Raw genomic sequence first — 57036 nt, forward strand, 5'->3', positions numbered from 1 at the left:
AAACCAATCCCTTTTCCGGACGACTGAAGCGAAGCGGAAGGAGATCCGGAATCCAGCACGAAAAGCCGCGAAGCGTCTCATTGTCTGCGACGGTGCAACAGGGTGAGCCGCTTCGCGGCATGTCCTCTGCTGGATCCCGGATCTCCTTCCGCTGACGCTCCAGTCGTCCGGGAAAGGGGGTGGAACGCCCGCAAGTTGGCCTCCGCTTTCTTCGATGTCGTGTACCGTGCGGCCTGCCAACGCAAGTCCGATTGGACGCGTCGGTTCACTCTCCCAGCCGCACCGCCACCTCGTTGCGGCGCAGGAACGGAATCGCGAAGGGCGGGTCGTAGCCCATGAAGAACGGCGGCGCGGCCGTCGCCTTGCCGGCCGTCGCCAGCACCTCGGTCAGGACGCGCTCCTGCTCCGCCCTCGCCGCCGGGGTGACGCGGCCGGAGAAGCGGAGCGCCGCGATCCGCTCCGGCGGCACCCGCACCAGTCGCACGCCGGCCTCGGTCGGCTCCGGCGCGCCGGCAGCCGCGACGGCGTGCGGCAGGAAGAACCGCATCGTCCCGCCCGTCCCCTGCTCGACCGGCACCGTCATGGCAATGCGCCGGCCGCCGGCCCCTCCCGGGGCCGCCGCCTCCACCGGGGCCGTCATGGCGATGCGGTCGCCGGCCCGGTTGGCGCCGGTGATGTAGCGGAAGAGCCGCCCGAACGCCTCGCCGTCGCCCTGGCCGCGCGCATCGGTCTCGACGGCGACGCGGCCCTCGTAGGCCCGGATCTCGACCCCGCGGTCGAGCCGCTCCACCGCCGCGTAGCGGGGCTGGTCGTAGAAGGTCCGGATCCCGAAGACGCCGAGGACCGACTCGATCAGGGTGACGGCGTAGTAGGCGAGCTTGTCCATGGCGTTACAGCGGCAGGGCGTGGCTGATCAGGACGACGGGACGGCCGACATGAGCGTTCCCGGCGATCTCCCCGACGATGAACCGCGCCACGTCGGCCCGGGAAATCAGCCCGTTCTTCCACGAGGACGGCCGGTCGAGCACCTGGTAGCGCCCGGTCGCGGCGCCGCCGGTCAGCACGCCGGGGCGCACCAGGGTCCAGTCCAGGCCGCTCTGGCGGATGCGGATCTCCTGGGCGTCCTTGTCGTCGTAGGCGCGCCCGAAGACGAGGCGGAACGGCAGGCGCTGCAGCGGACCGATCGCCGCCCGGCTGTCGCCGGCGCCAAAACCCGTCACCGCCACGAGCCGGCGCACACCCGCCTTCTCCATCGCCGGGACCAGCACGTTCGTCGCGTCCGAGAACAGGCGCACCGGCCCGAGCAGGTCGCGGGCGGGCACCCCGAGGGCCTGCACCACGGCGTCGACGCCCTGGAGCGCCGCCGTCACGTCGGCGGAGGACAGGGCGTCCCCGGGGAAGCGTTCGAGGTTGGGATCGGACAGCGCGATCGTCGCCGCCGAGCGTGCGAAGGCCCGCACCCGGTGCCCTGCCGCGAGCGCCGCCTTGGCCGTCTCGAGGCCGATGCCCTGGCTGGCGCCGATGACGAGGAGATGCGGCATGGGAAGGTCCCTGGGAACTGGGCGGGGTGTCCGATCCCTATGAAGCGCCGGGACGCCGGGTGGTTTCCGGGACGGGTGCGGAATCCGGCCTCCATCCGCCTCGCCGTGCCTCACGGTCGCAACCCGTCACCGCCGCCGCGGGTTCACGATCGTTCCGTGAGAGTGCCCGCCATGTCCCTCCCCGCCCCGCTCGACCGCGCCGACGCCGTCGTCTTCGACGCCTACGGCACGCTCCTCGACGTCCATTCCGCCGTGCAGCGCCACGCCGCCGCGATCGGCCCGCAGGCGCAGGCCCTGTCGGAAACCTGGCGGCAGAAGCAGCTCGAATATTCGTGGGTGCTGTCGCTGTGCGGGCGCTACGCGCCGTTCTGGACGCTGACCGAGCGGGCCCTCGACTTCGCCCTCGCCAAGCACCCGGACGTGGATCGGGACCTCCGGAGCGGCCTGCTCGAGGCCTATCGCTCGCTCGACGCCTATGCCGAGGTGCCCGCCACCCTCGACGCCCTGCGCCGGGCGGGGCTCGGGACCGCGATCCTGTCGAACGGCGACACCGCGATGCTCGATGCGGCGGTGAACGCGGCGGGGCTGGAGGGGCGGCTCGACGCGGTCCTGTCGGTCGATCCGGCCGGCACCTTCAAGACGGCGCCCCGGGCCTACGACCTGGCGCCGGCGCGCTTCGGCGTCGCGCGGGAGCGGATCGTCTTCCTGTCCTCGAACCGCTGGGACATCGCCGGGGCGGCGGCCTACGGCTTCGCCCCGGTCTGGGTCAATCGAACCGGCCAACCGGACGAATACCCGGACCTCGCGCCGGTCCGGGTGATCCGTTCCCTCGACGGGCTGTTGGTCTGACGCGGGCTACTCGCCCGCCATCGGGCGGACGGAGCCCGGCAGCGCGTCGGCCGCGCCCTCGCGGCGGCGGTAGATCAGCAGGGTGGCGATCAACCCGCAGGCCCCCGCGAAGGCCATCCACAGGCCCGGCGCCGCCTTGTTGTCGAGCGCCTGGATCAGCCAGGTCGAAACGACCGGGGTGAAGCCGCCGAAGATCGCGGTGGCGAGCGAGTAGGCGAGCGAGAAGCCCGTGGTGCGGACGTTGGCCGGGACGATCTCGGTCAGCGCCACCACCATCGCGCCGTTGTAGCTGCCATACAGGAAGGACAGCCACAGGAGCGTGATCAGCATGTTGGTGAACGAGATGTTCGAGGTGAGCCAGGCCAAGGCCGGGTAGGCGGTGAGCAGGGTCAGCGCCGAGAAGGCCAGCAGGATCGGCTTGCGGCCGATCTTGTCGGACAGGGCGCCCATCACCGGCAGCCAGAACAGGTTCGACAGGGCGGTGAGGAAGGTGACGATCAGGCTGTCGGTCTCGGACAGCTTGAGCACGCTCTTGCCGAAGGTCGGGGTGTAGACCGTGATGGTGTAGAACGAGACCGTGGTCATCACCACCAGCAGCATGCCGAGCAGCACAATCTTCCAGTTCTGGCCGAGAGACGTGAAGACCTCGGGCAGCGACGGGCGGTGCTTGCGGTGCAGGAACTCCTGGGTCTCCTCCAGCGAGCGCCGGATGTAGAACAGGAACGGCACGATCATGCAGCCGATGAAGAACGGGATGCGCCAGCCCCACTCGGACATCTGGGCCGGCATCAGCGCGCGGCTCAAGGCGAAGCCGATCAGCGCCGCCACCATCACGGCGACCTGCTGGCTGCCGGACTGCCAGGAGACGTAGAAGCCCTTGCGGCCGGGCGTCGCCATCTCGGCGAGGTAGACCGACACGCCGCCGAGCTCGACGCCGGCGGAAAAACCCTGGAGCAGGCGGCCGATCAGCACCAGGAACGGCGCCGCGAGGCCGATGGTCTGGTAGGACGGTACGAAGGCGATCAGCACCGTGCCGGCGGCCATGATGCCGAGCGTCACGATGAGGCCCTGGCGCCGGCCGATCCGGTCGACGTAGGCGCCGAGGAAGATGGCGCCGAGCGGCCGCATCAGGAAGCCGGCGCCGAAGGCCATGAAGGTGAACATCAGCGAGGCGAACTCGTTCTCGGCCGGGAAGAAGGCCTTCGAGATGTGGCTCGCGTAGATGCCGAACAGGAAGAAGTCGAACATCTCCAGGAAGTTGCCGCTCGTGACGCGCAACACCGTGGCGACCTTGGACCCCTGCGGACCGTGGACCGGACCTGCCATGCTGATTTCCTCCCGATGTCGGGCTTGCCTTCGACTTCGCTCTCTCTAGCGCCATCCGCCGCACGTTTGACAGAGAAATCTAATCCGGCGGAATCGGTGGCGGGGGCGCCGTCCACGGCTTATCGACGGAGGAGGGGCCGGCACGGTCACCGTCGGGAGGAACCATGAGCGACACGACACCACGCGCGAACGCCCGGCGGAGCCGGCGGCACGCCCTCCCCCTCCTCGCCGCCCTCGCGCTGGCGGGACTCGCGCTCGCCGGCCCGGCCCAGGCCGCGGAGGTGCGGGTGATGATCTCCGGCGGCTTCACCGCCGCCTACCAGGCCCTGGTACCGGGCTTCGAGACGAAGACCGGCGACAAAGTCGCGACCGCCTACGGTCCGTCGATGGGTACGGCACCGGAGGCGATCCCGGTGCGGCTTGCCCGCGGCGAGCCGGCCGACGTGGTGATCATGGTCGGCTACGCCCTCGACGCCCTCGACAAGGAGGGCAGGATCGAGCCGGGCAGCAAGGTCGCACTCGCCGATTCCCGCATCGCGCTGGCGGTGAAGGCCGGCGCCAAGGTCCCGGACATCGCGACCCTCGACGCCTTCAAGACGGCTCTGCTCGGCGCCACCTCGATCGCCTACTCGGACAGCGCCAGCGGCGTCTACATCGAGAAGGAGATGTACGGGAAGCTCGGCCTCGAGAAGGAGCTGGCGCCGAAGAGCCGGATGATCGTCGCCGAGCGCGTCGGCAACGTCGTCGCCCGTGGCGACGCGGAGTTCGGCTTCCAGCAGGTCGCCGAGCTGAAGCCGGTCAAGGGCATCACCATCGTCGGGCCGATCCCGCCGGAGGTCCAGAAGGTCACGGTCTTCTCCGCCGGCATTCCCAAGGGCGCCCGGCATCCGGAGGCGGCCCGCGCCCTGATCGCCTGGCTCTCGGCCCCGGAGCATGCCGGCACCGTGGCCGAGACCGGCCTCGACCCGATCAAGGCGCGCTAACCCCCGATTCACGACAAGGGAGAATCCGAGGGATCGGATTCACCACCTCTTCACGCCGTCCGGCGCCTCATGGGTCCCGCACAACAGGTCTCGCGCCGCCCGATCACGGGCCGGCTCAAGCGGGCGGGGACGGCATCATGCGACAGGGTTGGACGCCCGGAGCGGCGGCGCGCGGTGCCGCGCCGCTGCTCCGGCAGGAGAAGAACGCGCATCAGCGCTACCTCGCGGCCCCGGGCTACCACCCGGGCGCCCTGGTGATCGCGACCCTCGGCCCCGCCCTGGGGGCGGCGATCGTGGCGGTGGTCGCGCTGGGCCTGCGGGTGGCCCTGTAACGGCGACACACCCGACGCGGGCCGCCGCGCCGGGCGCGGAATCGGGCGGCCGACCCTGCCCGATGGAAGCCACCTACCGGCCCGCCGCCGCGTCTCTCGCCAGGCGCCGCCCGCGGCGGGGATGCCGAACCGTAACGACAGTCCCGACGGCGGCTGGATCTTCTCGAGCAAATCCCGGCCTCCGGGGCCCGCGAGGCACAGACCTCGGCGACGGGGTTGGCAGCCCGCGATGCATCGTGGATGATCGGCGCGCCCGGCCGGCCGTCGATCGCGCCGGTGCGACCGGCGCCCGGGTCGCGGTCCACCGTGTCGAAGGTCTATCGCCGGACCGGGATTCACCAAGAGGCACGGTTCGTGATTCTGGACTTCGCCATCCCCGATCAGGCGCTCGGCTATTCCTACAACAGGGGCGGGATCAACAACCAGAAGATCGCCCTCCTCGGTCTCTTCCTCAAGGCCGTCACCGAAGGACCGCGCCGCGTCGTCCTGCCGGACATCGTGATCTTCGATCAGATCACCTTCGTCCACAAGCGCGTGCCGATCGCGACGGCGTTCGACGTCGCGCGCCTGCGGGACTTCGCGGAATCGGTCGGCGTGGCCATCCTCGACAGACCGCCCGCGGGCGATGAAGGCGGCTGGGATTACTTCCACGCCGGCGAACGCCACATCGCCGGCGCGGCCGCATCCGGGACGCTCGACGGCGACAGCCTCGTCGCCCGGTTCTTCCGCGCCCTGGTACCGAGGGCCCGGACCTCGCCCGACGTGTCGCGTCTGCGGGACATCGCCTTCGGTCGAAGGAGCATCACCCACGTGATCCAGATGCGCATCGAGCGCGACTGGGATTTTCACGTGCAGAGCCGCGTCGATCCCGATGCCGGCGACAACGAGGACAACCGGCACACCGCCGGGAGCATCGCCCGCAAGTTCCGGGCGACCCATCCCGCGGCCGGATCGACGATCTACGTCGTCTGCGACGAGGCGGCCCTCGTCGAGGGAAAGGACGAGATCCGCCGGTCGCTGCGCGAGCGCCACGATATCGAGGCGGTCTGGAAATCCGACCTGCTGCCGGACCTCCGGCCGGACGACGCGACGCTTCTCGATCTCTCGCTGATGGATTTCGAGATCGCCCTCGCGTCGGAGTTCTTCGTCGGGACCTCCCGCTCGACCTTCTCGGGAATGGCCGCGCTGGAGCGCTTCGCCCAGTCCGGGGCCGTGGACAACCACAGCATCTACAACGCGCTCGGGCCCACCCTCGCGACCCGGCACGACCGGGGCGCGTTCCGGTCCGCCCGCCTGGCGAGTGCCCGGGATATCCGCGACCCGGCCTGCGGCTACGAATTCGGGCAGATCCTGGAGGTGGCCGGCGATCTGCGCCAGGCGCACGACCGCTACGACGCGCGCGGCGCGTTCGGCGGGCCCGACCGGGAGGAGGTCTACCTCGCCCTCTACGGCGCGGCGCGCCTGAAGGCCGCGCTCGGCGACGCGCCGGACGCGGTGCTGGCGGCGTTCGCGCGGGCGGCCGACGTGTCCGCGTCGCGGGCCGAGGCGCTGCATGGCGGGGCGCGCCACGCGCGCCTCCACGGACGCTACGACGACGCCTACGCCTTCGCTGCGCGGGGCGTCGCGATCGCCCGGCCCGCCGCCGGCCGGGCCGTCGAGGCCTGGATCTACGACTGGGCGCTGATCGACGAATTCGCCGTCGCCACCTCGTGGACGGGGCGCCCCGTCGAGACCCTGCAGGCCTGCATCCGGCTCCTGACCGAGGCCAAGCTCCCGGCCGAGCATCGCGACCGGATCGTCGCCAACGCGAAATTCGCCATCGATCGCATCGCCGGATTGTAGGCCTCCGGGGCCTGCGCCGGCGCAGGCCCCGCGCCAATCGGCCGAATTGCCGAAGCGGTCGCGCGGTCCCAAGGTCACCCGACCATGCGGCGCCACCTCCCCCTCGTCCTCGCGGCTCTCCTCGCCCTGGTGGCGACGGGGCTGCTCGCCTATCAGTGGCTCGGGCAGCCCACGACGTTGCGGGTCGCTGTCGGGCCGGCGGGCAGCGAGGATGCCCGCCTGATGGCGGCCGTAGCCCAATCCCTCGCCCGCACCCACGAGGAGGTGCGCCTGCGGCTCGTTCCGACGAGCGGCGTCGCCGAGAGCGCGCGAATGGCCGAGATCGGCCGGGCCGACCTCGCGGTGGTGCGCTCGGACGTCGGCATCCCGGCGAGCACCCAGACCGTCGCGATCCTCCACCGCGACGCGGCTCTCCTGTTGGCGACCGATCCGTCCCTCGCCGCCGTGCCCGACCTGCGGGGCAAGCGGATCGGGATCGTGCGCAACCCCGCCGCCAACGTCCGGCTGCTCGAGAGCCTGCTCGCGCATTACGACGTGCCGGCGGACGCCGTGACGACGATCCCCCTGGGCGACGGCCGGGAGGCCGGCGAGGCCCTGCGGGAGGGCAAGGTCGACGCCGTCCTGACGGTGAGCCCCCTCGTCGGCCGCACCGCCGGCGACGTCCTGGCGAGCATCGCGCGGACGGGCGGCACCCCGGTCTTCGTCCCGATCGGCGACGCGGCGGTGCTGGCGCGGCGCTGGCCGGCGCTCGAGAGCGTCGAGATCGCCCGCGGCACCTTCGGCGGCACGCCGCCGCGCCCGGCCGAGACCATCACCACCGTCGGGGTCAGCCACCGGCTGGTGGCCCAGGCGCGGATCGCCGATTCGGTGGTGTCGGAGCTGACGCGGCTCCTGTTCGTCAACCGGCCCGCGCTCGCGGTCGAGGTGCCGCTTGCCAACCAGATCGAGGCGCCCGACACCTCGAAGAGCGCGTCGCTGCCCGTCCATCCCGGCGCGCAGGCCTATTACGAGGGCGAGGTCGAGAGCTTCTTCGAGCGCTACGGCGACTGGTTCTACCTCCTGGTGATGTGCGTCTCGATCCTCGGCTCGGCCGCCGCCACCCTGGTGTCGCGGGCCGCCAACAAGTCGCGGGCGCGGGACATGGCGCTCCTGCGCCAGCTGCTCGCCATCGTGCGCGCCTGCCGCGACGTCGAGGACGAGCTGGAGCTCGCCGACCTCGAGCGCCAGGCCGACGAGATCCTGGCCGCGGCGCTCGCCCGGGCGGGGACGGGCGCCATCGACAATGCCGGGGTGGCGGCCTTCACCCTCGGCCTCGATCAGGCGCGGCGGGCCATCGCCGAGCGCCGGGCGGTGCTGATCGAGCGGCAGGTCGCCGGCGCGGAGCCGGACCCGCTCTCCGCCGCGGCGGAGTGAGGCGACGGGCCAGGGGAGCGCGTCACGCCCCCTGTCACGCGCCCTCTTGCGAAGTGACGCCACACCTTATATTGCGACGCAATAGTTTTCCCCCGGCTCGATGCGTCCGGCTGCCATCCTGGCGGCCCGCGGCGTGCCGGGCTTTGTTTGCTTCGGATATCCCATGAAGCTGCGCAATATCGCCATCATCGCCCACGTCGACCACGGCAAGACGACCCTGGTCGACAAGCTGCTCCAGCAATCCGGCTCGTTCCGCGAGAACCAGCGGGTCGAGGAGCGCGCGATGGACTCGAACGACCTCGAGAAGGAGCGCGGCATCACCATCCTGGCCAAGGCCACCTCGGTGGTCTGGAAGGACACACGGATCAACATCGTCGACACCCCCGGCCACGCCGATTTCGGCGGCGAGGTCGAGCGCATCCTCTCGATGGTCGACGGCGTGATCGTGCTCGTCGACGCCGCCGAGGGCCCGATGCCGCAGACCAAGTTCGTGGTCTCGAAGGCGCTCAAGATCGGCCTGCGCCCGATCGTGGCGGTCAACAAGGTCGACCGTCCGGACGCCCGCATCACCGAGGTGGTGAACGAGGTGTTCGACCTGTTCGCGGCGCTCGACGCCACCGACGAGCAGCTCGACTTCCCGATCCTGTACGGGTCGGGCCGCAACGGCTGGATGGCGACCTCGCCCGAGGGCTCTCAGGAGGACGGCCTGGCGCCGCTCTTCGACCTCGTGCTGGAGCACGTGCCCCAGGCCAAGACCGAGGACGGCCCGTTCCGGATGCTCGGCACGCTGCTCGAGGCCAACCCGTTCCTCGGCCGCATCATCACCGGCCGCATCGCCTCGGGCACCGTGAAGCCGAACCAGGCGATCAAGGTTCTCGACCGCGAGGGCAAGGTCGTGGAGACCGGCCGCGTCTCGAAGATCCTGGCCTTCCGCGGCCTGGAGCGCCAGCCGATCGAGGTCGGCGAGGCGGGCGACATCGTGTCGATCGCGGGCCTCGTGAAGGGCACCGTCGCCGACACCTTCTGCGACCCGCAGGTCGAGACCCCGATCCAGGCCCAGCCGATCGACCCGCCGACCGTGACGATGTCGTTCATCGTGAACGATTCGCCGCTCGCCGGCACCGAGGGCGACAAGGTCACGAGCCGCATGATCCGCGACCGCCTGTTCAAGGAGGCCGAGGGCAACGTCACGCTCAAGATCGAGGAAGCCGCCGACAAGGACTCGTTCTACGTCTCGGGCCGCGGCGAGCTTCAGCTCGCGATCCTGATCGAGACGATGCGCCGCGAGGGCTTCGAGATCGCCGTGTCGCGTCCCCGCGTCGTCTTCGAGAAGGACGAGGCCGGCGAGATCATGGAGCCGATCGAGGAGGTCGTGATCGACGTCGACGAGGAGTATTCCGGCGTCGTCGTGCAGAAGATGTCGGAGCGCAAGGCCGACATGATCGAGATGCGCCCGTCCGGTGGCAACCGCCTGCGCCTGGTGTTCCACGCTCCGACCCGCGGCCTGATCGGCTACCAGGGCGAGCTGATGACCGACACCCGCGGCACCGCGATCATGAACCGGCTGTTCAAGGCCTACGAGCCCTACAAGGGCGAGATCGCCGGCCGCCGCAACGGCGTGCTGATGTCCAACGACCAGGGCGAGGCCGTGGCCTACGCCCTGTGGAACCTCGAGGATCGCGGCCCGATGATGATCGAGCCGGGCTGGAAGGTCTACCAGGGCATGATCATCGGCGAGCACAACCGCGAGAACGACCTCGAGGTGAACGTGCTCAAGGGCAAGAAGCTCACCAACATCCGCACCACCTCGAAGGACGAGGCGGTGCGCCTGACCCCGCCGATCCGCATGACCCTCGAGCGTTCGCTCGCCTGGATCCAGGACGACGAGCTGGTCGAGGTGACCCCGAAGTCGATCCGCCTGCGCAAGGCCGTCCTCGATCCGAACGACCGCAAGCGCGCCGAGCGGGCCAAGGAAGCTTTGAGCGCTTGATCGTCGGCATGACGGTGTGACGCGTCATCCCTCGCCCCTCCCCGGGGCGGGGGATTTTTTATGGCTGCGGTGGACGGCCGGAGCGCTCGTGTAGATTCCCGGTTCGCCGTCCCGTATCGGGTAGGGCAGATCGGTGACGGGATGAGGCGCGGGTTCCCCCCTCTCCCATGTGGGAGAGGGGATCCCGCGCTTCGTCCGTTCCCGGATATTTCCTCGGACGGCCCTGCTGATCCCGAACGTCACCGCAGCGTGCCGGCAGGAGACCCGCGTGGAACACGAGATCTACCGCTGGCTCGGTATCCCGGCGTCGATCCAGTCGGAGGTGCTGGCGCCCCTCGGCCTGGCGCTGGCGGTCATCGTCACGGTCCATGTGCTGATGAACAAGCGCGAGGTCGGCGCGGCGATCGGCTGGATCGGGCTCGGCTGGCTCTCTCCGGCGCTCGGCAGCCTCCTCTACGTGATGTTCGGGATCAACCGGGTGAGCCGCCGCGCCCGCCGCCTGCCGGTGCTGCCCGGACCGCGGCCCGGCGCCCCGCCGGCGCCGGTGGCCGAGGTGCCGGAGGCGTTCGCCCCCTTGCGGCGGGCGGTCGAGCGGATCAGCGGCCTGCCGCTGGTCGCCGGCAACGGTATCCGGCGCTACCGCCACGGCGACGAGGCCTACCCGGCGATGCTCCTGGCGATCGCCGAGGCCGAGACCAGCGTCGCCCTGTCGAGCTACATCATGCGCGACGACGACAGCGGCCGGGCCTTCGCGGCGGCGCTGGCCGCCGCCAAAGCCCGGGGCGTCGCGGTCTGCGTCCTGATCGACGGCATCGGCAGCGGCTACTTCTTCCCGGCGATGTACCGGCGCCTGCGGTCTCTCGGCATCCCGGCCGGCCTGTTCATGCATTCGGCGCTGCCCTGGCGGATGCCGTTCCTCAACCTGCGCACCCACAAGAAGCTTCTTCTGATCGACGGCCGGGTCGGCTTCGTCGGCGGGGTCAACATCGCCGACGAGAACGTCATGGCGAAGGACCCGCCCGATCCGGTGCGCGACAGCCATTTCCGCATCGACGGACCGGTTGTCGGCCAGCTCGCCCAGGCGTTCTGGCGCGACTGGGCCTTCGTGAAGGGCGAGGACCTGGAGGGGCCGGCCTGGTTCCCGCAGATCCCCCCGGCCGGCGCCTCGCTCGCCCGCGTCGTCACCTCGGGGCCGGATGCGGATATCGAGAAGATCGAGTTCGTGGTGCTGGAGGCGCTCGCCACCGCCCGTCACTCGGTGCGCTTCGCCACCCCCTACTTCCTGCCGAGCGAGATGCTGCTGACGGCGCTCGGCCTCGCGGCGATGCGGGGCGTGATCGTCGACGTCATCATTCCGCAGGCGAGCAACCACCGGGTGGTCGACTGGGCGACCCGCGCCCATGTCGGGCCGCTGCTCGAGGCCGGCGTGCGGATCTGGCTCGACCGGCCGCCCTTCGACCACTCGAAGCTGATGGTGGTGGACGATTCCTGGTGCTTCGTCGGCAGCGCCAACTGGGACAGCCGCAGCTTCCGGCTGAACTTCGAACTCAACGTCGAGGTCTACGACCCCGCCTTCGCCGCCGATCTCAACCGGCTGATGCAGGCCAAGATGGAGGCGCGGCTCACCGCCGACGACCTCAACTCTCGCGGGATGGCCGTGCGCCTGCGCGACGCCGCCGTCCGATTGCTGCTGCCATATCTTTGAGCGGCACCCGCTTGCGAAAATCCTCGGCCCGGTCGCGGAACGCCGCGATCCGGTCGCGCAGCGGCTCCCGCCGCCCCTGCGGGTTGCCGGGTTCGAGATGGACCACGATCGGCCGGTGATCCGAGGCACCCCGCGGCAGCACCGCCTGGCCCCGGCAGGTGAGCCCGCGCACCAGGCAGCGGTCGAGGCGCAGGGGCACGAGATCGACCATGGCGTGGGTCGGATGGCGCGGTCCGACGTCCTGGAACCCCGGCAGCAGCGCCGGCCCGACGATGTTGTAGTCGCCGAGCACCGCGGCGCGCACCGGCAGATTCTGGGCGATGCGGCGCAGCTGGCGCCGGTTGAGCACCTGCCCGTGCGACAGGTGGACGTTGGCGACCCCGAACGACCCGAGATCGAGGATCTGGCAGACCCGGTCGATCAGCGCGCCCGACGGCAGCGTGATCACCCGCGGCGGGTTCGGCCACGGGGTCGGGCTCCACATCGCGAGGCCGTGGATGCGCTTCGGGAGCGGGGCCCAGGCATAGTGCCCCCCGACCCGCGCCTGCAGCTCGGTGATGTCGACGGTCGCCTCCTGCATCAGCAGCAGGTCCGGCTTCTCCTGCGCGATCAGCGCCTCGAGGGCATCGACCGTCGCGCCGGTCCGTCGCAGCAGGTTCCAGCTGATGATCTTGCGTGGGCCGGGCCGGTGCGGGACGTGCCCGGTCGCGGAGGTCGGGGGCTCGGCGGGCAGGAGATGATGGGGAGGCAGCATGGCACCGGCTGGCAGCGCATGGAGGGGCCGGCACGAGGGCGGGGAAGCACCGCCCGGGCGCGCGCCGGGCCCGCGCGAGGCCCGTCCGGCGGCAAGCCCCATACGCCGATTTGCCCGCCCTGGGAACGGCGCCCCCGGCACAGGGGGCCCGAGGCCGGCGCTCGGCCACGGGGCGATCCCGGCATCCGGGCCTCTCAGGCGCCGGGGGGGCGCAGGCCCGGCAGGGCCCGGACGAGATCGCGGAACTGGTCGCCGCGATCCTCGAAGCTGCGGAACTGGTCGTAGGAGGCGCAGGCCGGCGAGAGCAGCACCACCGGCTCGCCCGACGCGTCCGCCTCGGCCGCGGCGGCGGCCTCGGCGACCGCGGCGGACAGCGTGCCGCAGCGGCTGAACGGCACCTGCCCGTCGAGGGTGGCGGCGAAGTCGTCGCTCGCCGCGCCGATCAGGTAGGCGTGGGCGATGCGGGGGAAGTACGGCGCGAGGCTCGCGATCCCGCCCTCCTTCGGCTTGCCGCCGAGGATCCAGTGGACGCGCTGGAAGGCCGAGAGCGCCTTCTCGGTCGAATCGGCGTTGGTGGCCTTCGAGTCGTTGATGAACAGGACGGAGCCGCGGCGCCCGACCTCCTCCATCCGGTGCGGCAGGCCCGGAAAGCTCGCGAGGGCCGCCGCGAAGGCGTCCGGCGTCACGCCGAGCTCGCGCGCCACCGCGTAGGCGATGGCGGCGTTCTGCCAGTTATGGGCGCCGCGCAGCGACCCGATGCCGGCGAGATCCGCCACCGGCTCCGCCGGCTCCCGGCGGCCGTCGATCACGATGCCGTTGCGGGCGAGGATGCCCGGCCCCTCCCCCGCCTCGCCGACATGGATGCGGGTGATCGGACCCTGCCGGCGCCCGGCGATCGCCCGGCAGTATTCGTCGTCGACCCCGACCACGGCATGCGCGGCGCCGGTCACCAACCGCTCCTTGATGGCGGCGTAGCGCATCATGTCGCCGTGGCGGTCGAGATGGTCGGGCGTGAGGTTGAGGAGCACGCCGATGGTGGGGGCGAGCGAGGGCGTCAGGTCGATCTGGAACGAGGACAGCTCGATGACGTGGACCCGGTCGGGCGAGGGCGGCGCGAGCGACAGGATCGCCGTGCCGATATTGCCGCCCATCTGCACGTCGCGGCCCGCGGCCGTGAGGACGTGGGCGATCAGCGCCGTGGTGGTCGACTTGCCGTTGGTGCCGGTGATGGCGACGAAGGGCGCCTCCGGGCTCGTCGCCGCGCGCTCGCGGCAGAAGAGTTCGATGTCGCCGATCACCGGCACGCCCGCCGCCTCGGCGAGGTCAACGGTCCAGTGCGGCACCGGGTGGGTCAGGGGCACGCCCGGCGCAAGCACCAGGGCGGCAAAGCCGCCCCACTCCGCCCGGCGCAGGTCGCCGGTCGCGATGCCCTGCTCGCGCGCCGCCTCCATCCGCGCCGGGTTGTCGTCGCAGGCGACGACATGGGCGCCGCCGGCCTTGAGGCTGAGCGCCGTGGCGAGGCCCGAGCCGCCGAGACCGAACAGGGCGACGGACTGGCCGGCGAAGGTGGTGGAGGGTGTCATGCGGTGTCCGCTGGATACGTCGGGATGGCGCGGGCCCTCCCCGTCTCCATCGACTTACGCATCCACACACCGCCGAAAATTGGCGCGGATCTCTCCTCTCCCCGCGGGCGGGGAGAGGGCTGCATTCCCGTCCAGGGAATGCAGCAAGCCCGCAGGGCGAAGGTGAGGGGGGGCTTCCGGATTGGTCTCATCCGGCACCTCCCCCTCACCTTCGGCTGCCGCCTCGCTCCGGTGACGACAAGGTCACCGGAGCCCTCTCCCCGCCCGCGGGGAGAGGGGACGCGCACGCCCGCCCCGACATGTGATTCCGCAAGCCCGCATGGGACAGGGATGCACCTTACTTTCAAGCCTCCGCCGGGATTGCAATAGCTCTCCCGCAAACGCGAGCGACTACCGCAGCTTCAGGGTCGCGAGGCCGAGCAGCGCCAGGACGACGGCGATGATCCAGAACCGGATCACGACCTGCGGCTCCTTCCAGCCCTTCTGCTCGAAGTGGTGGTGGATCGGCGCCATGCGGAAGACGCGCTTGCCGGTGAGCTTGAACGACGCGACCTGGATGATGACCGACAGGATCTCCAGCACGAACAGGCCGCCGACGATGCCGAGCACGATCTCGTGCTTGGTCGCCACCGCGACGGTGCCGAGCAGGCCGCCGAGCGCCAGCGAGCCGGTATCGCCCATGAAGATCTGGGCCGGCGGCGCGTTGAACCACAGGAAGCCGAGGCCCGCCCCGATCAGCGCGCCGCAGATCACCGCGAGCTCGCCGGTGCCCGGGACGTAGTTCACCTGGAGGTAGGAGGCGTAGATCACGTTGCCGACGAGGTAGGCGATGATCCCGAAGGTGGCCGCCGCGATCATCACCGGCACGATGGCGAGCCCGTCGAGGCCGTCGGTGATGTTGACCGCGTTGCCCGCGCCCACGATCACGAAGCCCGCGAAGGCGACGTAGAACAGGCCGAGATTGATGATCGCGTCCTTGAAGACCGGGAAGGCGAGCCGGTAGGCGAGGCCCGGCGCCGAGTACTCGGCCACCGCCACGCAGGCCGCGATCGCGATCAGCGCCTCGAGGCCGAGGCGGAACTTGCCGGAAAAGCCCTTGTGGCTCTGCTTCGTGACCTTGAGATAGTCGTCGTAGAAGCCGATGGCGCCGAAGCCCAGCGTCACCATCATGACGATCCAGACGTAGTGGTTGCGCGGGTTGGCCCAGAGCAGCACCGCCACCAGCGTGCCCGCCAGGATCATCAGCCCGCCCATGGTCGGCGTGCCGCGCTTCGTCAGCAGGTGCGATTGCGGGCCGTCCTCGCGGATCGGCTGGCCCTTGCCCTGGCGCAGGCGCAGGAGCGAGATGATCCAGGGCCCGAACCAGAACACGAAGAAGCCCGCCGTGAACAGCGCGCCGCCGGTCCGGAAGGTGATGTAGCGGAAGACATTGAGCGGCGAGAACACGCCGCTCAGGTCGGAGAGGAGGTAGAGCATCCCGGATTCATCCGATCGTGGGCGAGCGGCAGCCCCGGGTTCTGAGGCCCGCGCCGCCGCGTCAGAAGTCCTTCGAGGGTCGCTCAGCCGGACCGGCCGACGGCGAGATCCTGGTCGGCGCCGCCGTAGCGGGCTTTGAGCGCCTCGACAATCCGCCCCATGCGGGTGCTGTTCGAGCCCTTGACCACCACGGCGTCGCCGGAGCGCAGGAGGTCGAGCAGCGGATCGACGAGCTCGGCCGAGCTCGGCCGGGCGGCAGCGCGGCGGGAGGCCGGCAGCGCCTCGAACAGCTCCTGCATCAGGGGGCCAGCGGTGAGGACGAGGTCGATGCCGTGCTCCTCGATCGCCGCCGCCAGGTCGCGGTGCAGGGCGGGCGCATCGGTGCCGAGTTCCATCATGTCGCCCAGGACCGCGATGCGGCGGCCCGCGGTCTCGACCCCGGCGAGCGTGCTGAGGGCGGCCCGGATCGAGGCCGGGTTGGCGTTGTAGCTCTCGTCGACGAGGAGCGCCTCGCCGTCGCCGATGCGCAGCATCGTGCGGGCGCCGCGGCCGGCCGGCGGGCGCAGCTGCGCCAGCGAGAGGGCGGCGAGCGCAAGATCGGCGCCGAGCGCCTGCACGGCGGCGACGACCGCGAGCGAGTTCAGCGCCGTGTGCCGGCCCGGGGTGCCGAGCTGGTAGGTGACCGCCTGGCCCATCGCCCGCACGTCGACGATCGAGAGGTCGGGGCGCATCACGATGCGTTCGGCCCGCACGTCGGCCTCGCGATGCTCGCCGAAGCTCACGATGCGGCCGGCCCGGGAGGCGAGCGCATGCGCCTTCAGCCGCTCGAAATTCGGGTTGTCGCGGTTGATGATCGCGACGCCGCCGGGCTCCAGGCCGGAGAAGATCTCGCCCTTGGCGTCGGCGATGCCCGACAGCGAGCGGAAATGCTCGATATGGACCGGCTCGACGGTCGTGACGATCGCGATCTCGGGCCGCACCAGCCGGGTCAGGGGAGCGATCTCGCCGGCATGGTTCATGCCGACCTCGAACACCCCGAAGGCGCTCGATGCCGGCATCCGGCTCAAGGTGAGGGGAACGCCCCAGTGGTTGTTGTAGGAGGCGACCGAGGCGTGGGTGGCGCCTTGCGCGGCGAGCACGTGGCGCAGGGCCTCCTTGGTGCCGGTCTTGCCGACCGAGCCGGTGACGGCGAGCACCCGTGCGCCCGTCCGGGCACGCGCCGCGACCGCCAAGCCCTGCATGGCGGCGAGCACGCCGTCCTCGCCCCGGGACGGCACGGCGATCACCGGGCCGGCATCCGTGAGATCGCCAACCCGCTCCTCGGCCACCACGGCGGCGCCGGCGCCGCGCGCGAGCGCGTCGTGCACGAAGTCGTGGCCGTCGCGGGCCTCGCCCCGGATGGCGAAGAACAGGTCCCCGACCTTCAGGGTCCGGGTGTCGATCGAGATTCCGGACAGGTCCCGCGGCGCGGAGGCGTCCGCGACGACCCGGCCGCCCATGGCGGCGGCGGCGTCGTCCAGGGTCCAGAGAGGCTCGGTCATGCGCGGGTCTCCTCGATCGCGCTCAGGACCGCGTCGCGGTCGGAGAAGGGCAATCTGCGGTCGCCGATGATCTGGCCGGTTTCATGACCTTTGCCGGCTACCAGCAGCACGTCGCCGGCACGAAGGTCGCGTACCGCCGACCGGATGGCCTCGGCCCGGTCGCCGATCTCCTCGGCGCCCGGCGCCGCCGCCAGGATCGCGGCGCGGATCGTCGCGGGGTCCTCGCTGCGGGGATTGTCGTCGGTGACGATGACCCGATCGGCCTTCTCGGCGGCGATCCGGCCCATCAGCGGGCGCTTCGCGCGGTCGCGGTCGCCGCCGCAGCCGACGATGCAGACGAGGCGCCCGGTGGTGAAGGCGCGCAAGGCGTCGAGGACGTTGGCGAGCGCGTCGGGCTTGTGGGCGTAATCGACGATGCAGAGCGCGTCGCGCACGGTGGCGACCCGCTCCAGCCGCCCGGACACCCCGGCGAGGTGGCCGAGAGCCGCGACGACCTCGGACTCGCGCCCGGCGCCGGCCGGAGTCGCGAGCACGAGGCCGGCGGCGAGAAGCGCGTTCTCGACCTGGAACGTCCCGACGAGGGGCAGATCGACCGTGTGGGTGGTCCCGGACACCGCGATCTCGAGGCGCTGGGCGAAATCCTCCTGGCGGGCGGAGACGAGGCGGACCCCCTCCCCGGCCCGGCCGGTGGTGACGAGGCGCAGGCCGCGGTCGCGAACCGCCGCGATCACCGCCTGGCTCTGCGGCCCGTCGGCGTTGACGACCGCCGTGCCGTCCTGCGGCAGCAGGGTCGTGAACAGCCGGAGCTTGGCCTGCAGGTAGGCCTCCGGCGTGCCGTGATAGTCGAGGTGGTCGTGGCCCAGATTGGTGAAGCCGGCGGCCGTCAGGCGCACCCCGTCGAGGCGGCTCTGCTCGATGCCGTGCGAGGAGGCCTCCATCGCCAGTTCCGTCACGCCGTCGCGGGCGAGCCGATCGAGGGTCCCGTGCAGCGTGATCGGGTCGGGCGTCGTCAGCGAGCCGTAGGCGGCGCCCGAAGTGGTGATCACCCCGAGCGTGCCGAGGCTCGCCGCCTGCCGGCCGAGGCGGCCGTAGATCTGGCGCACGAAATCCGCGACCGAGCTCTTGCCGCTGGTGCCGGTGACGGCGACGACCGTGCCGGGCTGGCCCGGATGCAGCCGGGTGGCGGCGGCGGCGAGCGCGACCCGGGCATCGGGGACCGAGAGATAGGCGACCGAATCGGGCAGGTCGGCCGGGCGCTCGCCCTGCGCGACCATCGCGACCGCACCCGCCGCCGCGGCTTTCGCCGCGAAGAGCCGGCCGTCCGCGGCGTTGCCGGGCACCGCCAGGAAGACGAAGCCGGGCTCGACCTTGCGGCTGTCGGCGGTCAGGCCGGTGACGGGAAGACCGGCATCCGCACCGGCCTCCGCGAACAGGTCGCCGAGGGTGGGGCTCATTTTCCGTCCAGCATGTTGACGTGATAGGCGCCGAGCTTGACCATCAGCGGGAACGGCTTGACCGGCGGCTCGAATTGCGGCGGCAGTCCGAGGATCGGAGCGACCCGGGCGATCACCCGGCCGGTCACGACGCCCGAATTGTAGGCGGCAGTGGCGTAGGGGCCGGATTCCGCCGCCACCGGCTGCGGCTCGTCCATGATGGTCACGAACAGGTATTTCGGCTTGTCCATCGGCGCGACCGCCATGAACGTCGTGAACAGCCGGTTCTTGACGTAGCGGCCGCGGATCACCTTCTCGGCGGTGCCGGTCTTGCCGCCGACGTAGTAGTACGGAATCGCCGCCTTCTTGGCCGAGCCCTCGGTGGCGTTGAGGCGCATGATGTAGCGCATCGCCTCGCTGGTCTGGGCCGAGAGCACCTGCGTCGCCTTCTCGCGCGCTTCCGATTCGGTGCGCTTGAGGAAGGTCGGCGTCATCAGGAAACCGCCATTGGCGATCGCCGCCACCGCCGCCGAGGCCTGGAGCGGCGCCACCGCGAGACCGTGGCCGAACGCGATCGTGATGGTGTTGATCTCGGTCCAGCGCGGCGGGATGATCGGCTCGGCGCTCTCCGGCAATTCGGTCCGCATCCGGTCGAGCAGGCCCATCTTCTTCAGGAAGGCCTTGTGGCCGGGCACGCCGATGCCGAGCGCCATCTTGGCCGAGCCGATGTTCGACGAGTGGGTGAAGACCTCCGGCATCGTGATGACCCGGTTGGTGCCGTGATACTCGTGGATCTTCTGCCGGCCCCAGTGCAGCACGCCGCCGCGGGTGTCGAAGGTCGAGTTGACGGTGAACTTGCCCGAATCGAGCGCCATGGCGAGCGTCATCGCCTTGAAGGTCGAGCCCATCTCGTAGACGCCGACATTCATCCGGTTGATCCGGTCGGGGTCGAGCGCGTCCTTCGGCTCGTTCGGATCGAAATCGGGGAGCGAGGCGAGCGCGATCACCTCGCCGGTGGTCACGTCGAGGATCGCGCCGGCCGCCGCCTTGGCGCGGTAATGCTCCATGCCCCAGGCCAGCTCGTCGCGCACCGCGTGCTGGGCGCGCAGGTCGATCGAGAGCTGGACCGGCGCCATGTCGGCCGATTTCTCGACGAAGCCGAGGCTGGTGAGGTCGCGCAGACCCTGGCGGTCGATGTACTTCTCCATGCCGGCGATGCCGACATTGTCGAGGTTGGTCACGCCGAGGATGTGGGCGGCCGCGGTGCCGTTCGGGTAGACCCGCTTGTGGTCGGGCAGGAAGCCGACGCCCGGGATGCCGAGGCGGTGGACCTCGACCTGCTGGCGCGGGGTGATCTCGCGCTTGACCCAGACGAAGCCCTTCTTCGAGGAGAGCTTCTCGCGCAGGTCGCGGGCGTTGATCTCCGGCAGCACGGCGGTGAGCAGCTCGACCGCCTCGTCCTTGTCGTAGATGTTCTTCGGCTCGGCGAAGACCGAGACGGTGCGGATGTCCGTGGCCAGGATCTCGCCGTTGCGGTCGATGATGTCGGGCCGGATCTGAGTCGTGCCGCCGGCCTCGGCGCGGCGGGCCGAGGCGGTGACCGGATCGTCGGGAAACAGCGCGAAGCTGGCGAGCCGGCCCATCAGGGTGAGGAACACCGCGCCGAAGACGAGGCTGACGAGGCCGACGCGGGCGGAACTGCGCTCCACCGACAGGCGGAACATCGCCGTCACGCCGCCGCGCAGCATGGAGGCGAGGCTGCGCCGGGGCGCGGGCGGGGGGGCGTCGTCCACGGGCTGCGCGGTGCCGGCCTCGGGCGCGGCGTCCGTCTCGAGGGGAGCGTGAGCCTGGAAGTCCGGATCCTGGGTCACGGCGCCTACCTCTTGGCGGTCGGGGTGCGGGTGGAGGTGGAGCCGGTGGTGCGGGGCTCCTCGGGCCGGGCCGCGGTGGCCCCGGTGGTCGAGGGCGCGCGTTCCTTGGCGGCCGGGGTCGCGGTGGCGCCGAGGCCGAGCGCCTCGAGCTTGCGGGCGATCTCGTCGCCGCGATCGACCTTGGCGGGCAGGTCGGCGAGCCGCGCGAGATGGCCGGTGCCGATCGGCTCCAGCGTCAGGTACTTGTCGACGGCGCCCTGGAGCCGGTCGGGCCGGGTCAGGAGCTGCCACTCGGCGCGCAGGACCGCGATCGCGTCGCGCTCCTTGCGCAGGCGCGTCTTCAGCTTGGCGACCTGCTCGGCCTGGTAGAGCGTGTCGTACTTGATCGAGTAGGCGTAGATGGCCGAGGCGATGAGCCCGGCGATCGCCGCGAGGTGCAGGAGGCGGATCACCGGCGCCCTCCCCGGGTCTGGGGCTCGGGCAGGGAGGCCAGGGCCTCCAGCGCGCTCAAGGGCGGCGGCGGTGCTGCGTCGGTGCGCTCGCCGGCCCGGAGCTTGGCCGAGCGGGCGCGGGGATTGGCCCGGCACTCGGCCTCGCCCGCGGCGACCGGCCCCTTGGTGGCGAGGGTGAAGCTGCGGGGTGCCGGCTGCGCCGCCATCGGCTGGTGGCGCGAGGCCGCCACCGCGCGGCCGCTGCGGGCCGAGAAGAATTGCTTGGCGATGCGGTCCTCCAGCGAGTGGAAGGTCACCACCGCGAGGCGCCCGCCGGGGCGCAGGGTGCGCTCCGCGGCATGGAGCGCCCGCTGCAGCTCGCCGAGCTCGTCGTTGACCGCGATGCGCAGGGCCTGGAACGTCCGCGTCGCCGGGTGGATGCCGCTGCCGGGCTCCGCCCGCACGACCCCGGCGACGATCTCGGCCAAGGCGGCCGTGGTCTCGATGCGGCCGCGCCGGCGCGCCTCGATCAGGGCGCGGGCGACCGCCCGGGCCCGGCGCTCCTCGCCGTAATGGTAGATCACGTCGGCGAGCGCGGCTTCCGAGGCCTCGTTGACGAGATCCGCCGCGCTCTCCCCGGCCCGCTCCATGCGCATGTCGAGGGGACCGTCGAACCGGAACGAGAAGCCCCGCTCGGCCTGGTCGAGCTGCATCGACGACACGCCGATATCGAGGACGACGCCGTCGGCGTCCGCGAAACCGTGGTCCCGCGCGAGCGCGTCGAGGTCGCCGAAGCGGCCCTGGACCAGCACGAGGCGACCGGCCTCCCGTTCCACCAGCGCCTGGCCGGCGGCGATCGCGGTCGGGTCGCGGTCGATGGCCAGCACCTGGTTGCCCGGATGGGCCGCCAGGATGGCCCTGGTGTAGCCGCCGGCCCCGAAGGTGCCGTCGATCACCCGGGCCGGCGCGTCGCCGAGGCGAAGCGCGCCCAGGACTTCATCGAGCAGGACAGGAATGTGGGGCGCGTCGGTCACGGCCGGCCTCCCGAGACGACGACACACCGCGCGCGGCGAGCGCGCTCTGACGCGTGACGATCCATGGTGCTCCGCTGTCCGCACGAGCCGGGCCGAGGCCGGCCGGGTCCGGCGCCAGGGCGCCGCTCTGTCCACGCCCGACATCGCCGCGCGACCATCGGGCCCGCTTCGGCGGGGCATGGTCGCCGGTGCGGGAATCGCCGGGAACGGGGTGGCTCGGGGTATCATGGGCCTCTGGGGTCGTCAACGCGAGGGCACACGCGACGGGCAGCACCCGTCCGTGTGCCATCAGAGACCAGCAAGGTTAACGAAGGCTTGTGACACCGGCGGGCACCGGCGGAAAGTCGAGGCGTCGTCGCCTGTTCGGGAGGCCGACCGGACTCTACCTCGGCAATGCGTCCCGGGCGGCGGCGGCTGAGCGCCGGCCCGGAGGCATCACTGTCGAGAAATTGGGTATCAGCCGGCCTGTAAGCCGGGTTCTGTATGGCCCGGGGCATCCGCGAGGATCCCCCTGACGTGGCGGCCATTCCTCTGGGACGACCGTTACCGGCCGCCTCGAGCAACCAACCCGGGCGACGGGCCTGAAGAAGCCCTGCGCGACGAGCGCGCGTGCCGCCCCTATTCGGTTTTGCTCCCGGTGGGGTTTGCCGTGCCGTCCGCGTTGCCGCGTCCGCGGTGCGCTCTTACCGCACCCTTTCACCCTGGCCGCAGCGAATCCCGAAGGACCCGCGGTGCGGTGGTCTGCTCTCTGTGGCACTGTCCCTGGGGTCGCCCCCGCCGGACGTTATCCGGCACCGTCTCTTCATGGAGCCCGGACTTTCCTCCCCGGTCCCGCGCACGGGCGAACCCGCTGACAGGACCGGAGCGGCCGCCCGGCCGGCTGACGGCGCCGATGTGCGACGCGGGCGCGCCGGCGTCAAGGCACAGGCGACGCGAGCGTGCCCGCGTCGGGGCGGCCGTGCCCCTCGCGGCTCCTCGCGCGGGTTGCCGCGCTCGGGATACTCCCTACCTGCCCGTATCAAGGCCGCCGCACGCGGCCGCCGCCACGGAGGCAACCCTGATGAGCGAGAACATCGAGGCGGGCTGGACGCTCGACACCGTGCAGCAGCTCCGGACCATGGCGCGGGAGGGCATCCCGGCGTCCGTCATGAGCCTGAAGCTCAAGCGATCGGTCACGGCGATCCACGCCAAGCTCGCCGAGCTCGGCATCACGCCGACCGCCGAGGCCTGAGCCCGGGACCTGCGAGCGGGCGAGCCGCGAAGGCGGCCCGCCCGCCATGCCTCACCAGCTGCCGGTGTTCTGCATCGAGGCCCAGGGCTCCTGCGGCGGCTTCGCGCCGCCCTTCTGCAGGATCTCGATCGAGATCCCGTCCGGCGAGCGCACGAACGCCATGTGGCCGTCCCGCGGCGGGCGGTTGATGGTCACGCCGGCATCCTGGAGCTTCTGGCAGGTCGCGTAGATGTCGTCGACCTGGTAGGCCAGGTGACCGAAGTTGCGCCCGCCGGTATACTCCTCCGGGTCCCAGTTGTAGGTCAGTTCCAGCAGCGGGGACTTCGTGTCCTTCGCCCGCGCGGCATCGCCCGGGGCGGCCAGGAACACCAGGGTGAAGCGGCCCTTCTCGCTCTCGGTGCGGCGCACCTCCTGCAGGCCGAACTTGTTGCAGTAGAAGTCCAGCGCCCGGTCGAGATCGGCGACGCGGACCATCGTGTGCAGGTATTCCATGGGGCTCTCTCGTCCTCGTGGCCGGATGCGCAGGGGCCGCCCGGTTTCGGCGTCGTAGCTAGGGCACGGGTGCTCCCGCGGGGAGCCCCGCGCATCCCGCGTTGCGCTGGGGCCGGCGGCGGTGCAAAGCCTGATTCCTCAGATCCCGTCCGAACCCCGCGCCGTTCGCGAGCGCCCGCGAGACCCGCCATGCAGACGATCGTCCGCCTCGCCGACTACCGCCCCAGCGACTACCTGATCGACCGGGTCGACCTCGACGTGCGCCTGCATCCGACCGAGACCCGGATCACCGCGACGCTGGGCTTGCGGCCGAACCCGGCGGGCGAGCCGGGCGCGCCGCTCGTCCTCGACGGTGACGAGCTGACGCTCGTCGCCATCGCGCTCGACGGCCAGCCGACCGGGCCCGGCGCGGTCGCGGTGACGCCCCGGGCGCTCACCCTGCACCAGCCGCCGCAGCGTCCCTTCGTCCTCGAGATCGAGACGCAGGTGAACCCGAGCACCAACACCAAGCTGATGGGGCTCTACCGCTCGAACGGCGTCTACTGCACCCAGTGCGAGGCCGACGGCTTCCGGCGCATCACCTACTTCCTCGACCGGCCGGACGTGATGGCGGTCTTCACCACCCGGATCGAGGGCAGCCGGGAGGCGGCGCCGGTGCTCCTCGGCAACGGCAACCCGGTCGAGCAGGGCGAGGCGGGCCCGGGCCGCCACTACGCGATCTGGCACGACCCCCACCCGAAGCCCGCCTACCTGTTCGCCCTCGTCGGCGGCCGGCTCGGCCGCGTCGGCTCGCGCTTCACCACCATGGAGGGCCGCGACGTCGAGATCGCGGTCTATGTCGAGCCCGGCAAGGAGGGCCGCGCCGACTTCGCCCTCGACGCGGTGGCCCGCTCGATGGCCTGGGACGAACGCACCTTCGGCCGCGCCTACGACCTCGACGTCTTCAACGTCGTCGCGGTCTCCGACTTCAACATGGGGGCGATGGAGAACAAGGGCCTCAACATCTTCAACGACAAGTACGTGCTGGCGAGCCCCGAGACCGCGACCGACGCGGACTACGCCAACATCGAGGCGATCATCGCCCACGAGTACTTCCACAACTGGTCCGGCAACCGGGTGACCTGTCGCGACTGGTTCCAGCTCTGCCTCAAGGAAGGTCTGACGGTCTTCCGCGATCAGGAATTCTCGTCCGACGAGCGCTCGCGCCCGGTCCATCGCATCGCCGAGGTGCGGACGCTCCGCGCCCGCCAGTTTCCGGAGGATGCCGGGCCCCTCGCCCATCCGGTGCGGCCGCAGGCCTATCGCGAGATCAACAACTTCTACACCGCGACGGTCTACGAGAAGGGCGCCGAGATCGTCCGGATGCTGCGCACGTTCCTCGGGCCCGAGACCTTCCGGGCCGGCATGGACCGCTACTTCACGGTCTGCGACGGCACCGCCGCCACGGTGGAGGACTTCCTCGCGGCCTTCGCGGCCGAGAGCGGGCGGGATCTCTCCGCCTTTTCCCGCTGGTACGCCCAGGCCGGCACCCCGACCGTCGCGGTGTCGAGCACCTACGACGCGGCGGCGCGGACCTACACCCTGACGTTCCGCCAGAGCCTGCCGGTCGTCGCCACCGAGGCCGCCGCCCCGGCCGCGCCGCAGCCGCTGGTGATCCCGGTCGTCCTCGGGCTCGTCGCCCCGGGCGGGGGACCGGTCGAGGCGGCGAGCGAGCGGGTGCGCGACGGGGTGTTCGTGCTCGACCGGGCCGAGGACAGCCTGGTCTTCGGCGGGCTGGATGCGGCCCCGGTGCCGTCGCTGTTTCGCGGCTTCTCGGCGCCCGTGAAGGTCGAGCACGCGCTGACCCGCGACGAGCGCCTGACCCTGCTCGCCCATGACGGGGATGCCTTCAACCGCTGGCAGGCGGCCCAGAGCCTCGCCATGGAGGTGCTGGTCGGGCGGGCCCGCGCGGATGCCCCCCTGGCTGGCGAGGCCGGGCCGGACGGCGCGAGCCTCACCGCTGCGCTGGCGACCTTCCTCGACGGCGAGGCCGCGGCTGGCGGGACTCTTGCCGATCCCGCCTTCGCGGCCCTGGTCCTGACCCTGCCGGGCGAGCAGGAGATCGCCCAGGCGATCGGCGCCGAGATCGACCCGGACGCGATCTGGCGCGCCCGCCAGACCCTGCGGGTGCAGCTCGGCCGCGACCTCGGCCCCCGGCTCCTCGCCTTGCGCGAGGCCCTGGCCGAGCCGGAGGGCGCGCCCTTCAGCCCCGATGCCGCCAGCGCCGGACGCCGGTCCCTGCGCAACGCCGCCCTCGACCTCGTGACGGCGGCCGACCCTGAGTCCGGAACCGCGCTGGCCGTGGCGCAGCTCGCGGGGGCGGCGACCATGACCGATCGCCTCGCGGCGCTGGCCACCTTGAGCCTCGTGCCGGGGGAGGCCCGGGAGACTGCGCTCGCCCGTTTCGGCGAGGCCTATCGCGGCGAGCCCCTGGTGCTCGACAAGTGGTTCGCCCTCCAGGCGATGATCCCGGAGGCCGGTACCCTGGAGCGGGTCCGCGGCCTGATGCACCACGCCGCCTTCTCGCTCGGCAACCCGAACCGGGTCCGCTCCCTGATCGCGAGCTTCAGCCTCAACAATCCGAGCCAGTTCCACCGGCCCGACGGCGCCGGCTACGACCTGACCGCGGAGGTCGTGCTGGCCCTCGACGGAAAAAACCCGCAAGTCGCGGCGCGGCTGCTAACCGCCTTCAATACTTGGCGTATGGTCGAGGGCGGCCGCCGCCGGCACGCCGAGGCGGCGTTGCGCCGGGTCGCGGAGGCACCGGGCCTCTCCCCCGACGTCAGCGACATCGCCGGACGGTCGCTCGCTCCGGCGAGATAATGCACAAACCTCTGTAACGACAGGTAGAATCGCGCATCCCGTCCGTCCGGTGGGGGTCGGGCTCAGTGGTTAACACTTCATTTCCACGACGCGAGACGCTGGACAAAATGCTTGTGGAAATGCCAGATTGAGCCTCGATTCGGGGGCCTGCTGGAAACCTCCGCGGCATCTGTCTTTCTGTTCCGTTGGGGGTTTGGGTATGCTGGAGGCGGATCCCGCCCCCTTCTCGGAGCGTGCCGCGACGATCCTCGGGATCAGCCGGTCTTCGAAGACGGCGCACCAGCGGCTCGCCCATGCCGAATCCTGGCTCCGCTTCGCCGTTCCGGCGATGCTGGCGGCCTTCCTGATCTGCCTCGCCACCGTCACCGCCCTGCAGCTCACCGGTCACCGCGAGGAGGTGGTGGGCGATGCGCGGCGCGAGATCGACCTCGTGGCCCGCCTGCTGGCCGGGACGCTGCCGACCGCGCTGGCCCGGCCCGCGCCGATGCCCGGGCTTGCGGAAGCCGTGACGCCGGCCGTCCTGCGCGAGCGGCTGGTGCGTCTCCTGCCCGTCGGCAGCCTGCCACCCGGCCGGACCGTGCTGCTGATCGGCGCCGACGACGCGATCCTGGCCGCCATGCCGGAGCGCCCGGGCCTACCCCGCGGCTTCGCCGAACTCGTCGGCGAGGTTCAGGTCCTCGGCATCATGGGCGAGCGCGCCGGCGTGCTCCCGGTGGTGCTCGGCAACGGCGAGCGGGCGCTCGCCACCGTGCGGACGGTGACGGGGGGCGGCGGGGTCGCGCAGGTCGCGGTGGTCCAGACCCTCGATTCGGTGACGGCGATCTGGAGCACCCGGGCGCGGACCGCGGCGGTGCTGGTCGGCGCGGTGGCCCTGGTGGTGGTCTGCACCGGCCTCGCCTACGCGCTCCAGGCCGACCGGGCCCGGGCCGTCGACCGGGTCTGCGAGCAGGTGCGCCAGCGTCTCGACACGGCGCTCGGCCGCGGGCGCTGCGGCCTGTGGGACTGGGACATCCCGCGCGGCCGGATCTACTGGTCGGATTCGATGTACCAGCTCCTCGGTTACGTCCGGGAGCAGGAATTCCTCTCCTTCGGCGACGTCAACGCCCTGGTCCACCCGGACGACACCGACCTCTACGGCCTCGCGCGCCAGCTGGCGGCCCGCGACACCACCGTCGACCACGAGTTCCGCATCCGCGCCGCCGGCGGCGACTGGGTCTGGCTCAAGGCCCGGGCCGAGATCGTCCAGGATCTGGAGGATAACGGCCGCCACCTCGTCGGCATCGTCATCGACATCTCGGAGCAGCGCCGGCTGGCCGAATCGACCGCCACCGCCGACATGCGCCTGCGCGACGCCGTCGAAGCGGTGTCGGAGGCCTTCGTGCTCTGGGACGCGCAGAACCGCCTGGTCCTGTGCAACTCGAAGTTCCGGCGCCTGCATGCCCTCACCGCCGACGAGGCGCAGCCCGGGCGCCGCTACGACGCCATCATGGGGCGCGCCGCCCTGCCGACCGTGCGGCGCGAGATTCCCGCCGGCGAGTTCCCGGAGGCCGGCGCCCGCACCTTCGAGGCCGAGCTCGCGGACGGCCGCTGGCTGCAGATCAGCGAGCGCCGCACCAAGGATGGCGGCTACGTCTCGGTCGGCACCGACATCACGGCGCTGAAACGCCACCAGGAGCGCCTCGTGGAATCCGAGCGCCAGCTCATCGCCACCATCGCCGACCTCAAGCGCTCGCGCCGCACCCTCGAGATCCAGACCCAGCAGCTCGCCGACCTCGCCGAGCGCTACCTCGACCAGAAGGCCCAGGCCGAGAGCGCCAACCGCTCCAAATCCGAGTTCCTGGCCAATATGAGCCACGAGCTGCGCACCCCGCTGAACGCCATCCTGGGCTTCGCCGAGGTGATGGAGGGCGAGGTCTTCGGGGCGCTCGGCTCCGAGAAGTACCGCGAATATTGCCGCGACATCCGGTCGAGCGGGCATTACCTGCTCTCGGTCATCGACGACATCCTCGACATGTCGCGGATCGACGCCCGCCGGGTGAAGCTCGTCAAGCAGCCGGTGGCGGTGGGCGAGGCGCTGGAGCGCGCCCTCAAGCTGATCGCCGAGCCGGCCCGCGCCAAGGGTCTCACGGTCAGCGTCGAGATGAGTGCCGACACCCTGGTGATGGCCGACGAGCGCGCCCTGCACCAGATCCTGGTCAACCTGCTGCAGAACGCCGTGAAGTTCACGCCCGAGGCCGGCCGGGTCGCGGTGCGCACGCGCCGCGCGATCGACGCGGTCCACATCTTCGTCGAGGATAGCGGCATCGGCATCCCGAAGGCGGCCCTGCCGAAGCTCGGCTACCCCTTCGAGCAGGTCGAGACGAACTTCGCCCGCAGCTACAAGGGCTCCGGACTCGGCCTCGCCATCGCCCGCTCGCTCGCCGAGCTGCATGGCGGCGGCCTGCGCATCCGCTCCGAGGAAGGCGTCGGCACGATCGTCCTGGTGCGCCTGCCCCGCCCCGGCCTCAACGAGGCCGCCGCCGCGCAGGACGCCGCCCAGGACGCCGCCGACCTTGAGGCGTGAGGGACCGGCGACCGTTTCGATCGCAGCGTCCATCACGGTTCGCGACGGGTTTATCCGGGCTGGCCGAATTCTCGGCCATCCGGGCAGTTGAACCGGGGCGGCAGCAGGCTTACGCGGTCGCACGGGCCCGGGATCTGCCGCTCCTCGTCGAGGGGAACGACGACGTCCACACGGACCTCATTCCCGCCGCACCCTGACGTTCGGTTCCATGCTCACGCCCTCCGCGCCCGGTCCCCAGGACACCCCTCCCTTCACGCCCACCCTCGACCAGTTCCGCCGCGTCGTCCTGAAGGTCGGATCGGCGCTCCTCGTCGACCGGGCGCGGGGGCGGCTGCGCCACGCCTGGCTCGCGGCCCTCGCCGAGGACATCGCCGACCTGCACGGGCGCGGCGTCGACGTGCTGGTGGTGTCCTCGGGCTCGATCGCCCTCGGGCGCACGGTGCTGGGCTTCGGCCCCGGTCCCCTGCGGCTGGAGGAGAGCCAGGCCGCCGCCGCCGTGGGCCAGATCGCGCTGGCCCGCCACTGGTCGGAGGCGCTCGCCCATCACGGCATCGTCGCCGGCCAGATCCTGGTGACGCCGCAGGACACGGAATCGCGCCGGCGCTATCTCAACGCGCGAGCCACCACCCTGAAGCTCCTCGAGGAACGTGCGGTCCCGGTCGTCAACGAGAACGACACGGTGGCGACCTCGGAGATCCGCTACGGCGACAACGACCGCCTCGCCGCCCGGGTCGCCACGATGATCGGCGCCGACCTCCTGGTGCTGTTCTCCGACATCGACGGGCTCTATACCGCCCCGCCCGCGAGCGACCCGACGGCCCGCCACCTGCCCGTCATCGCCCGGATCACCCCGGAGATCGACGCCATGGCCGGCGGTCCGGCTTCGGAACTGTCGCGCGGCGGGATGCGTACGAAGGTCGAGGCGGCCAAGATCGCCATCCAGGGCGGCACCCAGATGATGATCGCCGACGGGCGGGGCAAGAACCCCCTCAAGGCGGTGGCGGGCGGCGCGCGCTGCTCGTGGTTCCTCGCCGGCTCGACGCCGGGCGCGGCGCGCAAGACCTGGATCGGCGGCTCGCTCGAACCCCGTGGCACCCTGACGATCGATGCCGGCGCGGCCCGTGCGCTGCAGGGCGGGGCGAGCCTGCTTCCTGTCGGAGTCACCCGTGTCGAGGGCAGCTTCAGCCGCGGTGACGCGGTGACGATCCGCTCGGGCGACGGCCTCGTTCTCGCCCGCGGCCTCGTCGCCTATGACAGCGACGACGCCGCCCGCATCCTCGGCCGGTCGAGCCGGGAGATCGAGGCGGTGCTGGGCTATCCCGGCCGGGCCGCGATGGTGCACCGGGACGACCTGGCGCTGGTGGGGGATTGAGAAACTGTCCGGGCTTGCCTGCTGATCGAACCGTTCTCGCGTCGACGACACCCCGTCTCGAAGAGGGCGGCTGAGGCCGAGGGACGGATATCGGGGCCGGTCGTGCAAAGGCCGCGGTTCGTCGCCGGTTCGTGCGACCTGCAACATCCAGCACACGCGGGAATCATGGGCGCCTTCTTCATCCGCTACCGGTGGCTGACGGTCGCTCTCCTCGTCGTCGTTGCCTTCGCGGTCGCCTTCGGCATCTGGTCGCGATGGATCACAGCCGATCCCCTGGACGCGTCCCTCTCCTTGTCGCCTCCCGGTCGGGTCGAGACGGACGTGTTCGTCCGCCTGTCCTGCCCGCACAGGCTCGGTCTCCGTCTGTCCAGCAAGACGCGCGCACGCGAGGACATGCGGCGCCTCGTCGGGCAATACGGAACGGCCGAGGGGATCGCCATTCCGTTGCGATGGTCCTTCCGCGACATGGCCGGGCAGCTGGTGGCCTGGGGCAAAGCAGAGAATACCGGGAGCGACGGGTTCGACGCGGAGGGCTTCTACCGCGCCGTGAGCAATTCGCTTCCTCTTCCTCCCGGCCAGTACCGGTTGAGCGCGGCCCTGACGGAGGAGATGGCAGGATTTCAGGACGTTTCCGCCCAGATGTCCTTCCGATGCCACCCCAAAGCCTCGGCGGGATGGCAAACCGATCTGCTGTTCTTCGGATTTTTCGCCTGGCTCCTCGCCTGGCCGATCACGGCGATACTGGCATTGTGGCTGACCGCCTTGGCGCTTCGCGATCGGGGGCGGGCACGAGCGGTGCGGTGATAGCGGGAGCTTCCGTCGTACATACGTACCGAGGGCGATCCTGTTTCGGCTCCCGCGGTTCGGGGCCTGCCCTCGGTCGTGACAGTCCCGTGCGCAGCCTCGAGGCGAGGACAACTCGAGTCGAGCCCGCTGCGCGGTCAGTCGAAGCCCAGTAGCGCCCAAACACCAAGAAGGCGCCTGAAGGGCGTGTGCCGCCCCTGGCGCCTTGCTTGGCCATCGAGTGCGTTGCCCCGGGGAACCGGGGCGGCGCGATCAGCAGAAGTGCTGGCCGATCCGGCGCTCGAGATCGTCGGTGATGCGTCCGCCGTTGACCTCGACGTACTCGCCGATCTGGCGCTCCAGGCGACGCTGGTTGGCGGCGTGGATCGCGTGGACCATGCGGCTCACGAGGGTGAGGATGCCGGGCTCCATGTCGGAGCGCTCGTCGATGGCGGGGGCGATGAGAGAGTGAGTGATGACCGCGAGCATCGGGATCTCCTGTGAGATTGCGCGCGGGCGTTTCCGGTGTTCTTGTTGCAACGCAATATGGACGCTGCCGCGCTGCACACAAGCGTCGCGAGTGCAGCGGCGCCATGCGATTCCGGCATGTCGAATCCGACGGCCAGGTTAACCCGGTGGTGACGCGTGGGCGTTTCGGGCCGGCGGCTGGTCCCGGGGTTGACCCCGGGGAGCCGAGAGGTCAATCAGCCCGTCGCCCGCGCGTCATCCTGGCCTGCTAGTCGAACCGACCGGCCTGGGGGCGCTTCCCCCGCAGGCGGGGCTCACCGCAGACCATCATTCCGGAGACCTTCAGCGCCATGACCGACTGGCCCGTCCACGGCCGCATCAGCGGCCCCATCGTGATGATCGGCTTCGGCTCGATCGGCCGGGGCACCCTTCCCCTGATCGAGCGCCACTTCACCTACGACAAGGCCCGGTTCACGGTGGTGGAGCCGTCGGACGCCCATAAGGCACTTGCCGACCAGCACGGCCTGCGCTTCGAGCAGGTCGCGCTGACCAAGGACAATTACCGGGAAGTGCTCACCCCGCTGCTCACCGAGGGCGGCGGCCAGGGCTTCTGCGTCAACCTCTCGGTCGACACCTCGTCGCGGGACATCATGGAGCTGTGCCGCGAGATCGGCGCGCTCTACATCGACACCGTCGCCGAGCCGTGGCCGGGCTTCTACTTCGACAAGAATGCCGGTCCTGCCGACCGCACCAACTACGCGCTCCGCGAGCAGGTGCTCGAGGCGCGCCGTCGCAACCCAGGCGGTCCGACCGCGGTGTCGTGCTGCGGCGCAAACCCCGGCATGGTGTCGTGGTTCGTCAAGCAGGCGCTCCTCAACCTCTCGTCCGAGCTCGGCCTCGAGACTCCCGAGCCGAAGACCCGCGACGAGTGGGCCGCGCTGATGCGCGAGGTCGGCGTCAAGGGCATCCACATCGCCGAGCGCGACACCCAGCGCGCCAAGTCGGAGAAGCCGCAGGGCGTCTTCGTCAACACCTGGTCGGTCGAGGGCTTCGTGTCCGAGGGCAACCAGCCGGCGGAGCTCGGCTGGGGCACCCACGAGACCTGGATGCCGGAGAACGGCCGCACCCTGCCCAACGACGCCCCGGCGATCTACCTGCTGCAGCCCGGCGCCGACACCCGCGTGCGTTCCTGGACCCCGACCGCGCAGGCGCAATTCGGCTTCCTCGTCACGCATAACGAGGCGATCTCGATCGCCGACTACTACACGGTGCGCCAGGACGGGAAGGCGGTCTACCGGCCGACCTGCCACTACGCCTACCATCCCTGCAACGAGGCGGTGCTCTCGCTGCACGAGATGTGGGGCCAGGCCGGCAAGGTGCAGGAGAAGCACCACATCCTCGACGAGAACGAGATCGTCGACGGCATCGACGAGCTCGGCGTGCTGCTCTACGGCCACGGCAAGAACGCCTACTGGTACGGCTCGCAGCTCTCCATCGAGGAGACCCGCCGCATCGCGCCCTACCAGAACGCCACCGGCCTCCAGGTGACCTCCGCCGTGCTCGCCGGCATGGTCTGGGCGCTGGAGAACCCCGAGGCCGGCATCGTCGAGGCCGACGAGGTCGATTTCCGCCGCTGCCTCGAGGTCCAGACCCCGTATCTCGGCCCCGTGGTCGGGGTCTACACCGACTGGACCCCGCTCTCGGGCCGCCCGGGCCTCTTCCCGGAGGACATCGACGAGAGCGATCCCTGGCAGTTCCGCAACGTGCTGGTGCACGGGGCGTAAGCGCCTGAAAACCAGGCACCGCGCCCGAAGGTCGGGCGCGGTGCCTCACCGCCGCGGGCTGTCGTCCGCTCCCGCCCGGTGCTACCATCGCGCCGGTGACAGGGAGTCGTCATGTCGCTCGCGCTGCGGCGCGCCCCGCGGATGCGGGTCGCCGATTTCATCGCAATGATCCGCGACCGGCCGGACGAGGAGCGCTGGGAGCTTCTCGACGGCGAGGCGGTGTTGATGGCGCCGCCGGGTGAGCGGCATCAGCAAATCGTCATGAACCTGGGTCGCCAGCTTGCGACGCTGGCGGAGAAGCTGGGATGCAGAGCGCTGCCCGGGCTCGGCCTGCGCAACGATTTCATCGACGATTACGCCCCGATCCCCGATCTCGTCGTCCGCTGCGGTCCACTTCTTCCTGACGGCTACGCCCGCGACCCCTTGATCGTCGCCGAGGTGCTGTCGCCATCGACCATGAATAACGACCGCGGTCGCAAGGCGGCGTTCTACCAGGGCCTCCAGACCTTGCGCGCCTACCTGATCGTCTATCAGGACGAGGCCCGGGTGGAGGTCTGTTCACGCGGGAACGGCCCGGACTGGTCCCTGCGCGTCCTCGGCCGCGACGACACGATCCCGCTGCCTGATCTCGGCGGGGAAATCCCCGTTGCCGCTCTGTATCACGGCCTTCCCCTCTGACGCCCGAGCCGCCCTTGCCCCATTTCGACGAATTCTACGCCAACAAGCTGCGCGGCTCCCTCGGGGTGACCGACGCCGAATCGGTGCTCGACCTGCGCGGCGCACCCCGAGCGCAGGCCGAGGCCTCGCTCGCCGACATGCTGGAGCGCAGCCGCTTCGCCAAGGGCAAGACCGTGGCGGTGCGGTTCGACGGGCCGGTGCCGGGCGGCGGCGAGACTCTGTTCCAGCCGGTCGGCCGCCAGCTCCTCGACGCCAAGCGGCGCGGCTGGGTCGAGCGCCTGCAGACCCTGCCGTCCCAGGACGGGCTCGGCTTTTACGTCGCCCTCGCCGGGCGGCCCGACAAGACGCCAGAGGCGCGCTGACACGATGGACCAGCCGACCCCGTCCGCGACCCTCGCCGATCTCACGGCGACCGAGCTTCTCGCCCTCTATGCACGCCGCACCGTCTCGCCGGTCGCGGTGACGCAAGCGGTGATCGCCCGGGCCGAGGCGCAGGAGCCGCACCTGCACGCGCTCTACGCCTTCGCGCCGGAGGCCGCGCTCGCCGCCGCCCGGGCCTCCGAGGCGCGCTGGATGAAGGGCGAGGCCCTGCCCCTCGACGGGGTGCCGGTCACCATCAAGGAGAACATCGCCACGAAAGGCGTGCCGATGCCGTTGGGCACCGCCGCCCGGGACGACGCGCCCCCGAGCCCGGCCGACGCGCCGGCCACCGCCCGCCTGCGCGAGGACGGTGCGGTGATCCTCGCCTCCACGACGATGCCGGATTACGGCATGCTGTCCTCCGGGCTGTCGAGCTTCCACCCCCTCACCCGCAACCCCTGGGACCTCGCCAGGGGCCCGGGCGGCTCCTCGGCCGGGTCGGGCGCGGCGGCGGCCGCGGGCTACGGGCCGATCCATCTCGGCACCGATATCGGCGGTTCGATCCGGCTGCCCGCCTCCTGGTGCGGTGTCGTCGGCCACAAGCCCAGCCACGGCCGCGTTCCCATCGACAACGCCTTCTATGGCCGCTGCGCCGGCCCCCTCACCCGCAGCGTCGCCGACGCGGCGCTGGCGATGCGCTCGGTCAGCCGCCCGGACGACCGCGATCCGACCGGCCTGCCCCCCGCCGACCTGCCCTGGCTCGACCTCGACGGGCCGGATCTGACGGGGCTGCGCCTCGGCCTCGTGATGGAGGCGGGCGCCGGCCTGCCACTCGATCCGGGCAACCGCGCGGTGATCGAGGCGGCGGTCGCCCTCCTGGAGCAGGCCGGCGCCATCGTCGAGCCGGTACCGGCCTTCCTGACGCAGGAGATGCTGGACGGGCTCGACCGGTTCTGGCGCCAGCGCGCCTCCCTCGACATCGAAGCGCTGGACGAGGCGCGGCGCGCCCGCGTCCTGCCCTTCATCCGCGATTGGGCGGCGGGCGGCCGGGCGTTGAGCGGCGCGGCGGTCTTCCACGGCATGGGCCAGATGGCGGCGATGCGCGATGCCGCGCTCGCGGCGATCCAGCCGTTCGATTTCCTGATCGGTCCGGTCTCGCCGAACCCGCCCTTCCCGGCCGAGCACGCCTCGCCGACCAACGACCCCGCCCGGGCGATGCACCACATCGCCTACACGGTGCCGTTCAACATGTCGGAGCAGCCGGCGATCTCGGTCCCGGCGGGCTTCACGCCGGACGGTCTGCCGGTGGGCCTGCAGATCGCCGGCCGGCGCTTCGACGATGTCGGGGTGCTGCGGCTCGCCCGCGCCTTCGAGCGGATCCGGCCGGCGCTCCGGCCGTGGCCGGTGGTGGCCTGATCTCGGTCAGGCCGTCTCGCCGCTCAGCCGCGCATAGGCCCGCTCCCGCCCGATCAGCGGCAGCAGGCCGGCGAGGTCCGGACCGTGGTCGAGGCCGGTGAGCGCGAGCCGCAGGGGCAGGAACAGAGCCTTGCCCTTGAGGCCGGTGGCGTTGCGCACCGTCTCCGTCACCCGCTTCCACGTCGTGGCGTCCCAGGGCTCCGGCGGCAGGGCCTTGCGGGCGACGGCGAAGAGATCCGGGGTCTCGCCGATCACCGGCGTCACCGGCCCCTCGACCACCCGCCACCAGTCCGCGGCGTCCGACACGCGGGTCAGGTTCGCCTTCACGACCTCCCAGAACGCCTCGGCCCGCTCGGGCGCGACCCCGAGGGCGGCCAGGCGACCGGCCACCGCGGCGGAGGGCAGGCCGTGGACCACGCGGGCGTTGAGACCGTCGAGCTCGTGCTCGTCGAACTTCGCCGGTGCGCGCGAGACGTGGGCGAGGTCGACCAGGGCGGCGAGCTCGTCGAGGTCGGAGACCGGCCGCACCGCCTCGGCCGAGCCGGTGAGGACGGCGAGCGCCGCCACCGCCATCGGCTCGTAGCCGGCGTCGCGCAGGCCCCGCAGGGAGAGGTGGCCGAGGCGCTTCGACAGCCCCTCGCCGCTCGCCGTGGTGAGGAGGTTGTGGTGGGCGAAGACCGGGACCGGCGCGCCGAGGGCGGAAAAGATCTGGATCTGGACCGCCGTGTTGGTGACGTGGTCCTCGCCCCGGATGACGTGGGTCACGCCGGTCTCGGCGTCGTCCACCACGGAGGGAAGCGTGTAGAGATAGCTGCCGTCCTCGCGGATCAGCACCGGATCGGACAGGCTGTCGGCCTCGACATGGCAGGGGCCACGCACGAGGTCGTCCCAGGTCACGGTGCCGGGATCGAGGCGGAAACGCCAATGCGGCCGGCGCCCCTCGGCCTCGAAGGCGGCCCGCTCCTCAGGGCTGAGCTTCAGGGCGGCGCGGTCGTAGACCGGCGGCAGGCCGCGGCCGAGCTGGCGCTTGCGCCGGCGATCCAGCTCCTCGGCGGTCTCGTAGGCCGGGTAAAGCCGGCCGGCCGCCTTCAGGCGCTCGGCGGCCGCGTCGTAGATCGCGAGGCGCTCCGACTGGCGAAACATGCCGTCCGGGACGATGCCGAGCCAGCCCAGATCCTCCTCGATCGCCGCGGCGAATTCGGCCGTCGAGCGCGCCGCGTCGGTATCGTCGAGGCGCAGCCAGAACCGGCCGCCCGCCCGGCGGGCGAACAGGGCGTTGAACAGGGCCGGCCGGGCATTGCCGATATGCAGGAAGCCGGTGGGCGAGGGAGCGAAGCGAACGACGGGTGCCATGACGGCCCTCGTAGAGCATCGGCGGAGCGCGGCGCAATCGGCCGGTTGCCGACGGAACCCTGTTGCTCCTGCTTGACAGCGCTTGGCCCTCCGCCGCATCGCCACGATCGTGGATGCTTCCTCTCCTCCAGACGGTCTTCTGCCGCCCGATACGACGGTCTGGCTCGTGACCGACGGCAAGGCCGGCGACCTCGCGCCCTGCCGCGGCCTCGCGCAGGCGCTGGGGCCGTGTGCCGAGGAGCGGCGCATCGCGCCGCGCCCGCCCTTCTCCTGGCTCGCGCCCCGGGGCCCGGCCGATCCGCGCGAGCGGGCCCTCGCCCCGCCCTGGCCGGACCTCGCCATCGCGACCGGCCGGCGCGCGGTGCCGGCGTTGCGTGCCATCAAGCGCCGCTCCGGGAACGAGACCTTCACGGTGTTCCTGCGCGATCCGCGCATCGGGACGCGGGCCGCCGACCTGATCTGGGTTCCGGCCCATGACCGGCTCCGGGGCGCCAACGTCGTCGTGACCGAGGCCGGTCCCCACCCGGTCTCGCCCGCCCGTCTCGCCGCGGCGCGAGCCCATCCCGATCCGCGCCTGTCCGCCCTCCCCTCGCCCCGCATCGCCGTGCTGGTCGGTGGCGACAGCCGGCACGGGCACTTCTCGAAGGCGGACGCGGCGCGCCTGCTCGACGGGCTGGAGCGCCTGTCGGAGGGCGCGAGCCTGATGATCACCGCCTCGCGGCGCACGCCCGCGGCCCTGCGCGCGGCGCTCGCCGATCTCGTGCGTCGCCGCGGCGGGTTCGCCTGGGACGGCAGCGGCGGGAATCCCTACCTCGCGATGCTGGCGCTCGCCGACACGATCGTGGCGACGGGCGATTCGGCCAACATGGTCGTCGAGGCCTGCGCCGCCGGTGTTCCGGTGCGGCTGTTCGAGCCGGCGAACGTCTACGCCCGCCATCGCACGCTGTTCGATGCCCTGAAACGGCACGGAACTGTGCATGCCTTCGACGGACGGGTTGAAGCGTTGCGCCCCAAACCCTTAGACATGACCCTCGCGATCGCGCAGGCTGTGGCGAATGCCTATATGGGGCATCGCCACGCGCTCGCCCGCCCAGGGGTTCCTTAGAACCCGGCCAGCGGCAGCCCCGGAGATTCCTATGTCGACGACCCCGCAGGCTCCCCAGCACGAGAAGCTCGTGATCATCGGTTCCGGCCCGGCCGGATACACCGCCGCGATCTACGCCGCCCGTGCCATGGTCGAGCCGCTGCTGATCTCGGGCTTCCAGCCCGGCGGCCAGCTGATGATCACCACCGACGTCGAAAACTATCCCGGCTTCGCCGAGGCGATCCAGGGGCCGTGGCTGATGGAGCAGATGCGCTCCCAGGCCGAGCATGTCGGCACCCGCATCGTCTCGGAATACATCGCCAAGGTCGATCTCGCGCAGAGGCCGTTCCGGCTCGAGGCCGATTCCGGCGCGGTCTTCACCTGCGACGCGCTGATCATCGCCACCGGTGCCCAGGCCAAGTGGCTCGGCCTGCCCTCCGAGGCGAAGTTCCAGGGCTTCGGCGTCTCGGCCTGCGCCACCTGCGACGGCTTCTTCTTCCGCAACAAGGAAGTGGTCGTCGTCGGCGGCGGCAACACCGCGGTCGAGGAGGCGCTCTACCTCGCGAACCTCGCCTCCAAGGTCACGGTGGTCCACCGCCGCGACAGCTTCCGGGCCGAGCGCATCCTGCAGGAGCGCCTGTTCAAGCACCCGAACGTCGAGGTGGTGTGGAACCACGCGGTGGAGGAGATCTGCGGGCGCGACAAGCCGGCCCCCTCGGTCACCCATCTGCGCCTGCGCGACACGGTCACCGGCGCGATCACCGAGCGCAAGGCCGACGGCGTGTTCATCGCCATCGGCCACCAGCCGGCGACCGGCGTGTTCGAGGGCCAGCTGCCCTTCCGGGCCGGCGGCTACCTCGAAGTGACGCCCGGCACCGCCATGACGGCGATCCCCGGCGTGTTCGCGGCGGGCGACGTGACCGACGACGTCTACCGGCAGGCGATCACCGCCGCCGGCATGGGCTGCATGGCGGCCCTCGAGGCGGAGAAGTACCTGGCGAACCTCGCGATCGGCGAAGAGCCGCGCAAGGCGGCGGCCGAGTAGCAGAATGTGACCGGGGCCGGGGATGAGCCCCGGTTCCGGCCTTGTGGCGTTCGCTCTGGCCTCGCCGGCTTGTCTCGAGCCGGCCGGGGCTCTGGCGAGGGGTTGACGGCCGTGGACTGGGACAAGATCCGGATTTTCCTCAACGTCGCCGAGGCGGGCAGCTTCACCAAGGCGGGCGACGACATCGGCCTCAGCCAGTCGGCCGTCAGCCGCCAGATCAGCGCGCTGGAGCGCGAGCTGAAGGCGCCGCTCTTCCACCGCCATGCCCGCGGGCTGATCCTGACCGAGCAGGGCGACCTCCTGTTCCGGGCCGCCCGGGACATGAAGATGCGGCTGGAGACGACGCGCGCGCGCCTCGTCGAGACCAGCGAGCGTCCGTCCGGCGACCTCAAGGTGACGACGACGGTGGGCCTCGGCACCGCCTGGCTGTCGCAGCGGGTGGCGGAGTTCCTCGACCTGCACCCGGACGTGCGCGTCGAGCTGATCCTGACCAACGAGGAGCTCGACCTCGCCATGCGCGAGGCCGACGTGGCCATTCGGCTCCGCCGCCCGGCCCAGCCGGACCTGATCCAGCGCCGGCTGTTCACCGTGCATTACCACGTCTTCGCCTCGCTCGAATACATCAAGCGCTTCGGCGAGCCGAAGACGATCGAAGACCTCGACAAGCACCGCCTGGTCTCGTTCGGCGGCGACCAGCCCTCCTACCTGATGGCGACCCACTGGCTCGCCACCGTCGGGCGCGAGGGCCGCGAGCACCGCACGATCCACTTCACGGTCAACAACATCTCGGCGCTCCAGCTCGCGGTCGAGACCGGCGCCGGCATCGGCATCCTGCCGGACTACGTGGCGGACGGGAACGAGCAGCTGGTCCAGGTCCTGCGCGACTACGAGATGCCCAACCTCGAGAGCTACCTCGTCTACGCCGAGGAGATGCGCACGGTCGCCCGCGTCCAGGCCTTCCGCGACTTCCTGGTCGCGAAGGCGCAGCGCTGGACGTATTGAGGCGGGGCCGCCGGTTTCGCGGCCCCCTCTCCCCGCTTGCCTTTCCGGCAGGCGGCGCCATGCTCCCTCGGGTAACCGTAAGGCCTGGCCGCGAGGAGCCCCGATGACCGACGACGAGACCTTCATGGCGCGGGCCATCGCCCTGTCGGAGCACACCTCCCTCGTCGAGAGCGCCGGCGGCGCCTTCGGCGCGGTGATCGTGCGCGACGGGCAGATCGTCGGCGAGGGCGCCAACCGGGTCGTCGCCGAGAACGACCCGACCTGGCACGCCGAGATGGCGGCGATCCGCGACGCCTGCCGCAAGGAAGGCAACTTCAAGCTGCACGGCGCCACGCTCTATACCTCGGCCGAGCCCTGCCCGATGTGCATGGCCGCCGCCTACTGGGCCGGCATCTCGCGGATCTTCTACGCCTCGACCAACGCGGACGCTCTCAAGCACGGCAACTTCGACGACAGCATGATCTACGAGGAGATCCGCAAGCCCGCGGGCGAGCGCAAGATCCCGATCCGCCAGATCATGAGGGCCGAGGCGATCGAGGTCTGGGAGCGTTACGAGGCCAAGGCCGACCGGGTGCCGTACTGAGAGACGAGGTGCGGGACGGCACGTCGAGGGTGAAACTCCCACCGGGCCGTGACGTTGTCCTTTCGCGATGCTTCGGGGCGCGCCCCGAATGCATCCCGACAACGAAGGAGGCCCCGCATGCGTTCGACGCTTCGTCTCGCCGCCCTCGTGGCGATCGCCCTCGCCCCGGCGCCGCTCCTCGCCCAGGCCGGGACACAGACGGGAAATCCCGGAGCGGGGGACCCGTCCGTCACCGGCTCGCTCGGGACCGCCGCCCGTACAACCACCGGTGTCGGCCAGACCAAGCCGCCGGGCGCTGCGCTCGGTCCCGATGCCGGCCTGACCCCGGATCTCCAGGCGCGCGACCGTGAGATCGGCCGCAAGATCGAGACCGAGATCTGCACCGGCTGCACCGAGTAGACCGCTCCGGCGCCGTGCCCTTCGCCGGGCGCATTAATCCAAGGTGCATTAGACGGAATGATCGGTTGCGGGTGCCGCGAGCCGACGCCTAAACCGACCGCAACCAGCCCGGGACCTGCGCCGTGACCGGGCGGCAGAGGCAGGGGAGAAGCGCCATGAGCCAGCGGGTCGTCGAGGTCAGCCAGGATGCGCGCGCACGGGCGCATATCGACGAGGCGAAGTACCAGGCCTGGTACCAATCCTCGATCGGGGACCCCGAGGCGTTCTGGCGCGAGCACGGCAAGCGGATCGACTGGTTCACGCCCTACACCAAGGTCAAGGAGACGACCTTCGGCCCCGGCGACGTCTCGATCAAGTGGTTCTCCGACGGCGTGACCAACGCCGCCCATAACTGCATCGACCGGCATCTCGAGACCCGCGGCGACCAGGTGGCGATCATCTGGGAGGGCGACGATCCGTCGGAATCGCGCCACATCACCTACCGTGAGCTGCACGCGGAAGTGTGCCGGATGGCGAACGTCCTGCGCAACCGTGGCGTGTCGAAGGGCGACCGGGTCACCATCTACCTGCCGATGATCCCCGAGGCGGCCTTCGCGATGCTGGCCTGCGCCCGGCTCGGCGCGATCCACTCCGTGGTGTTCGGCGGCTTCTCGCCGGATTCGCTCGCCGGCCGCATCCAGGGCTGCGACTCGAAGCTCGTCATCACCGCCGACGAGGGCCTGCGCGGCGGCCGCAAAGTGCCGCTGAAGGCCAATGTCGACGCGGCGATCCAGCGCCTTCCGGCCGACAGCGTCGACCACGTGATCGTCGTGCGCCGCACCGGCGGCGCGGTCGAGATGGATCCGGTGCGCGACGTCTACTACGACGCGGCGGCCGCTCAGGTCACGGACGAGTGCCCGGTCACCCATGTCGAGGCCGAGCACCCGCTGTTCCTGCTCTACACCTCGGGCTCGACCGGCCAGCCGAAGGGCGTGGTCCACACCACCGGCGGCTACCTGGTCTATGCGTCGATGACGCACCAATACGTCTTCGACTACCACGAGGGCGACATCTACTGGTGCACCGCCGATGTCGGCTGGGTCACCGGCCACTCCTACATCCTGTACGGGCCGCTGGCGAACGGCGCCACGACCCTGATGTTCGAGGGCATCCCGACCTATCCGTCGATCTCGCGGTTCTGGGAGGTCGTCGACAAGCACAAGGTCAACATCTTCTACACCGCCCCCACCGCGATCCGCTCGCTGATGGGCGCCGGCGAGGAGCCGGTGAAGGCGACCTCGCGCGCGTCCTTGCGGGTGCTCGGCTCGGTCGGCGAGCCGATCAACCCCGAGGCCTGGGAGTGGTACTACCGGGTGGTGGGCGACGAGCGCTGCCCGATCGTCGACACCTGGTGGCAGACCGAGACCGGCGGCATCCTGATCACGCCTTTGCCCGGCGCAACCCCGCTCAAGCCCGGCTCGGCCACCCGCCCGTTCTTCGGCGTCAAGCCGGTGGTGGTCGACGCCGACAACAAGGTCCTGGACGGCGCCTGCGAGGGCAACCTCTGCATCGACGATTCCTGGCCCGGCCAGATGCGCACCGTGTGGGGCGACCACGAGCGCTTCGTCCAGACCTACTTCTCGACCTTCCCGGGCCGCTACTTCTCTGGCGACGGCTGCCGGCGCGACGCCGACGGCTATCACTGGATCACCGGCCGGGTCGACGACGTCATCAACGTCTCGGGCCACCGGATGGGCACGGCCGAGGTCGAATCCTCGCTCGTCGCGCACCCGAAGGTCTCCGAGGCCGCGGTGGTGGGCTATCCCCACGACATCAAGGGCCAGGGCATCTACGCCTACGTCACCCTGATGCAGGGCGAGGAGCCGTCCGACGGCTTACGCAAGGAGCTGGTCGCCTGGGTGCGCAAGGATATCGGGCCGATCGCCTCGCCCGACCTGATCCAGTTCGCCCCCGGCCTGCCCAAGACCCGTTCGGGCAAGATCATGCGCCGCATCCTGCGCAAGATCGCCGAGAACGAGTTCTCGTCGCTCGGCGACACCTCGACGCTGGCCGAGCCGGCCGTCGTCGACGACCTGATCGAGAACCGCCAGAACCGCGCCCACTGACCGCTCGGCACGGGCCCCGCCGCCGGGCCCGTGCCGACCGCCCGACACCGATCGACGAGACCATACGGCATCGCCGCGCTCCCGCCGCGGCGGTGCCTGTCGGCATGGTCGTCCTCGCGACGAGCGGCAATGAACGCCGAGACGATCTCCGGCTCTACTAAACCTTCGTAGCACGGCACGCTTTTTCAGCCGTTTTGCGCTGGCAATCTCCGACATTTCAGGTCATTCGCTGGATGCGCTGCAACAGCGGATAGTCGGCACAAGATTGTCCGTTACGATCCAGCAACAATTGGCGGCCCGCGTCATTCGTCTCATCGTCCGCCCATCTATGATGGGCGCGAGGACACGTGCGCTCGGCTGCGACAAGACCGACAGGGAGGAGGCCCGCCGATGGCAGAGGCAGAGTATTCACGGGTTCTGGCGAGCCCGAAATTCCAGCAGCTCGTGACCGAGCGCACCCGCTTCGGCTGGGTCCTGTCGGGCGCGATGCTGGCGATCTACCTCGTCTTTATCCTGCTCGTCGCCTTCGCGCACGGCCTGATGGCGACGAAGGTCGGCTCCGGCGTGACCTCGCTCGGCATCGTGCTCGGCCTCGTCGTCATCGTGGCGGCCTTCGTCCTCACGGGGATCTACGTCACCCGGGCCAACGGCCGCTTCGACGACCTGACCCGCGACCTCAACCGGGAGCTCGGCCGATGACCGCCCGCCGCATCGCCGTCGTGGCGCTCCTGACGATCGTCGGGGCCGGCGCCGCGCTCGCCGCCGGGCCGGATCTCGGCGCGGTCCAGAAGCAGGCGACGAACTGGACCGCCGTCGCGATGTTCGTGCTCTTCGTGCTCGCCACGCTGGGCATCACCTACAAGGCGGCGGCCGGCTCGAAATCGGCGGCCGACTTCTACGCCGCCGGCGGCGGCATCACGGCCGGTCAGAATGCGCTCGCCATCGCGGGCGACTACATGTCGGCCGCCTCGTTCCTCGGCATCTCGGGGCTGGTCTTCTCGTCGGGCTTCGACGGGCTGATCTACTCGATCGGCTTCCTGGTCGGCTGGCCGATCGTGCTGTTCCTGATCGCCGAGCGTCTGCGCAACCTCGGCAAGTTCACCTTCGCCGACGTGGCGAGCTTCCGCCTCGACCAGACCCGGATCCGCATCCTGTCGGCGACCGGCACCCTCGTGGTGGTGGCGTTCTACCTGATTGCCCAGATGGTCGGCGCCGGCAAGCTGATCCAGCTCCTGTTCGGCCTCGACTACCTCACCGCCATCGTCGCGGTCGGCATCCTGATGATCGTCTACGTCGCCTTCGGCGGCATGAAGGCGACGACCTGGGTGCAGATCATCAAGGCCTGCCTGCTGCTCGCCGGCGCGTCCTTCATGGCGCTCGCGGTTTTGTGGCGCTACGGCTTCAATCCGGAGGCGCTGTTCGCGGCGGCGGTCGCCGAGCATCCCAAGCACGAGGCGATCATGGCGCCGGGCGGCCTCGTCGCCGACCCGATCTCCTCGCTCTCGCTCGGCATCGGCCTGATGTTCGGCACCGCCGGCCTGCCCCACATCCTGATGCGGTTCTTCACGGTCTCCGATGCCCAGGCCGCCCGCAAGTCGGTGTTCTATGCCACCGGCCTGATCGCCTACTTCTACATCCTGACCTTCATCATCGGCTTCGGCGCCATCACCTTCCTGATGAGCGACCCGAGCTACTTCAAGGCCGGCGCGAACGGCGCCTACGACCGGATCGCCGGGCTCATCGGCGGCAGCAACATGGCGGCGGTGCACCTCGCCAACGCCACCGGCGGCTCGCTCTTCCTCGGCTTCATCTCGGCGGTGGCCTTCGCGACCATCCTGGCGGTGGTGGCCGGCCTGACGCTCGCCGGCGCCTCGGCGGTCAGCCACGACCTCTACGCCCAGGTCTTCGCCCGCGGGCGCACGACCGAGGCCGGCGAGGTGCGGCTGTCGAAGATCTCGGCCGTCGTGATCGGCATCGTGGCGATCTATCTCGGCTACGTGTTCGAGAACCAGAACGTCGCCTTCATGGTCGGCCTCGCCTTCGCGGTAGCGGCGAGCTGCAACTTCCCGGTCCTCGCGATGTCGATCCTGTGGAAGGGCACCACCACGCTCGGCGCCCTCGTCGGCGGCCTCATCGGCCTCGTGAGCGCGGTGGTGATGGTGGTGCTCTCGAAGGCCGTGTGGGTCACCACCTTCGGCCATCCGGCAGCGCTCTTCCCCTACGACAACCCGGCGCTGTTCTCGATGCCGCTCGCCTTCCTGGGCATCTGGGCGGTCTCGAAGATCGACAACTCCGCCCGAGCGAAGCGCGAGCGGGCGGCCTTCGAGGCGCAGTACGTGCGCTCCGAGACGGGAATCGGGGCGGCCGGCGCGCACGCGCACTGATGTGACGAGGGGCGGCGGCCCGATGGGCCGCCGTCTGCCTGTCGATAAGAAAAAAGCATTGCCAGACCTGACGCAGGGGCACATCTTCGATCGGCCATGAGGGTCGAAAGGCATGAGTCGCGAGAGGGATATGTCTCCCCGCGAAGCGGGCAAGCTCGACATCGAGCCCAGTCCGGTCGGTTGCGCGGCCGGTGGTGCACCAGCGATCGAGCAGGTTATCCACATTTCCCCGGAGGTCTACGCCGATATCGTAGCGATGGTGTCCACTCCAGCAACAGTTCTTCTAGAAATCTCAAAAATCGCTGCGTACTATGCGCCGTGGGAAACTGGCGACGGTGAGAGGCTTCAATGAAGACCGCGTCTCCAATTTCCGGGCCTTAGCGCCGTGGCTTCCACCCACTCCATTCATCGCAACCTCTCCGAGCGCTACGTCCGCTTCGCGGACGATGAAGCGAGGGGGCGATCGGCGCTTTACGAGGCTCTGGCCCGAGGCGTCGCGTACGAGAAGCAGATCCTCGACTTTCTCTCGACTCTTCCGCTGGGCAAGCAGCAGCCGAACCTCCTATTCGCGGCTGTCCGTTCCATTGCCGGCACGCCCGATGATTTCGGAGATTTTCGGCGCCGCCTGCTTGAGAACGTCCCAGCTGTCCGAGCGCTAATATTGTCGTGCTCGACGCAGACCAACGAGCCGGCGCGATGCGCGCTGCTGCTGCCGATCCTGGCTCGGCTGCCGCAGCCGCTGGCCCTTATCGAGGTCGGAGCCTCCGCAGGCCTCTGCCTGCTCCCGGACTTCTACGGCTACGATTTCGGTTCAGGTGTACTCAGGCCAGAGGTCGGCGACGGCACCTTTCCGGTCTTTACATGTACCGTCAGTCCTTCGACGCCCATCCCTTCGCGGATGCCGCGGATCGTCTGGCGAGCGGGATTGGACTTGAACCCGCTGGACGCCGGCGATCCCGAACAGTCATCCTGGCTCGAAACGCTCGTCTGGCCAGAGCGTACGGAGCGGCTGGCCGGTCTGCGCGACGCCCTGCGCATCGCCGCCGTCCAGAGACCTCGTATTGTCGAAGGCAACCTGATCGGTGGTGCCCTCACCTCGCTCTGCCGGCAAGCGCCCGCCGATGCGACGCTGGTAGTCTTCCATACGGCCGTGCTGGCCTATGTGCCGAATCATGCGACGCGGCAGGCTTTTGCGAACGAGGTGACGGCTTTGTCACCTTACTGGATCTGCAACGAATCTCCGCGCGTGATGCCAGATCTGTCGGCGGGCATCGGAGATCCGGGCGGCGGCCGCTTTCTCATGACGGTCAACCGGAAGCCGATCGCTTGGACCGATCCGCATGGAGCGGCCATCACGTGGATCGCGGCGGAGAATACCGTCCCGTAGAGTGGGAAACGGTCCTACCACTCAATGTCCCGGCTCCGCGTGCATCCGCCGGATGCGCCGGACCGTCCACCACACCCCCACCAGCACCAGCGGTACCGCCAGAGCCGTCCCGACCGTCGCATCGACGGGGACACCGGCATGGTGCAGGCCCTCCAGCACGTGGTGGACGAGACTCGCGACGTAATAGGTGATCGCCGCGACCGAGAGGCCCTCGACGGTCTGCTGCAAACGGAGTTGCAGCCGCACCCGGTCGTTCATCGATTGCAGCTGGGCCTGGTTCTGGCGCTCCAGGTCGATGTCGACCCGCGTGCGCAGCATCTGGGCCGCCCGGGCGAGCTTGCGCGAGAGCAGGTCCTGCCGCTCGGCGATCGTCGTGCAGGTGCGGATCGCCGGGTTGTAGCGCCGGGCGAGGAAGACCGACCAGCTCGTCTGGCCCGGGAGCGCGTGCTCCCCCGACGAAGAGAGGCGCAGCCGCACCAGTTCGTCGTAGGCCCGGGTCGCGCCGAAGCGGTACATCGCCCGCGAGGCCCCGGCCTCGAGCTCGGCGGCGAGCCCGATCAGCTCGTCGAGGAGGGCGTGGTTCTCGGAAAACCCCTCGCTGGAGCGCATCGCCTCCATAAGCGGCGGCAGCGCGGTCTCGATCCGCCGGATGGTCGGCCCCAGGGCCTGCGCCTCCGGCAGACCCAGGAGGGCCAGCGTGCGGTAGGTCTCGATCTCGAGCAGGCGCTGGACCAGGGTGCCGGCGCCGAGCCGGCTCAGGCGCCGGTCTGCCACCACGATGCGGACGTAGCCGTGCGGATCGGGCTGGAAGTCGGTGGCGATCACCGCCGCGCCCCCTTCCGCCTCCGCCATGGCCAGGGAAGCGGCGTTGAAGCCCGAGACCACATCGGCCGGCAGCCCCCCGTCGACCGCCGGCAGGAGGTGGAGGTCGACCGCGACGAGGAGCGGGCCGGGCTGGGCCACCTCTCCCATCGCGCCCTCGATCGCGTCGGGCTGGGGCTGGAAGGCCTGGCCCTGGGCGTCGCCGAATTCCCAGGTATAGGTGGTGAACTCGCTGTGGCTCTCCCAGCGCAGGATCGCGCCGGAGAAGATCACCCGGTGCTGCTTGGCGCCCAAGGCCGGGCCGGGATGGCCGAGGCCGGTGCAATAGGCTTCCAGCGCGTCCCGGTCGGCGGCGGCCGCGTCGCCGTCGGTCAGGAAGGCGTAGTGCAGGAAGCGGCGGGGCGTCTTGACCGGCGTGAACGGCCGGGCATGGACCTCCGCCAGCACCCGGGCCCGCAAGGGATGTTCGTCCAGCCGCATTCGTCGCAGTCCCGCCCGTCGTCGCGGCGAGGCTTGGCCGAGGCCGGCCCGTCGGTCAACGGGCCGACAGGGGAAGGCCGACCCCCGATCGAGGGGCCGGCGCGTGTCCCGTCAGTGCCGGAAGTGGCGGTGGCCGGTGAGCACCATGGCGAGGCCGGCTTCGTCGGCGGCGCGGATCACGTCGTCGTCGCGCATCGAGCCGCCGGGCTGGATCACCGCCGTGGCCCCGGCCTCCGCCGCCGCCAGCAGGCCGTCGGCGAAGGGGAAGAACGCGTCGGAGGCCACCACCGCGCCGCGGGCGAGGCTCTCGGGGAGCCCGGCGGCCTTCGCGGCTTCCGCGGCCTTCCAGGCGGCGATGCGGGAGGAATCGACCCGCGACATCTGCCCGGCGCCGATGCCGACCGTCGCCCCGTCACGCGCGTACACGATCGCGTTCGACTTGACGTGCTTGGCGACCCGGAAGGCGAAGCGCAGGTCCGACAGCTCGGCCTCGGTCGGGGCGCGCTTGGTCACGACCTTGAGCGGCATGTCGTCGACGACAGCGTTGTCGCGGTCCTGGACCAGGAAGCCGCCCGCCACCGTGCGCCAGACCTGGCCGGCGCTTCGGGGATCGGCGACGCCGCCGGTGGTGAGGAGGCGCAGGTTCTTCTTGGCGGCGACGATCGCGGCCGCCTCCTCGGTGGCGTCGGGCGCGATGATGACTTCCGTGAAGACCTCGACGATCTTCTTCGCGGCTTCCGCATCCAGCGTGCGGTTGAGCGCGACGATGCCGCCGAAGGCCGAGACCGGGTCGCAGCGCAGCGCCCGCTCGTAGGCCTCGATCAGGTCGGCGCCTTCCGCGACGCCGCAGGGATTGGCGTGCTTGACGATGACCACCGCGGCGGTCCGGGCGGGATCGAATTCGCTCACCGCCTCGAAGGCGGCGTCGGTATCGTTGATGTTGTTGTAGGACAGCTCCTTGCCCTGGAGCTGGCGCGCCGTCGCCACGCCCGGGCGCGGGGCGCCGGCGGTGCGGTAGAACGCGGCCTTCATGTGCGGGTTCTCGCCGTAGCGCAGACCCTGGGCGAGCGTCCCGCCGAGGGCCCGGAAGGTCTGGGTCTCGGGCGCGGCCTCGATCTCGCCGGCGAGCCAGGTCGAGATGGCGGCGTCGTAGGACGCGGTGCGGGCATAGGCCTTCTGGGCCAGCCGCCGACGGGTCGCGAAGGTGACGGCGCCGTCATGGGCGTCGAGGTCGGCCAGAACCGAATCGTAATCGGCGACGTCGACCACCACGGCGACGTCCTTGTGGTTCTTGGCCGCCGCGCGGATCATCGCCGGGCCGCCGATATCGATGTTCTCGATGCACTCGGCCGCCGGCTTGCCCGCGGCGAGCGTCGCCTCGAACGGGTAGAGGTTGACGACCAGGAGGTCGATCGCCGCGATGCCGTGGGCCAGCATGGCGGCCTGGTGCTCGGGGTTGTCGCGGATCGCGAGCAGCCCGCCATGCACGCCCGGATGCAGGGTCTTGACCCGGCCGTCCATCATCTCGGGGAAACCGGTGAGGTCGGAGACCTCCGTCACCGTCAGGCCGGCCTCGGTCAGCGCCCGGTGGGTGCCGCCGGTCGAGACCAGGGTCACGCCGCGGGCGGCGAGCGCGCGGGCGAACTCCACCAGCCCGGTCTTGTCGGACACGGAGAGAAGCGCACGGGAAATGCGGGACAGGTCGCTCGCCATGATGAACCGGGTCTTTCGGTCGTTGAGCGCGGCGCGGCGGAGATCCCCGACAAGGGAAGAAGCCTGAGCCGGCGCAGGATCTTTGCCGGCGCCTAGCAGAAACCGCGGGACGAGGCCAGATGTTGCGCCGCGGGATGGCAGAGGGCGTCCACTGTCTTCCCGCGGGCCTTCCGCGGCGGCATCGCCCGTGGAGGAGCGGCCGGATCGGGCATCGGACGGATAGGCTCCGGGGAGCAGACTTGCTATGAGGGGGCCGGCCACGCCCCGCCCCGGGAGCGGCCGGTCGCGCCACGGGAGGCGGTGATTTTCTCCGACAGTCCCTGGGGGACGGGCCTCGGCCTGTTCGCCATCGTGTTCCTCGTTTTCGCGAACGGGTTCTTCGTCGCGGCCGAGTTCGCCCTCGTGGCCGTCCGGCGCAGCCGGGTCCAGGAGCTCGTCGCCGAGAAGCGCACCAATGCGGGTGCCCTCCAGCGGGCGGTCGACAGCCTCGATTCGCACCTGGCGGCCACCCAGCTCGGCATCACCATCTCGTCGCTGGCGCTGGGCTGGGTCGGCGAGCCGGCCCTGGCCCACCTGATCGAGCCGCTGCTCGCCTTCCTGCCGCAGGGCGTCAGCACGGCCGGCGCCCACGCCATCGCGGTGGTCTTTTCCTTCGTGGTCATCACCTCGCTGCACATCGTGCTGGGCGAGCTGGCGCCGAAGAGCCTGGCCTTGCAGCGCAGCGAGCGCACCGCGCTCGCCATCGTGCGCCCCCTGCGGCTGTTCCTGCTGGTCTTCCGCCCGGCGATCTCGTTCCTCAACGGGCTCGGCAACGGCGTGCTGCGGCTGTGCGGCCTGCAGCCGGGCTCCGGCGAGGGCTCGCTGCATTCCACCGCCGAATTGTCGCTGCTGGTCGCGGCGAGCCAGGAGGCCGGGCTCATCCAGGAGGCCCAGCAGGCGGCGGTGCAGCGTATCTTCGGCATCGGCGAGCGGCGGGTGCGGGACATCATGACCCCGCGCCACGAGGTCGACTGGATCGATATCGAGGACCCGCGCGAGGCGGTGCTGGAGACGATCCGCGCCTGCCGTCACGAGCAATTGGTGGCGAGCCGCGGCGAGATCCACGAGATCGTCGGCGTGCTGCGCAAGCAGGACGTGCTCAACCAACTCCTCGACGGGGCGCCGATCACGCTGGACGCGATCATCCGCGAGCCGATCGTCGTCCACGAGGGCATGCCGATCCTGCGGGTGCTCGAAACCTTCAAGGCCAAGCCCGTCCGGATGGCGATCGTCGTCGACGAGTACGGCGACCTCGAGGGCATCGTCACCCAGACCGACCTCCTCGAGGCGATCGCCGGCGACATTCCGGAGACCGACGACGAGGAGCCGATGGTGGTGGAGCGCCAGGACGGCTCGCTGCTGATCGACGGGATGATGCCGGCCGTCGAAGCATTCGAGCGTCTCGGCCTGACCGAGCGGCCGGATACCGACGACTTCTCGACGCTCGCCGGCTTCGTGATCTTCCAGCTCGGACGCATTCCCACCGCCGGCGACGGATTCGAGCGGGGTGGCTGGCGGTTCGAGGTCGTCGATATGGATGGGCGCCGGGTCGACAAGATCCTGGCGGAAAGGCTCGAAGCGTGACCCTCCCCTGCGTCAGACGGGGTTGCAAAGCTTCCCGCAACGGTTAGGTATCCTTTTGCCAGATTATCCCGACCCACTCTCTTAGAGAGGGTGGGCGACGACTCTCGCGCCGGAGACCTCCCATGCTGAACCGCACCCTCCTCCTCACCGCCCTGCTCGCCGCGCCGCTGGCGCTCCCGGCTTCCGCCGAGGCCAAGCCGAAGGCCGACCGCACCATCGCGGCCGTCGACACCGATTCGGACGGCACGATCGACCTCGCCGAGGTGAAGGCTGCCGCCGCCGCGGTGTTCGACACGCTCGAGAAGGATGCCGACGGCACCCTCGACGCCAAGGAGCTGAAGGGCCGCCTGAGCCGCCAGCAGCTGATGAAAGCCGATCCGGACAACGACGGCACGCTGACCAAGGACGAGTACGTCGCCCTCGCCGAGAGCCTGTTCAAGGCTGCCGACCCGGACAACGACGGCACGCTCGACGCCAAGGAGATGAAGAGCCCGGCCGGCAAGACGCTGGCTCGCCTGCTCAAGTAAGTCGCTACACCGAACGGCCCCTCGCGCGGCGCTCGTACCGGATCGGGCGCGCGCCGCGAGCGGGAAGGACGAAGGGGCGGCCCGCGAGGGACCGCCCCTTACTCATACGGTCAGTCGCAGCGCTCGCTGTGGACGGTCTTGCTGTCGCCGTACTCGTTGGTCTTCTTGACGGTCTTGGTCTCGCAGCCGCCGACCGAGCCGGTGGACTCGACCGACCGCTTCTCGATGACGGTGTTGCGCTCCACCGGTGCCGAATCGCGACGGATCACCGTGACGTCGTCGGCCAGCGCCGGGACGGTGACCAGGGCCGCGAGCGTCGCGAGAGTGGCAAGACGAAGGGACATTGCAGGCTCCGGGTTCGAGGACTGTTCCGGGCTTCAAAACGCCATGGTCAAGCCAAGAGTTCCCTAGGTTTCGAGAAGCCCTTGGGGTTTCTCGAGGGGGTTTCGCGAGGGTGCGGACGCGTTTTTTGACGCTTCGCGGATCGCGCATGGGCGAAGGCGGCGACGATCTGTAGCCCCGTGCCGCCGGTGCCCTCAAATCGGCACGAATCCCGGTTGAACTGCCCTGACGCCGCGGGCCTGCCCCGAGCCCGACGGCGCAGGAGAGCGCCATCGTGCCCGCAGCCGGCCCCGTCGACCACCGCTCATCGGGGGAGCCGGATTCCGTCGGGCTCGCGGCCCGCGCGGCCGAGTTCTGGCGCGCCCTGCGGCTGCCGATCCCGCAGCACGCCTGGTTCTGGATCGGGATCCTCGCGCTCAGCGCCGGGGCCGGCCTGCTCTACGACGCGCTGTTCAAGAACGGCATTCCGCTCGTCGCGGCGATCCACGGCGTATTCATCGGCGCCTGCGCGCTCCTGATGGAGCGCGGCACCCTGCTGCCGCGGCTGCAGGCGCGGCTGCGCCGCCTGCCGACCTTCCTCTACGTGCCGATCGCCGAGCTCGCCTATGTGGGCATGATCACGCTCGGCCACGCCATCGGCGGCATCATCGTGTGGAGCACCGGCTTGAGCGCCGAGCCCTTCGCGGAGGCGGTGGTGCCCTCGCTGCGGGTGCTGGTCTACGCGCTCGCCGTCTCGGCGCTGCTCGTCTTCGTGGTGCGCATGCGCGACCTCATCGGCGCCGAGGTGTTCGTGAACCTGCTGGTCGGGCGCTATCATCGGCCGGTCGAGGAGGAGCGGATCTTCCTGTTCGTCGACGTCGTCGGCTCCACCGCCTATGCGGAGACGCACGGGGCGCTGAAGACCCAGGCCTTCCTCAGCGCGGTCTTCGCCACCCTGGCCGAGCCGGTCCGGCGCTGCCAGGGCTCGACCGACGACTTCGTCGGCGACATGGCGATGATCACCTGGCCGATGGCCCGTGGATTGCAGGCCGCCCGCTGCGTCGCCTGCGTCCTGGCGATCCAGGACAGCCTGACCCGGGACGCGGCCGCCTGGCAGGAGCGGTTCGGCACCGTGCCGCGCATCCGCGCCGCCCTGCATGGCGGCCCGGTGGTCACCGCCGAGATCGGGGTCGACCGGCACAAGATCGCGTATTTCGGCGACGCGGTGAACGTCACGGCCAGGCTTGAGGCTCTGTGCCGCACCCTCGACGCGCCGGTGCTGATCTCCGGCGACCTCCTGGCGAAGCTGCCGCGCCTGCCCGAAGGCGTGCGGGCGCGCCCGCTCGGCGAGCATGCGGTGCGCGGGCGCGACCAGGCGCTCACCGTCGCGGCCATCGAACCGGCCGGCCGGCCGCTCGCCTGAAATGCGGCCGGACCCGCGGCCGTCGGATAATCGATCCAAGGATCTCGCCTGCCCGGCTCGTCGCCAGGGGCCCAATCCGACTGTTCCGGACGCCCGATCGCGTCCGAAGCGGGCTTCGTCACGACTGATTTAATCGTTCGCCGAAGGTTTCATCGCGCGCGACAACCTGCGGCGGATCGTGATCCTGCGGGAAAACGCAGACAGGGAGCGTTTCGGCATCGATCGAGTCGTGCATAACCCAATCGTGAAGACTTTCATCACCCGGTAACCATTCGTGTCCGCGATCGACACCTTGTGGTTGGTGCGCCACCCGTTCGAGAGTGGGGGTGGGCGTTTGCCCCTGACGGACCCTCGTCTTGCAACAACGGTGTTACAATCACGATGTCTAAAAGTTGACGATACACCCAAACGGTATAATCCGAAGAGGATACGGCCTGAGCCTCAGACTCGCACGAGATGGACGGAAGGGCTGCCGTCGCTGAAATCAGCACAGCGTCGGCTGCGAATCGTCCCGCAGAAGACTACCGACCGGAGATCCTGCCAGGGGAAGATTGCTTCTTTTTCCCTTGCGGTTCCGACGCCGACGCCATAGTTGCACGCGGAAGCAAAGGCGGGTCGGTCCTGCGGCATCAGGGTCCTGAGGCAGGATTGCCCGAGCGTCTCACCGATCGACCCGGAGCAGAGGACTACGCGATGAACGAGAACGAGGCGCCGACCAACCACATCCAGCTGGCGGCGGATATCGTGGCAGCCTTCGTGAGCAACAATTCGTTGCCGGTGGCGGAACTGCCCGTCCTGATCGCCTCGGTCCATTCCGCGTTGGGCAGCCTCAATCACGGCGAACAGGCCGAGCAAGCAGAGCCGCTGACGCCGGCCGTCCCGATCAAGAAATCGATCATGCCGGATTACCTGGTGTGCCTCGAAGACGGCAAGAAATTCAAGTCGCTGAAGCGTCACCTGCGCAGTCGCTACGGAATGACGCCGGAGGATTACCGCGCCCGCTGGAATCTGTCGCCCGATTACCCGATGGTGGCGCCCAACTACGCCGCGGCGCGCTCGGAACTGGCCAAGACCATGGGGCTCGGGCAGCAGCGGCGCAAATCCCTGCGCAACGGCGAGGGATGAGCCGTCGCGGCGGCGCTCCTCCGCAATATACCACTTGAGGTTGTATCTCGACGCCGCTCAATCCCAGTCCGGATTGGGCCGCTCGCCGATCAGGCAGTTGGCGCGGGGCTCTCCCTGGGCCCGCTGCATCAGCGGACCGGTCTCCCGCCCGGCCACCTCGCGGATGATCTTGGTGCGGATGGCGGCGGCGAACTGGTCGCGTTCGCGGACCGGCACCATGAAGCTGCCGCCGCCGCCGATCACGCAATCGCGGTAATAGAGGTCGAGGTCCTTGATGTCCCAGGGACCGCTCGGCTCGCGGATCATCAGCGGCAGGCCGTTGATGACGATCCCCTGTCCCACCGCATCGTCCCGGGCCCGGGTGACGGACCGGCCCTGGTTGTTCGGTCCGTCGCCCGAGACGTCGATCACCCGCCGCGTCGCCTCGAAGCCGCTGCCGGCGAGAAGGCCGACGGAGAAATCGATCGCGCTGGCGATCGAGGTCCAGGTCGAGCGCCGGGGCGGGCTCTGAACCAGCCGCTCGGCGAAGTCCGCGGCATCCTCGGGGCCGGCGATGAGCGTCCAGGGCACCACGACCCGCTGGCTGCCGACCCCGGCCCATTCGACATAGGTGACGGCGATGCGGCCGACCATGCCCTGGCGGATCGCCTGGTGAATGGCCGGGTTGCGGAACGCCTCGACGTAGCCCTCCCGCTGCACCGCCTGCTCGTCGCCGGTCATCGACAGGGACACGTCGACCGCCAGCACGAGGGCGACATCGACCTCGACCGAGGAATCCCCGGCCCGCGCCGGCGGACCGACCGCCGTCGCGGCGAGGAGGCAGGCGAGAAGCGCAGCGACGCGTGACCTCATCCGGGGACTCCCCTGCGCCGGCCCGAGGACACCCCGGCGGAGCACCAGGATCGGCCGTGCGGCGGCCTGGATGCAAGCGCCGCGAAGGCCTCGCCTCGACACGCTCGCGTGAGGCCGCGTCTCGGCGGTGCCCGGCCGGGCCACCCGCGTTCTGCTGTGGATGACGCCGGGGACGGGAGGGGCCTTAGGCTGGGGACAACGCGGTCCCGCGACAGTCCGGATCATCCGGCCGCGTCCTGCGGCGCGAGGTTCTTTCGATGCGTCGTTCCTCCAGCCTTGCCGACCGCCTGTTCTGGCCTCTCCTGGCCGGTGGCGCGGCGAGCCTGTGGTTCGGGCCCAAGGCCCTCCTGGTCGCCGGGCTCGTGGTCCTGGTGCTGGTCCTGCACCGGCTCGGGCGCGGGGGCCGCTTCCGCCGCCGGGTCCGGGCGATCGCGCGGCGCCACCGCGAGACCCTGGCGCTTCGCCGCCGGCAGGAGAGCTACGTCGACCCCTACGGCAACGAGATTCTCGACGGCTGGCTGCGCGAGCGCAGCTACTTCGCCGAGCGCACGGTGCTGCCGCGCCTGGAGGCGGAGGGCTACGGCGACCTGATCGAGGCGCGCTACGACGAGATCCTGGCCATCGTCGAGGCCGCCTCCCTGAGCGTCGCGCTGCCGGACGAGGGAGATGCTCCGCCGGAGGACGGGCTCGCCTAC

General features: G+C 70.7%; 49 protein-coding genes and 1 other RNA gene (1 of these 50 only partly in view). 31 read left to right on the forward strand and 19 right to left on the reverse strand.

Going from position 1 to position 57036, the window contains the following annotated elements; genetic code table 11:
* Nucleotides 1-265: 265 nt before the first annotated feature.
* Both QR78_RS14645 and QR78_RS14650 read right to left on the reverse strand, forming a co-directional pair.
* Nucleotides 266-886: an SOUL family heme-binding protein gene (locus tag QR78_RS14645; protein WP_048428276.1), complete on the reverse strand. Its 621-nt coding sequence runs from the start codon at nt 884-886 to the stop codon at nt 266-268.
* 4 nt (nt 887-890) lie between these two features.
* Entirely contained in the window at nt 891-1541 is a 651-nt protein-coding gene (locus QR78_RS14650) for an NAD(P)-dependent oxidoreductase (protein ID WP_048428277.1), read from the reverse strand.
* A gap of 171 nt (nt 1542-1712) precedes the next feature.
* Here QR78_RS14650 and QR78_RS14655 point away from each other — a divergent pair, with 171 nt between their 5' ends.
* Nucleotides 1713-2390: a haloacid dehalogenase type II gene (locus tag QR78_RS14655; protein ID WP_048428278.1), complete on the forward strand. Its 678-nt coding sequence runs from the start codon at nt 1713-1715 to the stop codon at nt 2388-2390.
* A gap of 6 nt (nt 2391-2396) precedes the next feature.
* Here the strand turns inward: QR78_RS14655 and tcuC are convergent, their stop codons facing one another.
* The gene (gene tcuC / locus QR78_RS14660; protein ID WP_048428279.1) at nt 2397-3716 is read right to left on the reverse strand and encodes an MFS transporter; all 1320 of its coding nucleotides are present in this window, start codon (nt 3714-3716) and stop codon (nt 2397-2399) included.
* A gap of 164 nt (nt 3717-3880) precedes the next feature.
* Between tcuC and QR78_RS14665 the strand changes: the two genes are divergently transcribed.
* From QR78_RS14665 to QR78_RS14690, 6 genes are all read left to right on the forward strand, one after another.
* The gene (locus tag QR78_RS14665) at nt 3881-4699 is read left to right on the forward strand and encodes a substrate-binding domain-containing protein (RefSeq protein WP_048428280.1); all 819 of its coding nucleotides are present in this window, start codon (nt 3881-3883) and stop codon (nt 4697-4699) included.
* A gap of 137 nt (nt 4700-4836) precedes the next feature.
* On the forward strand, nt 4837-5031 hold the full coding sequence (locus QR78_RS14670) for a hypothetical protein (RefSeq protein ID WP_048428281.1): 195 nt from the start codon (nt 4837-4839) through the stop codon (nt 5029-5031).
* 354 nt (nt 5032-5385) lie between these two features.
* Nucleotides 5386-6873 carry an O-fucosyltransferase family protein gene (locus QR78_RS31975; RefSeq protein ID WP_125901108.1) on the forward strand — a complete coding sequence of 496 codons (1488 nt, stop codon included), beginning with the start codon at nt 5386-5388 and terminating at the stop codon, nt 6871-6873.
* A gap of 84 nt (nt 6874-6957) precedes the next feature.
* Nucleotides 6958-8286 carry a TAXI family TRAP transporter solute-binding subunit gene (locus QR78_RS14680; RefSeq protein ID WP_048428282.1) on the forward strand — a complete coding sequence of 443 codons (1329 nt, stop codon included), beginning with the start codon at nt 6958-6960 and terminating at the stop codon, nt 8284-8286.
* 163 nt (nt 8287-8449) lie between these two features.
* A complete protein-coding gene (typA, locus tag QR78_RS14685; RefSeq protein WP_048428283.1) occupies nt 8450-10276 on the forward strand; it encodes a translational GTPase TypA in 1827 nt (608 codons plus the stop codon).
* Between the two features lie 268 nt (nt 10277-10544).
* Entirely contained in the window at nt 10545-11981 is a 1437-nt protein-coding gene (locus QR78_RS14690) for a phospholipase D-like domain-containing protein (RefSeq protein ID WP_048428284.1), read from the forward strand.
* Here the strand turns inward: QR78_RS14690 and QR78_RS14695 are convergent.
* The 9 genes from QR78_RS14695 to rnpB all read right to left on the reverse strand — a co-directional run bounded on the left by QR78_RS14695 (nt 11914) and on the right by rnpB (nt 22988).
* Nucleotides 11914-12735, reverse strand: coding sequence for an endonuclease/exonuclease/phosphatase family protein (locus QR78_RS14695; protein ID WP_082171803.1), 822 nt, complete (start codon nt 12733-12735; stop codon nt 11914-11916). The genes QR78_RS14690 and QR78_RS14695 overlap by 68 nt on opposite strands.
* Before the next feature lie 194 nt (nt 12736-12929).
* Complete coding sequence (gene murD, locus QR78_RS14700) at nt 12930-14318, reverse strand: UDP-N-acetylmuramoyl-L-alanine--D-glutamate ligase (RefSeq protein WP_048428285.1); 1389 nt, start codon at nt 14316-14318, stop codon at nt 12930-12932.
* Nucleotides 14319-14708: 390 nt separating this feature from the next.
* Nucleotides 14709-15794 (reverse strand): phospho-N-acetylmuramoyl-pentapeptide-transferase, encoded by a 1086-nt coding sequence (gene mraY / locus QR78_RS14705; protein ID WP_048428286.1) that lies wholly within the window; start codon nt 15792-15794, stop codon nt 14709-14711.
* A gap of 83 nt (nt 15795-15877) precedes the next feature.
* Nucleotides 15878-17335, reverse strand: coding sequence for a UDP-N-acetylmuramoylalanyl-D-glutamyl-2,6-diaminopimelate--D-alanyl-D-alanine ligase (locus QR78_RS14710; RefSeq protein ID WP_048428287.1), 1458 nt, complete (start codon nt 17333-17335; stop codon nt 15878-15880).
* Nucleotides 17332-18789 (reverse strand): UDP-N-acetylmuramoyl-L-alanyl-D-glutamate--2,6-diaminopimelate ligase, encoded by a 1458-nt coding sequence (locus QR78_RS14715; protein WP_048428288.1) that lies wholly within the window; start codon nt 18787-18789, stop codon nt 17332-17334. The genes QR78_RS14710 and QR78_RS14715 overlap by 4 nt, the downstream gene beginning before the upstream one ends.
* The gene (locus tag QR78_RS14720) at nt 18786-20516 is read right to left on the reverse strand and encodes a peptidoglycan D,D-transpeptidase FtsI family protein (RefSeq protein WP_089504182.1); all 1731 of its coding nucleotides are present in this window, start codon (nt 20514-20516) and stop codon (nt 18786-18788) included. Before QR78_RS14720 ends, QR78_RS14715 begins: the two co-directional genes overlap by 4 nt.
* Nucleotides 20517-20644: 128 nt before the next feature.
* The gene (gene ftsL / locus QR78_RS14725) at nt 20645-21091 is read right to left on the reverse strand and encodes a cell division protein FtsL (RefSeq protein WP_048428290.1); all 447 of its coding nucleotides are present in this window, start codon (nt 21089-21091) and stop codon (nt 20645-20647) included.
* Nucleotides 21088-22104 (reverse strand): 16S rRNA (cytosine(1402)-N(4))-methyltransferase RsmH, encoded by a 1017-nt coding sequence (gene rsmH / locus QR78_RS14730; protein ID WP_048428291.1) that lies wholly within the window; start codon nt 22102-22104, stop codon nt 21088-21090. Before rsmH ends, ftsL begins: the two co-directional genes overlap by 4 nt.
* Nucleotides 22105-22556: 452 nt before the next feature.
* Nucleotides 22557-22988, reverse strand: an RNA gene (gene rnpB, locus QR78_RS31980) — RNase P RNA component class A.
* A gap of 176 nt (nt 22989-23164) precedes the next feature.
* Here rnpB and QR78_RS34960 point away from each other — a divergent pair.
* A complete protein-coding gene (locus tag QR78_RS34960) occupies nt 23165-23335 on the forward strand; it encodes a hypothetical protein (RefSeq protein ID WP_158004045.1) in 171 nt (56 codons plus the stop codon).
* A gap of 51 nt (nt 23336-23386) precedes the next feature.
* Here the strand turns inward: QR78_RS34960 and gloA are convergent, their stop codons facing one another.
* Nucleotides 23387-23827 (reverse strand): lactoylglutathione lyase, encoded by a 441-nt coding sequence (gloA, locus tag QR78_RS14735; protein WP_048428292.1) that lies wholly within the window; start codon nt 23825-23827, stop codon nt 23387-23389.
* Nucleotides 23828-24016: 189 nt separating this feature from the next.
* On the opposite strand from gloA, the gene pepN reads away from it, so the two are divergent.
* The 4 genes from pepN to QR78_RS14755 all read left to right on the forward strand — a co-directional run bounded on the left by pepN (nt 24017) and on the right by QR78_RS14755 (nt 31428).
* On the forward strand, nt 24017-26689 hold the full coding sequence (gene pepN, locus QR78_RS14740) for an aminopeptidase N (RefSeq protein ID WP_048428293.1): 2673 nt from the start codon (nt 24017-24019) through the stop codon (nt 26687-26689).
* A gap of 199 nt (nt 26690-26888) precedes the next feature.
* Entirely contained in the window at nt 26889-29252 is a 2364-nt protein-coding gene (locus tag QR78_RS14745; RefSeq protein WP_048428294.1) for a PAS domain-containing sensor histidine kinase, read from the forward strand.
* A 208-nt stretch (nt 29253-29460) separates the two neighbouring features.
* Complete coding sequence (gene proB, locus QR78_RS14750) at nt 29461-30624, forward strand: glutamate 5-kinase (protein ID WP_048428295.1); 1164 nt, start codon at nt 29461-29463, stop codon at nt 30622-30624.
* Between the two features lie 165 nt (nt 30625-30789).
* Nucleotides 30790-31428, forward strand: a complete 639-nt coding sequence (locus tag QR78_RS14755) for a hypothetical protein (RefSeq protein ID WP_048428296.1) — start codon at nt 30790-30792, stop codon at nt 31426-31428.
* A gap of 252 nt (nt 31429-31680) precedes the next feature.
* On the opposite strand, the gene QR78_RS14760 is transcribed toward QR78_RS14755, so the two are convergent.
* Nucleotides 31681-31896: a hypothetical protein gene (locus QR78_RS14760; RefSeq protein ID WP_048428297.1), complete on the reverse strand. Its 216-nt coding sequence runs from the start codon at nt 31894-31896 to the stop codon at nt 31681-31683.
* Between the two features lie 329 nt (nt 31897-32225).
* Here QR78_RS14760 and QR78_RS14765 point away from each other — a divergent pair, with 329 nt between their 5' ends.
* The 4 genes from QR78_RS14765 to QR78_RS14780 all read left to right on the forward strand — a co-directional run bounded on the left by QR78_RS14765 (nt 32226) and on the right by QR78_RS14780 (nt 36113).
* The gene (locus QR78_RS14765; protein ID WP_048428298.1) at nt 32226-33659 is read left to right on the forward strand and encodes a homospermidine synthase; all 1434 of its coding nucleotides are present in this window, start codon (nt 32226-32228) and stop codon (nt 33657-33659) included.
* Nucleotides 33660-33770: 111 nt separating this feature from the next.
* Complete coding sequence (locus tag QR78_RS14770) at nt 33771-34337, forward strand: Uma2 family endonuclease (protein ID WP_048428299.1); 567 nt, start codon at nt 33771-33773, stop codon at nt 34335-34337.
* Nucleotides 34338-34351: 14 nt separating this feature from the next.
* The gene (locus QR78_RS14775; protein WP_048428300.1) at nt 34352-34699 is read left to right on the forward strand and encodes a hypothetical protein; all 348 of its coding nucleotides are present in this window, start codon (nt 34352-34354) and stop codon (nt 34697-34699) included.
* 4 nt (nt 34700-34703) lie between these two features.
* Entirely contained in the window at nt 34704-36113 is a 1410-nt protein-coding gene (locus QR78_RS14780; RefSeq protein WP_048428301.1) for an amidase, read from the forward strand.
* Nucleotides 36114-36119: 6 nt separating this feature from the next.
* Here QR78_RS14780 and gltX read toward each other — a convergent pair whose 3' ends face one another.
* Nucleotides 36120-37466, reverse strand: coding sequence for a glutamate--tRNA ligase (gene gltX, locus QR78_RS14785; protein ID WP_048428302.1), 1347 nt, complete (start codon nt 37464-37466; stop codon nt 36120-36122).
* A gap of 166 nt (nt 37467-37632) precedes the next feature.
* Between gltX and QR78_RS14790 the strand changes: the two genes are divergently transcribed.
* The 10 genes from QR78_RS14790 to QR78_RS14830 all read left to right on the forward strand — a co-directional run bounded on the left by QR78_RS14790 (nt 37633) and on the right by QR78_RS14830 (nt 47455).
* Nucleotides 37633-38571, forward strand: a complete 939-nt coding sequence (locus QR78_RS14790) for a mitochondrial fission ELM1 family protein (RefSeq protein ID WP_244276435.1) — start codon at nt 37633-37635, stop codon at nt 38569-38571.
* Between the two features lie 31 nt (nt 38572-38602).
* Nucleotides 38603-39595 (forward strand): thioredoxin-disulfide reductase, encoded by a 993-nt coding sequence (trxB, locus tag QR78_RS14795; protein ID WP_048428303.1) that lies wholly within the window; start codon nt 38603-38605, stop codon nt 39593-39595.
* Nucleotides 39596-39706: 111 nt separating this feature from the next.
* Nucleotides 39707-40597, forward strand: a complete 891-nt coding sequence (locus QR78_RS14800; protein ID WP_048428304.1) for a LysR family transcriptional regulator — start codon at nt 39707-39709, stop codon at nt 40595-40597.
* Nucleotides 40598-40700: 103 nt separating this feature from the next.
* Nucleotides 40701-41180 carry a nucleoside deaminase gene (locus QR78_RS14805; protein ID WP_048428305.1) on the forward strand — a complete coding sequence of 160 codons (480 nt, stop codon included), beginning with the start codon at nt 40701-40703 and terminating at the stop codon, nt 41178-41180.
* 117 nt (nt 41181-41297) lie between these two features.
* Nucleotides 41298-41579 carry a hypothetical protein gene (locus QR78_RS14810; RefSeq protein WP_048428306.1) on the forward strand — a complete coding sequence of 94 codons (282 nt, stop codon included), beginning with the start codon at nt 41298-41300 and terminating at the stop codon, nt 41577-41579.
* A gap of 155 nt (nt 41580-41734) precedes the next feature.
* Nucleotides 41735-43684 carry an acetate--CoA ligase gene (gene acs, locus QR78_RS14815; RefSeq protein WP_048428307.1) on the forward strand — a complete coding sequence of 650 codons (1950 nt, stop codon included), beginning with the start codon at nt 41735-41737 and terminating at the stop codon, nt 43682-43684.
* A gap of 390 nt (nt 43685-44074) precedes the next feature.
* The gene (locus tag QR78_RS14820; protein ID WP_048428308.1) at nt 44075-44383 is read left to right on the forward strand and encodes a DUF485 domain-containing protein; all 309 of its coding nucleotides are present in this window, start codon (nt 44075-44077) and stop codon (nt 44381-44383) included.
* Nucleotides 44380-46068, forward strand: coding sequence for a cation acetate symporter (locus tag QR78_RS14825; RefSeq protein ID WP_048428309.1), 1689 nt, complete (start codon nt 44380-44382; stop codon nt 46066-46068). Before QR78_RS14820 ends, QR78_RS14825 begins: the two co-directional genes overlap by 4 nt.
* Before the next feature lie 112 nt (nt 46069-46180).
* Nucleotides 46181-46420: a hypothetical protein gene (locus tag QR78_RS34175; protein ID WP_125901110.1), complete on the forward strand. Its 240-nt coding sequence runs from the start codon at nt 46181-46183 to the stop codon at nt 46418-46420.
* Nucleotides 46421-46453: 33 nt separating this feature from the next.
* Nucleotides 46454-47455 carry a DUF2332 domain-containing protein gene (locus QR78_RS14830; RefSeq protein ID WP_244278482.1) on the forward strand — a complete coding sequence of 334 codons (1002 nt, stop codon included), beginning with the start codon at nt 46454-46456 and terminating at the stop codon, nt 47453-47455.
* A 21-nt stretch (nt 47456-47476) separates the two neighbouring features.
* On the opposite strand, the gene QR78_RS14835 is transcribed toward QR78_RS14830, so the two are convergent.
* Together QR78_RS14835 and purH are read right to left on the reverse strand one after the other, a co-directional pair.
* The gene (locus QR78_RS14835; protein ID WP_048428310.1) at nt 47477-48757 is read right to left on the reverse strand and encodes a DUF3422 family protein; all 1281 of its coding nucleotides are present in this window, start codon (nt 48755-48757) and stop codon (nt 47477-47479) included.
* Between the two features lie 111 nt (nt 48758-48868).
* A complete protein-coding gene (gene purH, locus QR78_RS14840; RefSeq protein WP_048428311.1) occupies nt 48869-50470 on the reverse strand; it encodes a bifunctional phosphoribosylaminoimidazolecarboxamide formyltransferase/IMP cyclohydrolase in 1602 nt (533 codons plus the stop codon).
* Nucleotides 50471-50770: 300 nt separating this feature from the next.
* Here purH and QR78_RS14845 point away from each other — a divergent pair, with 300 nt between their 5' ends.
* On the forward strand, nt 50771-52093 hold the full coding sequence (locus tag QR78_RS14845; protein WP_048428312.1) for a hemolysin family protein: 1323 nt from the start codon (nt 50771-50773) through the stop codon (nt 52091-52093).
* Between the two features lie 122 nt (nt 52094-52215).
* Complete coding sequence (gene lanM / locus QR78_RS14850) at nt 52216-52620, forward strand: lanmodulin LanM (protein WP_048428313.1); 405 nt, start codon at nt 52216-52218, stop codon at nt 52618-52620.
* A gap of 110 nt (nt 52621-52730) precedes the next feature.
* On the opposite strand, the gene QR78_RS14855 is transcribed toward lanM, so the two are convergent.
* Nucleotides 52731-52964, reverse strand: coding sequence for a hypothetical protein (locus QR78_RS14855; protein ID WP_048428314.1), 234 nt, complete (start codon nt 52962-52964; stop codon nt 52731-52733).
* Nucleotides 52965-53332: 368 nt separating this feature from the next.
* Here QR78_RS14855 and QR78_RS14860 point away from each other — a divergent pair, with 368 nt between their 5' ends.
* Nucleotides 53333-54364: an adenylate/guanylate cyclase domain-containing protein gene (locus QR78_RS14860; RefSeq protein ID WP_179945869.1), complete on the forward strand. Its 1032-nt coding sequence runs from the start codon at nt 53333-53335 to the stop codon at nt 54362-54364.
* Between the two features lie 693 nt (nt 54365-55057).
* On the forward strand, nt 55058-55489 hold the full coding sequence (locus tag QR78_RS14865) for a Ros/MucR family transcriptional regulator (RefSeq protein ID WP_048428315.1): 432 nt from the start codon (nt 55058-55060) through the stop codon (nt 55487-55489).
* A 57-nt stretch (nt 55490-55546) separates the two neighbouring features.
* Here QR78_RS14865 and QR78_RS14870 read toward each other — a convergent pair whose 3' ends face one another.
* Nucleotides 55547-56341: a DUF1194 domain-containing protein gene (locus QR78_RS14870; RefSeq protein ID WP_048428316.1), complete on the reverse strand. Its 795-nt coding sequence runs from the start codon at nt 56339-56341 to the stop codon at nt 55547-55549.
* 257 nt (nt 56342-56598) lie between these two features.
* On the opposite strand from QR78_RS14870, the gene QR78_RS14875 reads away from it, so the two are divergent.
* A protein-coding gene (locus tag QR78_RS14875; RefSeq protein ID WP_048428317.1) for a restriction endonuclease crosses the window boundary here: on the forward strand, nt 56599-57036 show its 5' portion. It continues 303 nt past the right edge of the window; only the first 438 of its 741 coding nucleotides appear in the window; the start codon lies at nt 56599-56601; its stop codon lies beyond the right edge, outside the window.

The organism is Methylobacterium indicum (assembly GCF_001043895.1).
GTDB lineage: Bacteria > Pseudomonadota > Alphaproteobacteria > Rhizobiales > Beijerinckiaceae > Methylobacterium > Methylobacterium indicum.

Bases quoted from the DNA above. Each gene is read 5' to 3' on its own strand.
- QR78_RS14645 (WP_048428276.1), bottom strand. From the start codon at position 886: ATGGACAAGCTCGCCTACTACGCCGTCACCCTGATCGAGTCGGTCCTC.
- QR78_RS14650 (WP_048428277.1), bottom strand. From the start codon at position 1,541: ATGCCGCATCTCCTCGTCATCGGCGCCAGCCAGGGCATCGGCCTCGAG.
- QR78_RS14655 (WP_048428278.1), top strand. From the start codon at position 1,713: ATGTCCCTCCCCGCCCCGCTCGACCGCGCCGACGCCGTCGTCTTCGAC.
- tcuC (WP_048428279.1), bottom strand. From the start codon at position 3,716: ATGGCAGGTCCGGTCCACGGTCCGCAGGGGTCCAAGGTCGCCACGGTG.
- QR78_RS14665 (WP_048428280.1), top strand. From the start codon at position 3,881: ATGAGCGACACGACACCACGCGCGAACGCCCGGCGGAGCCGGCGGCAC.
- QR78_RS14670 (WP_048428281.1), top strand. From the start codon at position 4,837: ATGCGACAGGGTTGGACGCCCGGAGCGGCGGCGCGCGGTGCCGCGCCG.
- QR78_RS14680 (WP_048428282.1), top strand. From the start codon at position 6,958: ATGCGGCGCCACCTCCCCCTCGTCCTCGCGGCTCTCCTCGCCCTGGTG.
- typA (WP_048428283.1), top strand. From the start codon at position 8,450: ATGAAGCTGCGCAATATCGCCATCATCGCCCACGTCGACCACGGCAAG.
- QR78_RS14695 (WP_082171803.1), bottom strand. From the start codon at position 12,735: ATGCTGCCTCCCCATCATCTCCTGCCCGCCGAGCCCCCGACCTCCGCG.
- murD (WP_048428285.1), bottom strand. From the start codon at position 14,318: ATGACACCCTCCACCACCTTCGCCGGCCAGTCCGTCGCCCTGTTCGGT.
- mraY (WP_048428286.1), bottom strand. From the start codon at position 15,794: ATGCTCTACCTCCTCTCCGACCTGAGCGGCGTGTTCTCGCCGCTCAAT.
- QR78_RS14710 (WP_048428287.1), bottom strand. From the start codon at position 17,335: ATGACCGAGCCTCTCTGGACCCTGGACGACGCCGCCGCCGCCATGGGC.
- QR78_RS14715 (WP_048428288.1), bottom strand. From the start codon at position 18,789: ATGAGCCCCACCCTCGGCGACCTGTTCGCGGAGGCCGGTGCGGATGCC.
- QR78_RS14720 (WP_089504182.1), bottom strand. From the start codon at position 20,516: ATGCTGCGCGGCGGCGTGACGGCGATGTTCCGCCTGTCGGTGGAGCGC.
- QR78_RS34960 (WP_158004045.1), top strand. From the start codon at position 23,165: ATGAGCGAGAACATCGAGGCGGGCTGGACGCTCGACACCGTGCAGCAG.
- gloA (WP_048428292.1), bottom strand. From the start codon at position 23,827: ATGGAATACCTGCACACGATGGTCCGCGTCGCCGATCTCGACCGGGCG.
- pepN (WP_048428293.1), top strand. From the start codon at position 24,017: ATGCAGACGATCGTCCGCCTCGCCGACTACCGCCCCAGCGACTACCTG.
- QR78_RS14745 (WP_048428294.1), top strand. From the start codon at position 26,889: ATGCTGGAGGCGGATCCCGCCCCCTTCTCGGAGCGTGCCGCGACGATC.
- proB (WP_048428295.1), top strand. From the start codon at position 29,461: ATGCTCACGCCCTCCGCGCCCGGTCCCCAGGACACCCCTCCCTTCACG.
- QR78_RS14755 (WP_048428296.1), top strand. From the start codon at position 30,790: ATGGGCGCCTTCTTCATCCGCTACCGGTGGCTGACGGTCGCTCTCCTC.
- QR78_RS14760 (WP_048428297.1), bottom strand. From the start codon at position 31,896: ATGCTCGCGGTCATCACTCACTCTCTCATCGCCCCCGCCATCGACGAG.
- QR78_RS14765 (WP_048428298.1), top strand. From the start codon at position 32,226: ATGACCGACTGGCCCGTCCACGGCCGCATCAGCGGCCCCATCGTGATG.
- QR78_RS14770 (WP_048428299.1), top strand. From the start codon at position 33,771: ATGTCGCTCGCGCTGCGGCGCGCCCCGCGGATGCGGGTCGCCGATTTC.
- QR78_RS14780 (WP_048428301.1), top strand. From the start codon at position 34,704: ATGGACCAGCCGACCCCGTCCGCGACCCTCGCCGATCTCACGGCGACC.
- gltX (WP_048428302.1), bottom strand. From the start codon at position 37,466: ATGGCACCCGTCGTTCGCTTCGCTCCCTCGCCCACCGGCTTCCTGCAT.
- trxB (WP_048428303.1), top strand. From the start codon at position 38,603: ATGTCGACGACCCCGCAGGCTCCCCAGCACGAGAAGCTCGTGATCATC.
- QR78_RS14805 (WP_048428305.1), top strand. From the start codon at position 40,701: ATGACCGACGACGAGACCTTCATGGCGCGGGCCATCGCCCTGTCGGAG.
- QR78_RS14810 (WP_048428306.1), top strand. From the start codon at position 41,298: ATGCGTTCGACGCTTCGTCTCGCCGCCCTCGTGGCGATCGCCCTCGCC.
- acs (WP_048428307.1), top strand. From the start codon at position 41,735: ATGAGCCAGCGGGTCGTCGAGGTCAGCCAGGATGCGCGCGCACGGGCG.
- QR78_RS14820 (WP_048428308.1), top strand. From the start codon at position 44,075: ATGGCAGAGGCAGAGTATTCACGGGTTCTGGCGAGCCCGAAATTCCAG.
- QR78_RS14825 (WP_048428309.1), top strand. From the start codon at position 44,380: ATGACCGCCCGCCGCATCGCCGTCGTGGCGCTCCTGACGATCGTCGGG.
- QR78_RS34175 (WP_125901110.1), top strand. From the start codon at position 46,181: ATGAGTCGCGAGAGGGATATGTCTCCCCGCGAAGCGGGCAAGCTCGAC.
- QR78_RS14835 (WP_048428310.1), bottom strand. From the start codon at position 48,757: ATGCGGCTGGACGAACATCCCTTGCGGGCCCGGGTGCTGGCGGAGGTC.
- purH (WP_048428311.1), bottom strand. From the start codon at position 50,470: ATGGCGAGCGACCTGTCCCGCATTTCCCGTGCGCTTCTCTCCGTGTCC.
- lanM (WP_048428313.1), top strand. From the start codon at position 52,216: ATGCTGAACCGCACCCTCCTCCTCACCGCCCTGCTCGCCGCGCCGCTG.
- QR78_RS14855 (WP_048428314.1), bottom strand. From the start codon at position 52,964: ATGTCCCTTCGTCTTGCCACTCTCGCGACGCTCGCGGCCCTGGTCACC.
- QR78_RS14865 (WP_048428315.1), top strand. From the start codon at position 55,058: ATGAACGAGAACGAGGCGCCGACCAACCACATCCAGCTGGCGGCGGAT.
- QR78_RS14870 (WP_048428316.1), bottom strand. From the start codon at position 56,341: ATGAGGTCACGCGTCGCTGCGCTTCTCGCCTGCCTCCTCGCCGCGACG.